Annotated in this window: 54 protein-coding genes and 1 pseudogene (2 of these 55 cut by a window edge); 47 read left to right on the forward strand and 8 right to left on the reverse strand. The window is 35.8% G+C overall.

The features are described from left to right. From ACECE_RS0200210 to ACECE_RS0200235, 6 genes are all read left to right on the forward strand, one after another. On the forward strand, positions 1-354 hold the 3' portion of the coding sequence (locus ACECE_RS0200210; protein WP_010243089.1) for a VOC family protein. It extends 27 nt beyond the left edge of the window; 354 of the gene's 381 nt are visible here — the last part of the coding sequence; the start codon falls outside the window, past its left edge; the stop codon is at positions 352-354. Between the two features lie 78 nt (positions 355-432). Beyond that, a complete protein-coding gene (locus ACECE_RS0200215) occupies positions 433-909 on the forward strand; it encodes a DUF6803 family protein (protein WP_010243090.1) in 477 nt (158 codons plus the stop codon). A gap of 213 nt (positions 910-1,122) precedes the next feature. Then, entirely contained in the window at positions 1,123-1,833 is a 711-nt protein-coding gene (locus ACECE_RS30815) for a metal-dependent transcriptional regulator (RefSeq protein WP_010243091.1), read from the forward strand. A gap of 76 nt (positions 1,834-1,909) precedes the next feature. After that, entirely contained in the window at positions 1,910-3,958 is a 2,049-nt protein-coding gene (gene feoB, locus ACECE_RS0200225) for a ferrous iron transport protein B (protein WP_010243092.1), read from the forward strand. Positions 3,959-4,311: 353 nt separating this feature from the next. After that, positions 4,312-5,229, forward strand: coding sequence for a homoserine O-acetyltransferase MetA (metA, locus tag ACECE_RS0200230; RefSeq protein WP_010243093.1), 918 nt, complete (start codon positions 4,312-4,314; stop codon positions 5,227-5,229). 141 nt (positions 5,230-5,370) lie between these two features. Continuing rightward, positions 5,371-5,823: an RrF2 family transcriptional regulator gene (locus tag ACECE_RS0200235; RefSeq protein ID WP_010243094.1), complete on the forward strand. Its 453-nt coding sequence runs from the start codon at positions 5,371-5,373 to the stop codon at positions 5,821-5,823. 21 nt (positions 5,824-5,844) lie between these two features. Here the strand turns inward: ACECE_RS0200235 and pdxR are convergent, their stop codons facing one another. Continuing rightward, positions 5,845-7,242 (reverse strand): MocR-like pyridoxine biosynthesis transcription factor PdxR, encoded by a 1,398-nt coding sequence (gene pdxR, locus ACECE_RS0200240; protein ID WP_010243095.1) that lies wholly within the window; start codon positions 7,240-7,242, stop codon positions 5,845-5,847. Between the two features lie 114 nt (positions 7,243-7,356). On the opposite strand from pdxR, the gene pdxS reads away from it, so the two are divergent. From pdxS to cysK, 4 genes are all read left to right on the forward strand, one after another. Beyond that, a complete protein-coding gene (gene pdxS / locus ACECE_RS0200245) occupies positions 7,357-8,232 on the forward strand; it encodes a pyridoxal 5'-phosphate synthase lyase subunit PdxS (protein WP_010243096.1) in 876 nt (291 codons plus the stop codon). Positions 8,233-8,234: 2 nt separating this feature from the next. Continuing rightward, positions 8,235-8,795, forward strand: coding sequence for a pyridoxal 5'-phosphate synthase glutaminase subunit PdxT (gene pdxT / locus ACECE_RS0200250; protein ID WP_010243097.1), 561 nt, complete (start codon positions 8,235-8,237; stop codon positions 8,793-8,795). 320 nt (positions 8,796-9,115) lie between these two features. Continuing rightward, positions 9,116-9,565 carry an RrF2 family transcriptional regulator gene (locus tag ACECE_RS0200255; RefSeq protein WP_010243099.1) on the forward strand — a complete coding sequence of 150 codons (450 nt, stop codon included), beginning with the start codon at positions 9,116-9,118 and terminating at the stop codon, positions 9,563-9,565. 187 nt (positions 9,566-9,752) lie between these two features. Next, positions 9,753-10,685: a cysteine synthase A gene (gene cysK, locus ACECE_RS0200260; RefSeq protein WP_010243100.1), complete on the forward strand. Its 933-nt coding sequence runs from the start codon at positions 9,753-9,755 to the stop codon at positions 10,683-10,685. Positions 10,686-10,832: 147 nt separating this feature from the next. Here the strand turns inward: cysK and larE are convergent, their stop codons facing one another. The 3 genes from larE to ACECE_RS32480 all read right to left on the reverse strand — a co-directional run bounded on the left by larE (position 10,833) and on the right by ACECE_RS32480 (position 13,219). Beyond that, positions 10,833-11,636, reverse strand: a complete 804-nt coding sequence (gene larE, locus ACECE_RS0200265) for an ATP-dependent sacrificial sulfur transferase LarE (RefSeq protein ID WP_010243101.1) — start codon at positions 11,634-11,636, stop codon at positions 10,833-10,835. Positions 11,637-11,642: 6 nt separating this feature from the next. Next, on the reverse strand, positions 11,643-12,935 hold the full coding sequence (locus ACECE_RS0200270; protein ID WP_010243102.1) for a homocysteine synthase: 1,293 nt from the start codon (positions 12,933-12,935) through the stop codon (positions 11,643-11,645). Positions 12,936-13,072: 137 nt separating this feature from the next. After that, positions 13,073-13,219 (reverse strand): hypothetical protein, encoded by a 147-nt coding sequence (locus tag ACECE_RS32480; RefSeq protein ID WP_162862440.1) that lies wholly within the window; start codon positions 13,217-13,219, stop codon positions 13,073-13,075. A gap of 445 nt (positions 13,220-13,664) precedes the next feature. On the opposite strand from ACECE_RS32480, the gene ACECE_RS0200280 reads away from it, so the two are divergent. Continuing rightward, positions 13,665-14,063 carry a pyridoxamine 5'-phosphate oxidase family protein gene (locus tag ACECE_RS0200280; RefSeq protein ID WP_010243104.1) on the forward strand — a complete coding sequence of 133 codons (399 nt, stop codon included), beginning with the start codon at positions 13,665-13,667 and terminating at the stop codon, positions 14,061-14,063. Positions 14,064-14,118: 55 nt separating this feature from the next. Here the strand turns inward: ACECE_RS0200280 and ACECE_RS0200285 are convergent, their stop codons facing one another. Then, positions 14,119-14,889, reverse strand: coding sequence for a tRNA threonylcarbamoyladenosine dehydratase (locus ACECE_RS0200285; protein WP_010243105.1), 771 nt, complete (start codon positions 14,887-14,889; stop codon positions 14,119-14,121). 295 nt (positions 14,890-15,184) lie between these two features. Here ACECE_RS0200285 and ACECE_RS0200290 point away from each other — a divergent pair, with 295 nt between their 5' ends. The 12 genes from ACECE_RS0200290 to ACECE_RS0200345 all read left to right on the forward strand — a co-directional run bounded on the left by ACECE_RS0200290 (position 15,185) and on the right by ACECE_RS0200345 (position 26,334). Next, entirely contained in the window at positions 15,185-15,706 is a 522-nt protein-coding gene (locus ACECE_RS0200290) for a nitroreductase family protein (protein WP_010243107.1), read from the forward strand. A 252-nt stretch (positions 15,707-15,958) separates the two neighbouring features. Then, entirely contained in the window at positions 15,959-16,342 is a 384-nt protein-coding gene (locus tag ACECE_RS0200295; RefSeq protein WP_010243109.1) for an ArsR/SmtB family transcription factor, read from the forward strand. Then, positions 16,332-17,537, forward strand: coding sequence for a mercury methylation corrinoid protein HgcA (gene hgcA / locus ACECE_RS0200300; RefSeq protein ID WP_010243111.1), 1,206 nt, complete (start codon positions 16,332-16,334; stop codon positions 17,535-17,537). Before ACECE_RS0200295 ends, hgcA begins: the two co-directional genes overlap by 11 nt. An 11-nt stretch (positions 17,538-17,548) precedes the next feature. Beyond that, complete coding sequence (gene hgcB / locus ACECE_RS0200305; protein WP_010243113.1) at positions 17,549-17,851, forward strand: mercury methylation ferredoxin HgcB; 303 nt, start codon at positions 17,549-17,551, stop codon at positions 17,849-17,851. A 78-nt stretch (positions 17,852-17,929) separates the two neighbouring features. Beyond that, positions 17,930-18,706, forward strand: coding sequence for an ATPase (locus ACECE_RS26150; protein ID WP_456048985.1), 777 nt, complete (start codon positions 17,930-17,932; stop codon positions 18,704-18,706). 353 nt (positions 18,707-19,059) lie between these two features. Continuing rightward, on the forward strand, positions 19,060-23,178 hold the full coding sequence (locus tag ACECE_RS0200315; RefSeq protein ID WP_010243117.1) for an endo-1,4-beta-xylanase: 4,119 nt from the start codon (positions 19,060-19,062) through the stop codon (positions 23,176-23,178). A gap of 199 nt (positions 23,179-23,377) precedes the next feature. Then, a complete protein-coding gene (gene sigY / locus ACECE_RS0200320) occupies positions 23,378-23,911 on the forward strand; it encodes an RNA polymerase sigma factor SigY (RefSeq protein ID WP_010243119.1) in 534 nt (177 codons plus the stop codon). Then, positions 23,898-24,218 carry a DUF5345 family protein gene (locus ACECE_RS0200325; protein ID WP_040427859.1) on the forward strand — a complete coding sequence of 107 codons (321 nt, stop codon included), beginning with the start codon at positions 23,898-23,900 and terminating at the stop codon, positions 24,216-24,218. Before sigY ends, ACECE_RS0200325 begins: the two co-directional genes overlap by 14 nt. After that, positions 24,218-24,448 (forward strand): hypothetical protein, encoded by a 231-nt coding sequence (locus tag ACECE_RS0200330; protein ID WP_010243123.1) that lies wholly within the window; start codon positions 24,218-24,220, stop codon positions 24,446-24,448. The genes ACECE_RS0200325 and ACECE_RS0200330 overlap by 1 nt, the downstream gene beginning before the upstream one ends. Positions 24,449-24,452: 4 nt before the next feature. After that, the gene (locus ACECE_RS0200335; protein WP_010243125.1) at positions 24,453-24,653 is read left to right on the forward strand and encodes a PLDc N-terminal domain-containing protein; all 201 of its coding nucleotides are present in this window, start codon (positions 24,453-24,455) and stop codon (positions 24,651-24,653) included. After that, the gene (locus ACECE_RS0200340; protein WP_010243127.1) at positions 24,653-25,579 is read left to right on the forward strand and encodes an ABC transporter ATP-binding protein; all 927 of its coding nucleotides are present in this window, start codon (positions 24,653-24,655) and stop codon (positions 25,577-25,579) included. The genes ACECE_RS0200335 and ACECE_RS0200340 overlap by 1 nt, the downstream gene beginning before the upstream one ends. Then, complete coding sequence (locus ACECE_RS0200345; protein ID WP_010243129.1) at positions 25,576-26,334, forward strand: ABC transporter permease; 759 nt, start codon at positions 25,576-25,578, stop codon at positions 26,332-26,334. Before ACECE_RS0200340 ends, ACECE_RS0200345 begins: the two co-directional genes overlap by 4 nt. Before the next feature lie 86 nt (positions 26,335-26,420). Here ACECE_RS0200345 and ACECE_RS0200350 read toward each other — a convergent pair whose 3' ends face one another. After that, positions 26,421-27,167 (reverse strand): type 1 glutamine amidotransferase, encoded by a 747-nt coding sequence (locus ACECE_RS0200350; protein ID WP_026073633.1) that lies wholly within the window; start codon positions 27,165-27,167, stop codon positions 26,421-26,423. Positions 27,168-27,169: 2 nt separating this feature from the next. Continuing rightward, entirely contained in the window at positions 27,170-28,573 is a 1,404-nt protein-coding gene (locus ACECE_RS0200355; protein ID WP_010243131.1) for a MurT ligase domain-containing protein, read from the reverse strand. Between the two features lie 211 nt (positions 28,574-28,784). On the opposite strand from ACECE_RS0200355, the pseudogene murA reads away from it, so the two are divergent. The 22 genes and pseudogenes from murA to ACECE_RS0200465 form a co-directional block, all read left to right on the forward strand. Continuing rightward, positions 28,785-29,711 (forward strand): annotated as a pseudogene (gene murA, locus ACECE_RS26155) (UDP-N-acetylglucosamine 1-carboxyvinyltransferase); the annotation flags it as partial. 13 nt (positions 29,712-29,724) lie between these two features. Further along, the gene (locus ACECE_RS0200365; RefSeq protein WP_010243133.1) at positions 29,725-30,600 is read left to right on the forward strand and encodes a cell division protein FtsQ/DivIB; all 876 of its coding nucleotides are present in this window, start codon (positions 29,725-29,727) and stop codon (positions 30,598-30,600) included. An 11-nt stretch (positions 30,601-30,611) separates the two neighbouring features. Further along, entirely contained in the window at positions 30,612-30,977 is a 366-nt protein-coding gene (locus ACECE_RS0200370; protein WP_010243134.1) for a small basic family protein, read from the forward strand. Positions 30,978-31,082: 105 nt separating this feature from the next. Continuing rightward, positions 31,083-32,318 carry a cell division protein FtsA gene (gene ftsA, locus ACECE_RS0200375; RefSeq protein ID WP_010243135.1) on the forward strand — a complete coding sequence of 412 codons (1,236 nt, stop codon included), beginning with the start codon at positions 31,083-31,085 and terminating at the stop codon, positions 32,316-32,318. Positions 32,319-32,602: 284 nt separating this feature from the next. Continuing rightward, the gene (gene ftsZ / locus ACECE_RS0200380; protein WP_010243136.1) at positions 32,603-33,697 is read left to right on the forward strand and encodes a cell division protein FtsZ; all 1,095 of its coding nucleotides are present in this window, start codon (positions 32,603-32,605) and stop codon (positions 33,695-33,697) included. 357 nt (positions 33,698-34,054) lie between these two features. Next, positions 34,055-34,951: a sigma-E processing peptidase SpoIIGA gene (gene spoIIGA, locus ACECE_RS0200385; protein WP_010243137.1), complete on the forward strand. Its 897-nt coding sequence runs from the start codon at positions 34,055-34,057 to the stop codon at positions 34,949-34,951. 38 nt (positions 34,952-34,989) lie between these two features. Next, the gene (sigE, locus tag ACECE_RS0200390) at positions 34,990-35,724 is read left to right on the forward strand and encodes an RNA polymerase sporulation sigma factor SigE (RefSeq protein WP_010243139.1); all 735 of its coding nucleotides are present in this window, start codon (positions 34,990-34,992) and stop codon (positions 35,722-35,724) included. A gap of 216 nt (positions 35,725-35,940) precedes the next feature. Beyond that, entirely contained in the window at positions 35,941-36,714 is a 774-nt protein-coding gene (gene sigG / locus ACECE_RS0200395) for an RNA polymerase sporulation sigma factor SigG (RefSeq protein ID WP_010243141.1), read from the forward strand. A gap of 161 nt (positions 36,715-36,875) precedes the next feature. Further along, complete coding sequence (locus ACECE_RS0200400) at positions 36,876-37,136, forward strand: YlmC/YmxH family sporulation protein (RefSeq protein WP_010243143.1); 261 nt, start codon at positions 36,876-36,878, stop codon at positions 37,134-37,136. A gap of 242 nt (positions 37,137-37,378) precedes the next feature. Continuing rightward, positions 37,379-37,834 carry a transcriptional regulator NrdR gene (gene nrdR / locus ACECE_RS0200405; protein WP_010243145.1) on the forward strand — a complete coding sequence of 152 codons (456 nt, stop codon included), beginning with the start codon at positions 37,379-37,381 and terminating at the stop codon, positions 37,832-37,834. Between the two features lie 127 nt (positions 37,835-37,961). Further along, entirely contained in the window at positions 37,962-39,830 is a 1,869-nt protein-coding gene (locus ACECE_RS0200410) for a motility associated factor glycosyltransferase family protein (protein WP_010243147.1), read from the forward strand. A 191-nt stretch (positions 39,831-40,021) separates the two neighbouring features. Beyond that, positions 40,022-41,605 (forward strand): glycosyltransferase family 39 protein, encoded by a 1,584-nt coding sequence (locus ACECE_RS0200415; RefSeq protein WP_010243149.1) that lies wholly within the window; start codon positions 40,022-40,024, stop codon positions 41,603-41,605. A gap of 147 nt (positions 41,606-41,752) precedes the next feature. Beyond that, complete coding sequence (locus tag ACECE_RS0200420; protein ID WP_010243152.1) at positions 41,753-42,172, forward strand: hypothetical protein; 420 nt, start codon at positions 41,753-41,755, stop codon at positions 42,170-42,172. Positions 42,173-42,462: 290 nt separating this feature from the next. Next, positions 42,463-43,071: a cyclodeaminase/cyclohydrolase family protein gene (locus tag ACECE_RS0200425; protein ID WP_010243154.1), complete on the forward strand. Its 609-nt coding sequence runs from the start codon at positions 42,463-42,465 to the stop codon at positions 43,069-43,071. Positions 43,072-43,075: 4 nt separating this feature from the next. Beyond that, positions 43,076-43,930 (forward strand): bifunctional 5,10-methylenetetrahydrofolate dehydrogenase/5,10-methenyltetrahydrofolate cyclohydrolase, encoded by an 855-nt coding sequence (locus ACECE_RS0200430; protein ID WP_010243156.1) that lies wholly within the window; start codon positions 43,076-43,078, stop codon positions 43,928-43,930. Between the two features lie 56 nt (positions 43,931-43,986). Further along, entirely contained in the window at positions 43,987-44,538 is a 552-nt protein-coding gene (locus ACECE_RS0200435) for a hypothetical protein (RefSeq protein ID WP_010243158.1), read from the forward strand. Between the two features lie 236 nt (positions 44,539-44,774). Next, positions 44,775-49,325: a S8 family serine peptidase gene (locus ACECE_RS28890; RefSeq protein ID WP_010243160.1), complete on the forward strand. Its 4,551-nt coding sequence runs from the start codon at positions 44,775-44,777 to the stop codon at positions 49,323-49,325. Between the two features lie 279 nt (positions 49,326-49,604). Continuing rightward, positions 49,605-50,213, forward strand: a complete 609-nt coding sequence (locus tag ACECE_RS0200445) for an HAD family hydrolase (RefSeq protein WP_010243162.1) — start codon at positions 49,605-49,607, stop codon at positions 50,211-50,213. A 165-nt stretch (positions 50,214-50,378) separates the two neighbouring features. Continuing rightward, a complete protein-coding gene (locus ACECE_RS0200450) occupies positions 50,379-51,131 on the forward strand; it encodes a (S)-benzoin forming benzil reductase (RefSeq protein WP_010243164.1) in 753 nt (250 codons plus the stop codon). A 99-nt stretch (positions 51,132-51,230) separates the two neighbouring features. After that, a complete protein-coding gene (locus tag ACECE_RS0200455) occupies positions 51,231-52,724 on the forward strand; it encodes an IMP dehydrogenase (protein WP_010243166.1) in 1,494 nt (497 codons plus the stop codon). 24 nt (positions 52,725-52,748) lie between these two features. Next, complete coding sequence (locus ACECE_RS0200460) at positions 52,749-53,174, forward strand: GtrA family protein (protein WP_010243168.1); 426 nt, start codon at positions 52,749-52,751, stop codon at positions 53,172-53,174. Between the two features lie 247 nt (positions 53,175-53,421). After that, the gene (locus tag ACECE_RS0200465; RefSeq protein WP_010243170.1) at positions 53,422-55,149 is read left to right on the forward strand and encodes a glutamine--tRNA ligase/YqeY domain fusion protein; all 1,728 of its coding nucleotides are present in this window, start codon (positions 53,422-53,424) and stop codon (positions 55,147-55,149) included. Between the two features lie 104 nt (positions 55,150-55,253). Here ACECE_RS0200465 and ACECE_RS0200470 read toward each other — a convergent pair whose 3' ends face one another. Continuing rightward, positions 55,254-56,135, reverse strand: a complete 882-nt coding sequence (locus tag ACECE_RS0200470; protein ID WP_010243172.1) for a hypothetical protein — start codon at positions 56,133-56,135, stop codon at positions 55,254-55,256. Positions 56,136-56,377: 242 nt separating this feature from the next. Between ACECE_RS0200470 and ACECE_RS0200475 the strand changes: the two genes are divergently transcribed. Then, on the forward strand, positions 56,378-57,505 hold the full coding sequence (locus tag ACECE_RS0200475) for an aldo/keto reductase (protein WP_010243174.1): 1,128 nt from the start codon (positions 56,378-56,380) through the stop codon (positions 57,503-57,505). 69 nt (positions 57,506-57,574) lie between these two features. Beyond that, positions 57,575-57,671: the 5' end (the start) of a PilZ domain-containing protein gene (locus ACECE_RS0200480; RefSeq protein WP_010243176.1), read on the forward strand. It continues 539 nt past the right edge of the window; 97 of the gene's 636 nt are visible here — the first part of the coding sequence; the start codon lies at positions 57,575-57,577; the stop codon falls past the right edge of the window.

The following is a 57,671-nucleotide window of genomic DNA, read 5'->3' on the forward strand; positions in this document are numbered from 1 at the left end:
ATTTATGTAAATAATCAGGAAGAGGCAAAAAAGTTTTGGCTTGAAAAATTAGATTTTGTTGTAAAATTTGAACAAGCAATGGGGCCGTCTATGAAGTGGTTGGAAGTTGCTCCAAATAGCGATGAATTAACTACATTTATTTTATATGATAAAAATTTAATGATTAAACAAAATCCAAAGACTAATGTTGCACATCCCTCAATTATATTAACTACAAAAGATATTGAAAATGCTTATAAAAAAATGAAGGATAATGCAGTAGAAGTCGGGGAACTTCAAGTAATGCCTTATGGAAAGATGTTTTCCTTTAAAGATCAGGATGGAAATGAATACTTGTTGAGAGAAGATAAATAATTAGCTTGATCTTCATAAAATCTTCATATTATTTGGCTATCCTAATTATTGTACAAATAATTAGGAGGTCGAAATAATATGGATGCTATGACTCATTATATGGAATTGCTTGCAACAAACCAACCGTGGAATCTAATAATTTTTATGGCAATTCCGGTTATTCTTGCAGAAACAATTGCGGTTTCTGAATTGGCAATACTTTTCAGTAGAAATTTGAATAGTGGATTAAGAAAACTGAATAAAGTTGCAGGAATTACAGTAGGTATTTATTTTACAGGTATTTTTCTTTATCTCTTATTCAATGCAGTAATTCCACTGACTTCTTCAGGAGGCTGGCGCGGACCTGCAGATGTAATAGCAGTTGGATTCTATCTTTTAGGTATAATACCTCTCCTTGGTATAACTCTTCTTGAATTAGGTTTTATAGCTAAAAAACGTGATGAGGTTGAAAAGCTTAAGCTCCACGCAACTTTCGTAGGAATTTTCCTGGTAGTTTCTCATATTGCAATGATTTTTGGAATGTTAAATCCAAGCTTGATGGAAATGAAGATGTAAATTTGATTAATTATTATTAAGACTCAAAGATTGGAGGATGTTTCGAACTTTTATTCAGACATCCTCCCTCTATATATCTGATCTTACATCGTTGTAATTGATAAATCCATTGACAAAATATTAAAACAGGACTAAAATGTTAGGTGAGACTAACTAATACTGATAATGATTTGCGATACTGGTATTAAGCTTGTTGATAAGGGAGGTTTAGTAATGTCTGAAAAAATATTATCTTCATCGATGCAGGATTATCTGGAAGCTATACTTGAACTATCAGAAGAAGAAGCCGCTGTCAGGATAACTGATATTGCAAGCAAGCTTAACATAGCCAAATCAAGTGTAAATCAGACAATAAGTAAACTTAAGGATATGGGGCTTGTAAGTCAGCAGGTGTATGGACCTGTAGAGCTGACTGAGAGTGGAAGGGAATATGCTAAAAAGGTAAAGCAGCGTCACATAAGGTTAAAAAAATTCCTTGTAAAAACGCTAGGAGTCGACCCGGAGATTGCAGAGAAAGATGCGTGCCAAATGGAGCATGCTGTTAGCTCTCAAACAATGGATCGTTTGACTGAGTTTTTATGTAGGAATGGTTATATGGCAGAAGAGTGCAATATCAATGATAGACATTGCTCTGTATGCTCAAAACTTGAAGTTGCTGATGAAAAAAAATCAGGAAGTATGAATGTGGAAGCTGGTACCAAAAAACTAAGCGAATTAAAGATAGGACAAAGGTGTAAAGTAGTAAAAGTTTCATCCAAAGGTGCAGTACGAAGACGTATTATGGAGATGGGAATAACTCCGGGGGCAGAAATGTTGGTAAAAGGATTTGCACCGTTAGGAGATCCTATGGAATTTGGAATAAAGGGATATAGCTTGAGTTTGCGTAAATCTGAGGCAGCGGATATAATTGTCGAAATAACTTAGGGAATAGCTGAAGCATTACTACGTTTTTTTTTACGAGAAAAGTTAGGTGAAACTAACAATTGAGGAGTGAATCAAAATGGTAAAAACAAATTTAATAGATAAAGAAATAGTACTAGCTATTGCCGGAAATCCCAATTGTGGCAAAACAGTGCTCTTTAATGCTCTTACAGGGGCAAGGCAGCATGTTGGAAATTGGCCGGGAGTGACGGTGGAGAAAAAGGAAGGCAGCTTCAATTTTAAGAATAGATCCATTACTGTGGTTGATCTTCCGGGAACATATAGCCTTGGAGCGTATTCAGAGGATGAAGCTGTTGCCAGAGATTATATACTTTTTGAGAGGCCTGATGTAGTTCTTAATGTAATTGACTCAACAAACATTGAGAGAAATCTGTATCTCACATGCCAACTGTTGGAGATGGATGCCAATGTAGTACTGGCATTGAATATGTATGATGAGGCTTTATCAAAAAAAATTCACATAGACATAAAGCACATTTCATCCATCCTTGGAGTTCCAATAGTTACTACAGTTGCAACAAAGGGGGAAGGAATTGATGAAATGTTAAGTCAGGTACTGAAATCTTCCCATGAGAATTCGTACAAACCAATTTGTATTAATTACGGAAAAGATATTGAAGAGGCTATAAACTTGTTACAGGTTGAAATAGAGAAGGAATCAGAGTTTGCAGGAATAAATAACCCAAGGTGGATGGCAATAAAATTTCTTGAAGGTGATGAAACTGTAAAAAAAATTATTGAGAAAAGCAAAGTTTACGAAAATTTGAGCAAGCATCGAAATGATTTGGTTAAAAAAATTGAAGCAATCTGGGGAGATGATATCGAATCGATTTTTGCCGAAAAGAGGTATGGTTACATTAACGGAGTGATTAAGGAATCGGTGAAGAGGCATATGTCTTTTGAGGAAAGACAGTCAATAACGGACAGAATAGATATGATAGTAACAAATCGTTATCTCGCAATACCTATTTTCCTTATTGTAATGTGGGCAATTTTTCAGTTTACATTTACCCTTGGGAATCCTATTGCAGATGGTATAGAGACTATATTTAGCTGGTTGGGCAGTGCTGTGAAGCTTTTGCTGGATAATTCGGGTGCACCGCAATTATTGAATTCTCTTGTTGTAGACGGCATAATTAGTGGAGTCGGCTCTGTCATTATGTTCATGCCGAATATTTTACTGCTTTTCTTTGCTATATCCATACTTGAAGATAGCGGATATATGGCAAGGGCGGCTTATATAACAGACCGCTTCATGCATACACTTGGACTTCACGGAAAATCCTTTATACCTATGATTGTAGGTTTCGGATGTAATGTTCCGGGAATTCTTGCAACCAGAACTCTTGAGAATAAAAGGGACCGTCTTGTTACAATACTTATAAATCCGTTGATGTCATGCTCTGCCAGGCTTCCGGTATATATAATGTTTACAGGAGCGTTTTTCACTGCAAATCAAGGATTAATTATTTTCGCACTATATCTTTTGGGAATTGTGCTTGCGATAGCAATGGGAGTTCTTTTTAAGAAGTTGGTATTTAAAGGCGAAACCTCTCATTTTATCATGGAATTGCCACCATACAGGATGCCTACCCTTAAGAGTACATTTATTCATATGTGGGATAGGGGAAGTTCGTTTATCAAAAAAGCAGGAACACTTATTGTTGCGGTTGTTGTACTTGTATGGGTGCTTTCAAGTTTACCGGCAGGTGTAGAATATGCAAGCCGTGATAGTTTACTCGGACATTTAGGGTCTTTCATTGCACCAATTTTAAAACCTGCAGGTTTTGGAACTTGGGAAGCTTCTGTTGCATTGTTATTTGGGGTAGTTGCAAAAGAGGTTGTAGTTGGTACTTTGGGAGTTGTTTATGGTGTTAATGACGAAGGACTCACATCGGCAATTGCAAAAGCATGGACTCCGCTTTCAGCTCTATCGTTCATGGTTATGACGCTGATATATATCCCATGTGTTGCGACAATAGGAGCTATAAAACGTGAAACTAATTCGTGGGGATGGACTGCTTTCGCAATAGGCTATAGCCTTGTTCTTGGATGGGTGATGGCAGTAATTGTTTTTCAGGTAGGAAGACTATTGGGATATTCTTAGAAATTATGAAAATAAAGAAGGATGGTGTTAGTTTATGTATACTACGGCAATAATATTAGTTTTAATAGGTTTGTCAGTTTCAGCTTTTATAGTTCATAAGCTTCGAAGGGCCTTTGAAAAATCCGATTGTGGGTCTTGTTGCAGTTCATGCTCCAGGACTTGTAGTTCAAATGTAAAAAGATCAGATAAAGATAATGGAGAGGTCTAGAAAATTTAAGATACTTTTAGTGTCTCAGAAGTAGTTTTATACAATTTACTTTTGCTTACCTTATATGCTATAATAGCAAAAAGTAATATAAGTAAAACTATTGGAAAACAAATGTATAAGAAGTCTTGTATGGGAGGTTTTAAACATGCCAATAAAAATACCATATAGTTTACCAGCAAAAGAAACGTTGACAAACGAGAATATATTTGTAATGGATGAACATAGAGCAGCACATCAGGATGTGAGGCCGTTAAAAATTGCCATACTGAATTTAATGCCAACAAAAATCACTACAGAAACACAGATTCTGCGTTTGATTGGAAATACACCAATTCAGGTAGAAATTGAGCTTTTACACCCAAAAACCCATATATCAAAGAATACTTCAGGGGAGCACCTGACAAAGTTCTATAAGACCTTTGATGAAGTAAAACATGAGAAATTTGACGGACTTATTATAACTGGCGCACCTGTAGAACATATGGAATTTGAAGAAGTGAATTACTGGCAAGAGCTTAAAAAAATAATGGAGTGGAGTGTTAGCAATGTGTATTCTACCTTCCATATTTGCTGGGGAGCTCAGGCAGGGTTGTACTACCATTATGGCATTAAAAAATATCCTCTTAGGGAAAAAATGTTTGGTGTTTTTGAACATCGGGTTTGTAAGCCTAACACGATGCTGTTAAGAGGGTTTGACGATTTTTTCTTAGCTCCGCATTCAAGAAACACAGAAATAAGGACAGAAGATGTTTTAAAGGTCAGTGAGCTTGATATCCTTTCAGATTCACAAGATGCGGGCATATATGTTATTAAGACGGATGGGGGCAGACAGATTTTTGTGACCGGTCATTCCGAATACGATCCATGCACATTGAAATCAGAGTATGACAGAGATATTTCGAGGGGTCTTGAAATCAAGGTTCCAAAGAATTATTTCCCAGATGACGATCCGAACAAGCCTCCGATAGTAAAATGGAGAGGTCATGCCAATTTGCTTTTTTCGAATTGGCTGAACTATTATGTATATCAGGAAACACCATTTGATTTAGACCAGATAAAATAAGAAAAGTGAGTTGTAGGCCGGGAATTTCATGATTTGAATCCTGGTCTTTTTACGGTATGCTTACTTGTAAAATGCGTGCGTTAATATGATATAATAAATTCTAAGTAAGACAATGGATATTAGATTATTGGAGTGATTAATTTGAAAATTTCTACAAAAGGCAGATACGGATTGGAAGCAATAGTTGACCTTGCAATCCATTCAGCTGAAGGACATGTGAATTTAAAAAGCATATCCGAAAGGTGCGGAATGTCAGAAGCATATATATTACAGATTTTTTTAATACTGAGACGTGCGGGGATTGTTGACAGTATAAGGGGAGCTCAGGGGGGATATGTTCTTGCCAAAGAACCCTCGGAAATAACTGTAGGTGATGTTTTGACAGCGCTTGAAGGCCCTTTGGCGCCAGTGGCTTGTGTTGTTACGGAAGCAGAGCACACTTGTGAAAGATACGGAAGTTGTGCAACGCGAGGTTTTTGGGAAAGCATTATGAGTGCTTTGAATGATGTTGCAAACTCCATTACAATTGCAGACTTGGTAGAGTGTTATAATGAGAGTGCTTTTCAAAGCAACGAAATAGAGTATTATATTTAGGTGTGACTAAAATATGTAAAATCACCTAATGCATTTGCTTAAACGATCTATTGCTTCTTGTATCTTATTTGGCTCTATTCCAGAGTAATTTATTATCAGCGTATGCTCAGCGCCTGGGATATCTTTGTGATAGTATTGCGACAAACAAGAAATACGCAGGCCTTCTTGTTCCGCTCTGTGGATTATGGTCTCGTCGGATAGGGATGTGTTTATATGCATAAGAAAGTGCAGTCCAGAATCTTCTTCTTTAATTTTAACAGAAGAAGACAGAGGGCTATTTTTTATGCATTGCAAAATAGCATCTCGCTGATTACGATAAAAGTTTCTCATGCGGTTTATGTGCTTTTCAAAATAGCCATTCTTAATAAATTTTGCAAGGGTATATTGTTCGAAATTTGATACAGTACATGAGTAAAAACCGAGTTTTGAATAAAATCTATCCAATAAATGTTCAGGTAATATCATATAGCTTATTCGTATGGTTGATGCAAGGCTTTTGGTAAATGTATTCATGTATATTACCTTTTCCATAACATCTATACTTTGAAGCGCAGGAATCGGTTTGCCAAGAAGGCGAAATTCACAATCATAATCATCCTCAATAATATAACGGGATTCTGACTTTGAAGCCCAGCCCAATAATTCATACCGCCTGCTGATTGGCGTTATAATACCTGTTGGATAATGGTGTGATGGTGATATATGTACAATATCTGCCAGACTTTCTTCAAGAGCAGGAATACTTATGCCGTTTTCATCAAGAGGTATAAAATGGCATTTAACAGAATTGCTGCTATAAATCTGGGCAATTTTTTTGTATCCGGGGTCTTCAACACCAAACTTTTTATCATGTCCTAATAATTGTATCAACAGTCCGTATAAGTATTCTGTTCCGGCACCGATTATTATTTGGTTGGGAGAAACATTCATTCCACGAAACTCATGCAAATAATCTGAAATTGCCTGTCTTAATTCTATTATGCCCCCACATGGCGGATTTGTCATGAGAGCTTCACTTTCTTCGGAAATTATTTCTCGCATTATTTTAGCCCAGATCGAAAAGGGGAAATTGGCATGATTTGTTCTATTGCTCAAAAAATCTGCGAAATACTCGGATTGATTTGCAGCAGCGATAATGTTTTCCGAATTTAATTCTGCTTTTGGCGAAATTGAGTTTGTAATATCAGATACAAAGTATCCTTTCTTTGGAATGGAATAGATATATCCCTCAGCCATTAGCTGAGCATATGCATTCTCGATTGTAATAGTGCTTATGTTCAGATTCTTTGCAAAACTGCGCTTAGACGGTATTTTGCCTCCCGGAGCTAAAACACCCTGCAATATATCGTTCTTTATGCATTTGTATAAATGTTGATAAAGACTATCTGACCCTAAAGATGCGAAAGAATACGTTAACATTTTAATAAATCCCGCCAATCTGACCATTCTGATTATATTTGAAATGGATATTTTAATATGGTCACATTAAATTATAATAGTATTACTGAATTTTGTAAAGGAAGGAAGATTGAAATGGAAAAAAGACGTTATGAGTTAAATAAAGAACTGGCACAGATGCTAAAAGGTGGAGTGATCATGGATGTCACTACTCCGGAGCAGGCTGTAATTGCAGAAAAAGCGGGCGCTTGTGCTGTAATGGCATTGGAAAGAATTCCGGCAGATATCAGAGCAGCCGGTGGGGTGTCAAGAATGAGTGATCCAAAGATGATTAAAGGAATTCAGCAGGCTGTATCAATTCCGGTTATGGCAAAATGTCGTATTGGTCATTTTGCGGAGGCTCAAATTCTTGAAGCAATAGAAATCGACTATATTGATGAAAGTGAAGTTTTATCACCTGCGGATGATGTGTATCATATAGATAAAACGAAGTTTAAAGTGCCTTTTGTATGTGGTGCGAAAGATTTGGGAGAAGCATTAAGACGTATTAATGAAGGGGCTTCCATGATTAGAACAAAAGGAGAACCTGGAACAGGAGATATAGTTCAGGCGGTGCGTCATATGAGAATGATGAATCGTCAGATTGCTAAAATTGTCTCAATGAGAGAAGACGAGCTCTTTAATGAAGCAAAAGAATTGCAAGTGCCATATGAATTAGTTTTGTATGTTCATGAAAATGGAAGACTTCCGGTTGTAAATTTTGCAGCAGGAGGAGTTGCAACGCCGGCAGATGCAGCACTAATGATGCAGTTGGGTGCAGAAGGAGTTTTTGTAGGGTCTGGCATTTTTAAATCTGGTGATCCTGCAAAAAGAGCTAATGCCATTGTGAAAGCGGTAACTAATTATAATGATTACAAAATGCTGGCAGAACTTTCAGAGGACTTAGGCGAAGCTATGGTAGGGATCAATGAACAGGAGATTGAGCTTCTTATGGCTGAAAGGGGCAAATAGGAATGAAAATAGCAGTATTGGCAGTTCAGGGAGCGTTCATTGAGCATATAAATATGTTGAATAATATGGGAATAGAATGTATTGAACTTCGCAAAAAGTCAGATTTAGGAGCTAGCTTTGATGGATTAATTCTTCCTGGCGGGGAAAGTACGGTACAGGGCAAGCTATTAAGAGAATTGGATATGTTTAATGGCATTAAGGAACGAATAAAAAACGGAATGTCTGTATTAGGAACATGTGCAGGTCTGATTCTTTTAGCGGAAAAGCTAAGTAACGATGAACAAACCCATTTTCAGACTTTACCGGTAAGTGTAAAGAGGAATGCATATGGAAGGCAATTAGGGAGCTTTTACACTGAAGAAGAGGTTAAAGGAGTGGGGAAGGTTCCTATGAAATTTATCAGGGCTCCATATGTTGAAGCTGTATCTGCTGAAGTTGAAATATTGTCAAAGGTGAAAGAAAACATTGTAGCCGTAAAATATAAGAATCAGATAGGTTTGGCATTTCATCCTGAATTGTGTGACGATAAAAGGATACATAAATTATTTGCTGATATGGTTTAAATGTGCATGTATCTCTAGAAAAGTGGCTGTAAGATACCAAAATGCGATAGTAAGAATTTGGACATTGATGTACCTGATTCTTATTATCGCATTTTTTCTGGAATCTAAAAATAACTTTTTTGACAGCATAGATTATTTATGTGTAAAATGATAGAAGTACCAAAAGGTAAAAAATACGAAGTAATATTTGGGCTATTCCTAAATGTGTATTTAAAAATAAAAAATCTGGAATATTATATCTAAGAATTTATTGACAAGACTATTTTGAAATATTATAATATAAAACATATAGGATTAGTTGGGAAAGCGAGGTGGATAAAATGAAATTCTCGACTAAGGGAAGATATGGACTCAGAGCAATGGTTGACCTTGCAGTGCATGCAAAAGGAGAGCACGTTGCACTATGCAGTATTGCAGAAAGGCAAGGGATTTCAATGAATTATCTGGAACAGGTCTTTTCTGTATTGAGAAAATCAGGGCTGGTTAAAAGTGTTAAGGGTGCGCAGGGAGGATATATATTGTCGGAGTCTCCGGCAGATATAAAGGTTGGACGGATTTTAAGAGTTCTCGAAGGTCCCCTTTCTGTTATTGATGAGGATGCAGAAAATTCCACGGAAAATGAATCGAGAATACAGAGTTGTATTAGGATGTGTGTATGGGATAAGATGAATGAATCTTTGAACGATTTGGCGGATTCTCTCACATTGGAGGATCTTGTAGATAACTACTGGAAAATGAATGGAATTGAAGATACAATGTATTACATTTAATTTTTTTGCACTAAATATGATAAAACAAATAGGAAAAGTCTTTTAAAGATGGGTGTTGCCAGCTAACTAATTGAAATAGCTAGAAAACATCAGTGTTTATGAATGTATTGACATATTTTTATGGCAGGATTAAAATAATATAAAACATATAAGAAAACTAGGAATAATTTATGATGGAGGCGATGAAATGTCCAAAATTGCAAAAAATCTCATTGAACTTATTGGTAATACGCCATTATTGGAATTAAATAATTATAACAAGGAAAATAGTCTTGAAGCAAAGGTAATAGCAAAGCTTGAATACTTTAATCCAGCATCGAGTGTTAAAGATAGAATTGGTTATGCAATGATAAAAGACGCTGAAGATAAGGGCTTAATCAACAAAGATACGGTTATAATTGAGCCTACTAGTGGAAACACAGGAATTGCACTTGCATTTGTTGCGGCTGCAAGAGGCTACAAACTTATTATTACTCTTCCTGATACTTTTAGTGTTGAAAGAAGAAATCTGCTAAAGGCATTGGGTGCAGAACTGGTACTTACCCCGGGTGCTGAAGGCATGGCAGGGGCAATCAAAAAGGCTGAAGAATTAGCCTCACAGACTCCAAATTCTTATATACCTCAACAGTTTAAAAATCCTGCAAACCCTGAAATTCACAGAAGGACAACAGCTGAAGAGATATGGAGAGATACCGATGGAACTGTGGATATTTTCGTAGCAGGTGTTGGAACAGGTGGTACGATAACAGGTGTAGGAGAAGTTATAAAACAGAGAAAGCCTGAATTAAAAGTGGTTGCAGTAGAGCCTTTTGATTCTCCGGTTTTGTCAGGCGGGAAAAAGGGTTCTCATAAGCTACAGGGCTTAGGGGCAGGGTTTGTACCGGATGTTCTAAATTTAAAGATTGTAGATGAAATACTTAAAGTAAAAAATGAAGATGCTTTTGAAACAGCAAGAAAGCTAGCCAGCACAGAAGGACTTCTGGTTGGAATATCATCTGGAGCTGCGGTGTTTGCAGCTACACAAATTGCACAGAGGCCAGAAAACAAAGGTAAAAACATAGTTGTTATACTTCCTGATACTGGAGAAAGGTATCTTTCGACACAGCTTTTTCTGGATTGACAAGATAAGTACAATAAAAGAAGTGGCAATTCAATTTACCACTTATGTTTTATATTTGATTTTCAGCTTTTTAATAGATACTTGACTAAGATTATAGGAAAACCCATGAACCATATCTGACGAAGCGGTTCATGGGTTCTTAGTGTTCTAAAGAGTTTCATTCATACTTCCGGTTCTATAACCCTTCAAATCCAAAGAAGTGTAGGTAAATCCAAGTTCTTTGAAATAAGCATAGATATTATTAGCTAAATTCTTCCGAAATACTTGCTCAATTTCGTTGGGAGACAACTCAATTCTAGCCAGTTCTCCATGATGTCTTACCCGAACCTGTCTAAATCCTAAATCAATTAGGAACTGTTCAGCTTTGTCAACCATTTGAAGCTTTTCTCTTGTTATAGTCTGTCCATATGGAAATCTTGAAGAAAGACATGCAAAGGATGGTTTGTCCCAAGTGCTAAGACCCATTTCCTTGGATAAGAATCTTATATCATCCTTTGTAAGCTCTGCTTCCCTTAAAGGGCTTACTACCAAAAGCTCTTCAACCGCCTTCAATCCTGGTCTGAAATCACTTAAATCATCATGATTTGAACCTTCGAATACATATTTTAAATTTTCCTTTTTGGCAATGTCATTTATCTTGCTGAAAAGTTCATGCTTGCATATATAACATCTGTTTGTAGAGTTTTGTGCAAAGCCTTCTAATTCAAGCTCTTCTGAAGCAATTGTCAAATGCCTTATACCGTATTTATTGATGAATTCAACTGCTTCATTGTATTCTCTTTCTGGGAAAGTTGCTGATTTTGCAGTTACAGCAAGGACATTATTTCCTAAAACATCAAAAGCTACTTTTAAAAGGAAGGATGAATCTACTCCTCCTGAAAATGCAACAACAGCACTTCCTAATGATTCTATATGTTTTTTTAGCTTTTCAAGCTTGGCAGATGCATCCATAGACAATTAACCCCCTATTGATTTCTTCAATGCCTGGTCTAAATCATATATCAAATCATCTACATCTTCTATTCCGATTGAAAGTCTAATCATATCAGGAGTCACACCAGCAGCCTTTTGATCGCTTTCTGAAAGTTGTGCATGAGTTGTGCTGGCAGGATGAATTACAAGGGATTTTGCGTCTGCAACATTAGCCAGGAGAGAGAATATCTCAAGATTTTCAATGAATTTCTTTCCTGCTTCAACTCCGCCTTTTATACCAAAGGTAAATATGGAACCTGTACCTTTAGGGAAGTATTTTTGTGCAAGGTCATAGTATTTGTTTCCTTTTAAGCTGGGGTAATTCACCCAGGATACAAGAGGATGATTTGCCAGGAAATCTGCAATTTTCTTTGCATTGTATACATGCCTTTCAACCCTTAGGGACAGTGTTTCAAGACCTTGTATCAATAAAAATGAGTTAAATGGGCTAATGGAAGCTCCAGTATCTCTTAAAAGCTGTACCCTGGCTTTTGTAACAAAGGCAACAGCACCTGCAGCTTCAACATATTTTACACCGTGGTAGCTTGGATCAGGCTCTGTAAGTCCCGGGAATTTTCCGCTTCCAGCCCAATCAAAGTTACCGGAATCAATAATTACTCCGCCTATTGATGTTCCGTGTCCTCCGATAAACTTTGTAGCTGAATGAACAACTATATCAGCTCCGAATTCAATAGGTTTTATCAAATAAGGAGTTCCAAAAGTATTATCAACTATAAGAGGTATACCATTGGCATGAGCAATTTTTGCTACAGCTTCAATATCCACTAGATTTATTCCAGGGTTTCCGATGGTTTCGATGTATAAAGCTTTTGTTTTCTCGTTAATTGCTTTTCTAAAGTTTTCAGGATCATCAGGATTTACAAACGTAGTTTTAATGCCCAACTTTGGCAATGTAATTGCAAATAGATTGTATGTACCGCCATATAGGGTGCTTGCAGAGACTATTTCGTCACCTGTGCCGGCAATGTTCAGAATTGAATAGGTTATGGCAGCAGATCCTGAAGCGACTGCCAAAGCAGCTTTTCCGCCTTCTAATGCAGCTATGCGTTGTTCAAATACATCATTTGTAGGGTTCATCATTCTTGTATAAATGTTTCCAGATTCCTTTAATGCGAATAAATTTGCTGCATGTTCTGTATTGTCAAAAACATAAGAAGTAGTCTGGTAAATTGGAACAGCTCTCGAATTTGTTGCAGGATCTGGTTTTTGTCCAGCATGTACCTGAAGTGTATCAAATTTAAACTCTCTTTTACTCATTTAATTTCTCTCCTTTATTCATGATTTTTCCTATATAATTGGTCGGATTTGCGATAAAAATAAAACATAAGATCAATAGCACGTTTCAATGCCGAGTTGTCCTATTCGTTTTATAATACTATAAGTCCAAAGCTTTGTCAAATTCCTCTTTTTCTTATTTTATTCATTACAACTAAGTACAATGCTAATATAACGACTGCTACAACAATTAATACAACTCCTCTGATTATTCCACAGTACATATTTCCTGAAACAAATATTGTTGTAGGCCCATCAGCTTCCATTATGTTTATACTTTGAAATTGATTACCCTTACAAAAAAATAATGCAGTAAAGAAAAAAATTGCAAAACTGAAAATTAAAATAAAATACTTCCAAAAAGCCCACCTACAAAAGAATTTCTTCATATAACACCTTCCGTTACCCTATAAAATTCCAAATCCAAATATTGATAATTATATATTATATACTTTATATACTCAATAACTCAAACATAAATTGCAAAAATATATCAGATAATACTGACAAATAGTGAAGGCATGACTAAGCTCCTATGTAAGGTGATGCTTCAAAGTATAATTCCTCAAATACCTTGTTCCAAAAAGGAGCTCAAGTCAAATGGCTCCTTGGCATTCATTAACGAGAGTATTAGTAAAAAAACTATTGGAAAGTTAGTAAATGGGTATATAATTACAAATATAACAAAATTATCAGGGAGGTAAGAAGCTTATGAGTGAGGTAGTTAAATTTCTTTCAGATGCAGGGACATTTTATGTTGCAACGGTTGACGGCGATAAGCCAAAGGTTAGGCCATTCGGGATAGCGATTGAACATGAAAGCAAAATTTATTTTGTAACAGGCAATCAAAAGGAGGTTTACAAGCAGCTTCAGATAAATCCAAACTTCGAAGTTAGTGCAACATCGAAAGACGGAAGATGGATAAGACTTAAAGGCAAAGCCGTATTTGAAAATAATATTGAAGTTAAGAAAAAAGCTTTTGAAATTTTACCGGTGCTTGCAAGTTTGTACAATACACCAGAAAATCCGATATTTGAGGTGTTCTACATATCAAAAGGGGAAGCTTCAATATACTCATTCACTGACGCACCAAAAACATTAGAGGTATAAATATGTGAGTGCCCTTATTAAAGTTCTTTAACCAGGGCACTCAATTTTGAAAAAATTATAAAGATTGATTTTTTACTCCAGTTAAATCCTTTATTACCTCACCTGCTATAATAAGTCCCACAACTGAAGGGACAAAGGCGTTGCTGCCTGGTACCTGTCTCCTTTGAGTAGATTTACGGTCTGTTCCTGGTGGGCAGATGCATTCGCTGCGGCAGATTGTAGAAATATCTTCTATAGGAGTCATTGCAGGCTCTTTTGAGTAGACAACTTTGAGGCTTTTTATATTGCGGTTGCGGAGTTCTTTTCTCATTGCCTTTGCAAGGGGACAAATAGAAGTTTCATATATATCTGCCACTTCAAATGCAGTCGGATCAAGTTTGTTTCCTGCACCCATTGAGCTTATAATTGGAACATCAAGCTCTTTTGCCTTCATAATCATCTCGATTTTGCCAGTGACTGTATCAATTGCATCAACGACATAATCATACTGAGCAAAGTCAAACTGCCCGGATGTATCCGGCATACAAAATGTTTTATAAGTACTGACTTTTATATCAGGATTGATTTCCTCAACTCGTTCCTTTGCAACATCGACTTTGTATTTGCCTATAGTTTTTCTGGTAGCAATAATTTGACGGTTTATGTTGGTCAGACAGACTTTATCGTCATCAATCAAGTCGAGTGCTCCAATACCACTTCGTGCAAGCGCTTCAACTGTATACCCACCTACTCCGCCAATTCCAAAAACCGCTATACGTGAATTCGCAAGCTTTTCCATAGCTTCCTTGCCAAATAATAATTCTGTTCTTGAAAACTGATTTAACATAAAAGACATCCTTTAAATTTGTGATTTTGACACTATTAAATATATAAAAATACTATTGACTAGTCAACGGGGGTATTATAATTATTTCATTACACGATGTGCAATACATAATCTATCAACCATATGATATTCATCCTTTTTCACAGTATTTCTCTAATTTTAAGGCACAAAAATGTACGTACTTGTAATTTTATTTCCAGGAACATATAATAACAATAAGTTATGATATGCTTGTAAAGAATGGCAATGGTTGCTATTTATCATGAGTAGAATTTATTTAGAGAGAGGGATCAACATGAGTTTTATTAATCTGGCTGAAGAAAGGTATTCTTTACGATCATTTAGCAGCAAACCTGTTGAAAAAGAAAAGCTTGACCTGGTACTAAAAGCAGGGCAGCTTTCTCCAACGGCTTGCAATAACCAACCACAGCGAATTCTGGTTATTGAAAATGATGAGGCACTTGAAAAATTGAAAAAGTGCACACAGTACCATTTTAACGCTCCAATTGCTTTGCTTGTCTGCTATGATAAAAATGCCAGTTGGAAACGTAGGTTTGACGGGGATGATAGCGGAGTTGTGGATGCAAGTATAGTTACTACACATATGATGTTTCAAGCTGCTGAGCTTGGGCTTGGTACTACATGGGTAGGATATTTTGATCCGGCATTGATTATAAAAGAGTTTGGTTTGACTGGGAATATTGTACCGGTTGCGTTGCTTCCAATGGGATATCCGGCAGAAGATGCAAAACCAAATCCTGGACACTACCAAAGAAAATCTATTGATGAAAATGTGTTCTACAACAAGTTTTCATAGCATATAGATAATATATTATGAAAATTCCTAAGTGTTACTTAATCTAAGCTAAATGAAAAGTCCAATTAAGCAGAGCAAATTGATGCTCTGCTTAAAAATATAAATTATATGAAAAACATCCTTTAAATTTAGGTTTAGAGTTTTTATCTATAGCATCCGCAACATTTTTTAACTTTAAGTATTTACATACATAACGTATAATCATCTTAATTATATTAAGATATAATTATATGATTATATGGAGGAATGTAAATGGACAATTTGATAAACTTATTCAGTATTCTTTCAGATAAAACAAGACTACGCATTTTATTGTTATTGCAAAGCAAAGAGCTTTGTGTATGTGAAATTTTTGCTGCTCTTAATATGTCGCAACCAAGAGTGTCCAGACAGTTGGCGATTCTTAAGCAGTCAAAAATAATAAAGGATAGAAGAGAGGGAAAATGGGCTTACTACAGGATTGACGAAAATGACTATTCCAGATACTTGATAAGCATCATTTCAATGATACCGGATTACTTAAAAGATGATCCGGAATTCAATAATGACCTAGCATTGCTTCAGAAGATATCAGACAATAAAAATAAAACTGTAAGTTGTAAATGTTTATCTGGAGGTGAAGAGCATGGAAGATAAGAGGTGTTGTAATTCTAATAAAATAAATTCCAAAAATAAGGTTGCAGGGAATAAGCCCAAAATTAGGGTGTCATCCCAGTCAAGTTCTTTACCTTATACTGCTGAAAAAGGATCCTGTTGTTGTGGTGGCAGCGATCAGGCTGAGGCAGAGCCAATTACACAATATGATAAAAAAGATAACTGGATAACAGGAGAAATAAAAACTCCCAGGGGTAAAGTACCAATAGTTTCGACACAATTGGCATTTAGCGATAGGTTGGGTGGATGGAAAGCCCGTTGGGGAATCAACAGGATGAATTACAAAATAAATCCCGGACTTTATGCTGTCGGAATTCCGGATAATACTTCTCCTGTACTGGTAACTGCCAACTACAAATTGACTTTTGATGCCTTGAGAAAGGAACTGGCAGACATTAATGCATGGATTTTGGTGCTTGATACAAGGGGAATTAATGTATGGTGTGCTGCAGGAAAAGGTACATTTGGTACGAGAGAAATTGTAACACGTATAAATAAGACAAGGCTCCATGAGATTGTATCGCACAGAACGTTGATATTGCCTCAATTAGGAGCACCAGGGGTAAGTGCTCATGAGGTTTCAACCAAAATCGGTTTTAAAGTGGTTTATGGACCTGTAAGAGCGAGTGATATTAAAGAGTTTATTACCTTGGGAATGAAAGCTACGCCTGAAATGCGTACGGTTAAATTTAACACTTATGACCGATTGGTATTGACACCAATGGAACTGGTCAACACTTTTAAGATATGCCTAATGGTTTTAGGCCTGCTGTTTATTCTAAATCTTATTGCTGTTAGATCTTTTGGAGTAATTGACTTATATGCATACATGGGTGCTATATTAGCAGGAACTGTTCTGACTCCGGTACTGCTCCCATGGATTCCAGGCAGGGCCTTTGCGTGGAAGGGATGGTTTTTGGGATTTATATGGGCTATTACTGTGAATATATTGAATGGTTGGCCGTTTTCACCTTCGTATAGCCTTATAAGGTTGTTGGGGTATTTATTGATTTTGCCGTCAATATCTTCCTTTTATGCAATGAATTTTACAGGCTCATCGACATATACTTCGTTATCAGGAGTTTTGAAGGAAATGAAAATAGCTATACCTATAATTATAATAACAATAAGTTCAGGGGTGTTGCTTATTTTGATTGACAGTTTTATAAAGCTTTAAGGAGGGGTATTATGAAGCATCGGTATTTAAAAAATGTTGTATCTTTAAAACTCAATACAGACAAATGCAAAGGATGCGGCAGATGTGCAGAGGTTTGTCCGCATAGGGTGTTTGATTTAAAAAACAGTAAAGCTGTAATAATGGATAAGGATAGCTGTATGGAATGCAGTGCATGTGCAAGGAATTGTCCGTTTGGAGCAATAGAAGTAAAAACTGGTGTAGGTTGTGCGGCTGCGGTTATTACGGGATGGCTGACTGGAACCGAACCAAGCTGTGGTTGCGCAGATGACAATAACAGCGGAGGATGTTGTTAGGAATGGTCATCTCTTTGTGCAGAAGAAACCCTGCCACATGTAGTCGACCCTAAAAATCCTGGTGCCGTAGATGAAATTGTGCACCTTGGTGACTTCTGGAATGAAGAGGGAATGCGCAAAAACCGTGCTGGAATAATTAGGGACAATAATGAAGTGGGAAGGACTTTCAGAAGAGCATACAAGTATATAAAGGGTGCATATCCATTTTATGAGGATAGTGCTGAAATAATAAGCTGGGGTATAGATAATGCAAAGGTTAATGCAGTTACCGAAGAACTTATAGGGAGTTTATTTGGAGATAGGGACGTTGCTTCAAAGGAAGGCAAGGTAAGACGTCTTTTTGCAAGTGCAATAACTCCAAAAGGGTATGAAAACTATCTTTCTACTGTATTAAATACCAACAAGGTTTATGTTGTGAAAGGAAAGGCTGGAACCGGTACGGAGAAAGTTCTTTCAAAGATTATGGATACAGCAGTTGCAAAAGGATATGATGTTGAAGCTTATTATTGTGCATTAAACCCTCAAAAGCTTGAGCATTTGGTAATACCTGAACCGGGAATTTCATTAACTACATCAAATGAGTATCATAATAATGATGTTAAAGCAGTTGAAGAAATCAATCTTGATAACTACATCGATCAGGACTTACTAGATAAATATAAGAATGAATTAGAATTTAACAATAAAGAATTTGACTCAATTATGGATACTGCAATACTTACTATTGCAAAGGCTAAGGCAATTCATGATGATATGGAAGCTTACTATATACCTAATATGGATTTTGAGGCAATTCAAAGATGTTTCGAATCAACACTGGCAAGAATTCTTGAGTATGCAGAGGAGTTTGAATAATATTGTATTTCTAGAAAAAGAAAAAAATCTGCAATAGATAAGGAGTAGCCGAAGTTATATTGTCAGCATTCCCAAAAAACAGAAACAATTGTAATATGATTGTTTCTGTTTTTTTATTTAAATACTTGCGAAAATGTAGATTTAGATATAAAATTTTATTAGCTCGCTTTATTAATAAATACCAATCCTATCTATGAAGTTATTCTATCTAGCTATGCATTGTCTAAACGATTCTAGTGTATTTATATTTTATGATGAGTAAACAGAGACGCTAAATATTCTATTAAAGTTGCTTTTAACGAACTTACTAGAATATTAGAAAATAAATAAATGAAAATTAAGGGGGTAGTTTAATGAAAACTAGGGGTTTTATATCACTAGTGACGGTGTTGGCGTTTTTGACCTCAGCACTGCTATTTGGCAACGTTTCAGCTTTTACAACTGAGGAGGAGGCAAGTATTTTTCCGTTTGCTAAAGGATTTGAAGATGGGTCACTATCAGGAATTAGGATAAAGAATTCAGAAACTAATTCAATAGACACAAGTGTTGCACATGACGGGACAAAGAGCCTAAAAGTTGCAAACAGAAATTTTTACTGGGAAGGTCCCCAAATTAATCTTATGGGGAAGCTGAAAAAAGGCGAGACTTATAACTGTTCAACATGGGTATATCAGGAAAGTGGAGAAACTCAAACTTTCAGGTTAACAGCATACAGTTGTGATGATACAAGTGATAATCTTTATGAGGGCAGGTTTTATACAACTATTGATGAAAACTTGGCAGTTCCGAGTGGAGTATGGACAAGACTTGAAGGGTTATATACATACAATTATGAGGGAACAGCCGTAGATTCAGTAATATATATCGAAGCAACTAATATAGATTTTGACTTTAATGTTGATGATATAGTTATTGCAGGTCCTTCTGTTGTTAACAGCGGGTTTGAAGATGGAAAAACTGAAGGTTGGGCATCAAATGGAGCAGCAACACTCTCTGCAAGCACTGATGTTGCTAAAAGCGGTGACTACAGCATGAAAGTTGCAGGAAGAAATAATGTATGGGAAGGTCCGGTAGCGGACTTGACAGACACGCTGATAAAAGATCAGACTTACACTGTTTCAGCATGGGTATATCAGGATAGCGGAGAAGCCCAGACTTTTAGACTTACTTCTTATAGCAGGGATGACTCAAGCGATAACGCTTATGATGGAAAATTCTATAAGACAGTAGCAGAAAATCTTAGTGTCCCAAGCGGGGAATGGACAAGATTAGAAGGGTTTTATACCTACACATATACAGGTACACCTATGGCGCTGACTTTCTATGTGGAATCGCCTAAACTTGGTTTTGATTTTTATGTAGATGATGTCGTTATAGCAGGAAAAGTAAAGTCAAATGATGCTTCTCCAATAATATGTGATGCAGGATTTGAAGGAACCTTTGACGGATGGGCTGCTCAGGGTACAGGTAAAGATGCAACTCTTTCGATTAATGAATCTACAGCACATGACGGTATTAATAGTCTTCTGGTTACTGGAAGGGCAGATACATGGCAGGGAGCAAGATTTGATCTGAAGGGTAAAGTTACAAAAGGTCAGGTAATTGATATGTCCATGTGGGTTTACCAGACAACAAAAGAAACACAGCAAATTAGGGTGTCAGTTTGCTCTGATTCAGATGGAGATCCTGTTTATACCACATTAGCTGTGGATAATGCTGTACCTGTTGGTACATGGGTAGAGCTTAAAGGAACGTATACTGTAAATTATACAGGAGATGTTGAGCAGCTATTCATCTATGTTGAGTCAGGTAATGCAACAATGGATATCGGCATTGATGATGTACTGATAACTGGTTCGCCTGTTGATGATAAAGGTATTGAAACAGATATTCCTTCATTGAAGGATGTTTTTGCAGATTATTTCCCAATTGGGGTTGCTGTACCATCTTCAGCATTTGATAATAAACTCCAGTCAGATCTTATTAAAAAGCATTTTAACAGTATTACAGCAGAAAATGATATGAAACCTGTTTCAATGCAGCCAATAGAAGGTAGCTTTAGCCTTGATAAAGGAGATCGATTTGTTGAGTTTACACAGGAAAACGGGATGCGCCTGAGAGGCCATACTTTGTGCTGGCATCAGGCAGTGCCAAATTGGATATTTGTTGATGACAAAGGTGAAACTGTAACAAGAGATGTTCTTTTGGAGAGATTGAAGACACATATTGAAACATTAATTAAGCATTATGGTGATAAGGTTGAAGTTTGGGATGTTGTAAATGAAGCTATCGGAGATAGTCAGCCCTATGGACTTAGAGACTCAAAATGGAGACAGATTATAGGTGATGATTATTTAGAAAAGGCGTTTGAATATGCGTATGGAGCGCTTGTTGATGCTGGGCTTGAAGGTAAAGTAAAGCTTTACTACAATGATTACAACAATGAAGAGAATCCTCTTAAGAGGGAAGCAATTCTTGAACTTGTGAAAGAATTAAAGGAAAAAACTAAGATAGATGGAGTAGGCTACCAATGTCATATTGGTATAGATTTTGGTTCTGTTGAAGGTATAAGGGAAACACTTAAAGGTTACCTTGATTTAGGACTTGAAGTTGAAATTACAGAATTGGATATGACAGTATATAAGAGCTTTACTGAGGCTGATGCACCTATAACTGAAGAGCAGTTAATCAGACAGGCGTACAAATTTAAAGATCTTGCAGAAATGTTAAAAGAACTTGATTCACAGTACCCTGATAAAATCAAAGGTGTGACTTTCTGGGGTTTAAAAGATGATATGACATGGCTGAACTATTTTGTAGATGGCGGAAGAATAGATGCACCGTTACTTTTTAACAAGGAAGGTAAAGCTAAATATGCATACTGGGGATTTGTAGATGCTAGCAAACTTCCTGTATTTGTAAATCATGCTATGACGTTTAAAGGAACTCCTTCTGTTGACGGAGTGGAAGAGAATGTATGGAATATAGCAAAGGGTATTGATATTAAGGACTTAAACGGACAGGTAAGAGGAAACTGTAAAACTCTCTGGGATGATAAGGGGTTATATGCTTATTTAAAGGTGAAAGGTACTCCTTCAAAAGCTGAGTTCTTTGTTGATGAAGACAATAGTAAGGATGAAAGAAATGAAGCAGAAGATAAATCCTTCAGTATTACAAGTTCTGGTGAAATTACAGGCACAACTAATGCGGTTGTGAAGCAGGAAGACGGATATTATATGTTCGAAATTTACATGCCTTTCACAAATGCTCCATCAGATAAAGTTGGCTTTGATGTAAGGTTAAACTTTGGTGAGGGCGAAAAAGTTGAGCTTGTGAGCTGGAACGATATAAAGAATACTCAGGACAGTGATACTTCTGGTTATGGAGTATTAAGCATGGTGAATCCGGAATATACTGAAGCTATTAAAGGAACACCAGCAGTTGACGGTGAAATTGACAGTGCCTGGGCTAGTGCAAATAAGATTTCTACAGATATTGTTACACAGGGAACAGCACCTGCCAAAGCTAGTGTCAAGACTATGTGGGACGAAAATTATCTGTATGTTTTGGCAGAAGTAGCAGATACATCATTAAGCGATGTAAGCGAGAACCCATGGGAACAGGATTCAATTGAGTTCTTCGTTGATGAAAACAATGGCAGGACTTCAGAATACGAATCCGATGATGCTCAATACAGGGTTAACTTCAACAACAAACAATCCTTTGGAGGCAATTGTGTTCAAGATGACTTTATTACAGTGACAAAGGCTGTTTATGATGGAGATGCTGTAAGTGGATATCTTGTAGAAGCTGCAATTCCATTTAACACAATTAGCGGAAATTCCGGATATATTATGGGGTTTGATCTGCAGGTAAATGACGATTCAAATGCTGATGGAATAAGAGAGGGAATGTCAAACTGGAGTGATGCAACAGGAGTTGGCTATAAGAATACTGAAGCATTTGGTCTCTTGAAGCTTGTTGATAGCAGTAATACAAATACTGTATCAGGATATATCAAGTCCGACTTTATTTATCAGCAAGAAAAGGCTGGAGAGATAGAGTCTGGTTTTGTAGTTGAAATAGTTGGAACAGGTTTGAAAGCTGAATCAGTTAATGGATATTTTGAAATATCGGGTGTGCCTGAAAATGCAGAAGGATATACGTTGAAGATTACAAAGCAAAACTATTTGGCAAGAGAAATTAAAGGTGTTGTTGTTACAGGCAATACTAGTATTTCAACTCAAAGTTCACCAGTTATGATGTGGGTTGGAGATGTTGAAATTAATGGAGTTCAAGATAATTCTATAAATATGGCTGACATAATGTTTGTTTGCAAATCATACAATACAGTAAAAGGTAGCGATAAATATAGAGCTGGTAGCGATTTAAACAAAGATGGTGCTGTCAATATGGAAGATATAGTTATCGTAGGAAAACACTTTAATAAAACTTCTGCAAGTTACAAATAATATGCAGATAAACAGCTAATTATATTTTCAGCATTTTAAGCTTAAAGAAAGGGTACCCTGGATTTTAACACAGGGTACTCTTTTTTAGTTTGGTAAGAAAGTTAGTTTTTTATAGTGAACTTTTTGCCGATATAAAACGTATTATCAATATAAAATAAATAAAGATTGTTTTATAAAACAGAATAATGAGGTAGGGCAAATGGACGAACAACTTTTAAAAAAGGTACGAAAAGGAGACCAGAATGCTTTAGCTGAGTTGTTATATGACAACTACGAAATTGTGTATAAGTACCTGTATAAGTTTACATTTGACAAATCACTTTCTGAAGATCTGGTTCAGGAAACGATGGTTAGGGCTATTGTAAAGATAGAATTTTATGATGAAAAGAAGTCAAAGTTTTCCACGTGGCTTATAACTATTGCACAGAATATATATGTTGACTATCTAAGGAAGAAAAAAGTTGAGAACAGGTACATGGACCAAAGTGAAAAGGTACTGGAGGAAAAAATCGAAATAGGCATTTATAGTGATGATGATTCCATAAACCGTATTCTGGACGCTTTGGCAAGGCTGGATGATATTACACGGCTGCCACTATTGCTAAAGCACTACTATGGATTTTCCTATGAGGAAATTGCAAATAAAATGTCTATACCTCTAGGAACTGTGAAATCAAGAATTCACAATGGGTTAAAAGTTCTGAGAAAGGAGTTGGGATATGATGGGGAATGAGGATGAAAAAATCATTCAGGAAATGAAAGACACATTGAATTATGTAGATGACAATCTACCTGTAAACAAGCCTGGAATAGGGAATTTTAAATTATTGGTTTCGCAGGTTGAAGAAAAGAAAAGGTATTGGAAGAATATTGAGCTATTAGTGTTTTTGATTGTTGCTGTTACTGTATTGAGCGTTTCATCAGGCATATTATTTTTAAATATCACGTTATTTATGTCTTTACAGGCAGCAGCATTTGTAACTATTCCAATAAGCGTTTTAGTATGGTTTAAACACCATTTTGGAAGGGTGAATAATTAATGGAAATTTTAAATGCTTTAAATACGAAAATATATGGAATGCCGGTGTATTCTTATATTTTGGTGGCAGCAATACTACTGACGCAGGCAACATGGCTTTTTATTGATGCCAGAAAGAGAAATGCGAAGCATTGGTTCTGGGGAATTATTGGTCTTATACGTTTTCCTGAGCCCTTAATATTCTATTTGTTTTTTGTAAGAAAAATTCATAAAAGAACGAAAGGAGAATAGTTTTATGACTGAATTTAAAGAAGCGCTACCATTTATTATTCCGTTTTTGCTAATAAACTGGACACTTATAATTGTAGCAATGGTAGATCTGGTGAAGAGAAAAAAGGTGAGGTTTGGTAACAAATGGATATGGGGAGCAATCATACTTTTTATCAATATGCTTGGGCCGATAATTTACCTTTTGGCCAGAGGAGATGATGAATAATGCTTGCAGTTGAGACCAATAAACTTACTAAAAGATTCAATAGCTTTAGTGCAGTTGACGGGCTTGACCTAAGAGTGCCGGAAGGATCGATATATGGTTTCTTAGGTCCTAACGGAGCAGGAAAGACGACAACTATAAAAATGCTGCTTGGTCTATCAAAGCCAACATCCGGTGATATAAAGCTCTATGGTAGGGATGTTACCTTCGGAAGTCTTAAAAACCGTATGGATATTGGCTTCCTTCCAGATGTACCTTCGTTTTATGATTGGATGAAGCCGAAAGAATTTTTGTATTTTTGCGGAAATCTTTTCTCTATCGATAAAAAAGTGTTGAATGATAGGGTTGATAATTTAATTGAACTGGTTGGGCTTGAAGAAGTGAATAAAAAGATAAAGGGTTTTTCAAGAGGTATGAAGCAAAGGTTAGGAATTGCCCAGGCGCTTATAAATGATCCAAAGGTAATATTCCTTGATGAGCCCACGTCTGCTTTAGATCCTATAGGCAGAAAGGATGTAATGGACATAATTGGAAAATTGGCAGGAAGGGTTACGGTCTTTTTTTCCACGCATATCCTCTCTGACGTTGAGAGGATATGTGATAGGGTTGTAATACTGGACAAAGGAAAAATGCTTATTGAAGACACTATACCAAACTTACGGCAAAAATATTCGAGGCAGGGAATTGAGATTGAAGCAGATGAGTCGGAGAACTTTAACGAATTTTTATCTTTGCTTTCAAAGCAAAAATGGGTAGATAGTACGGAAATACCTGAAAGAGGAAAAGTTAAAGTTTTGGTAAATAACCTTAGCGATGCGCAAATAAATATGACTGCATTATTGACAGAGAAAAAGGTTAGGCTAAAGAAATTTATGATCCTCGAGCCTTCACTTGAGGATATATTCTTAAAGGTGGTGAGCAAATCGTGACAGGTTTTACGTTCTTTATAAAAGAATTAAAGGAAATAATTAAAACACAGAAGATATTTATAATTCCTTCAATTTTTTTGTTAGTTGCTTTTTCAAGTCCCTTAAGTGCAAAATATATTAACGAGATACTTAAGATGGCGGGAGGTAATATTAATATAGTGCTTCCTGAACCCAAATTTACAGATTCATATGCCCAGTTTTTCAAAAATTTTAATTCTATGTGTCTTTTTGTTATGGTACTATCCTTTATGGGCGTGATTGTTGATGAAAGAGTTAGAGGATCTATGATCCTTGTGCTTACAAAACGGGTATCGAGAACTCAGTTTATTGTCAGCAAGTTTACTGCAGCTGTAACTTTTTATACTTTATCGTTTATAGTATCTGTAGGAGCTTGCGTATATTACACATACCTGCTTTTTCCGACTTTTTATCACGAAAATTTATGGGTTAGCTTTCTAATATTTTGGCTTTACGGTGTATTTATTATATCAATTACTGTTTTTGCAAGCACTATAACCAAAACACATATGATGGCTGGAGTAATAGGTATTATAGGTCTATTAGCTATCCCACTGATTGCATTTATTCCAAAGATAGGAAAGTATACGCCCGGAAAACTAAGCGAACTTAGTACAAATATCCTGTTAGGAGTAAATCAGGCAAGTGAGGCATTGATACCTTTTATCGTAACAGCAGCTTTGGTTATTGTGCTTATAATTCTAAGTGTCGTAACTTTTAAAAGGCAGGAAATATAAATACTTATATCCATAACATGATTTTGCCCAGGGTTTGCCGCACTAATTGCTCATGCAACCTGGGCCTTTTTGGGTAAAATAAGGCACTATCCTACTATTCTTTGAATCATGGTGTTGTGAGCAAGTTCCTCAAATTCATCATTTAGCTTCTGTAGAGATACAAAATCCTTGTATTTTTGTTTCAAAGCAAGTGAAATCAGGTGATCTGTAAATATCGGATTTTTAGGGAGCAAGCTTCCGTGTGAATATGAGCAAAACACATTTTTATAGGTTGCTCCTTCAAAACCGTCCTCACCATTATTTCCATTACCTTTTACAATTCTCCCGAGGGGTTTGACATCTGGACCGAGATAAGTTCTTCCTGAATGGTTTTCAAACCCTACAATTTTGCCATCGTAGTTCTCTGACTTAAGAAATTCGCACTCAAAGCAAAAGTTACCTATCATTCTTTCTTTACCGCCAATAGTCCACAGGTCAAGTGCTTTTAAGAACTCAATTTCTTTTCCGTCCCAGGTTTTGTAGTAGTTGCCAAGTAATTGATACCCTCCGCAAATAGCAAGGAATATCTTGTTATTTTGTATGGCGTTTTTAATTTCATTTCCCTTTTGATTTAGCACATCATCCTGGATTATTTCCTGTTCATAGTCCTGACCGCCGCCAAGAAATACAATATCAAAGTTTTCGGCATTAAACTCGTCACCCATACTGATATCAGATATAGTAACGTTAATTCCTCTCCATTGTGCGCGTCTCTTTAAGGCGATGATATTTCCCCTGTCTCCGTAGAGATTTAATAAATCAGGGTATAGGTGACATATATTTAGCTCATACATAACTATTTCCAAAACTCCTTTAATCCATATTTTTTCTTGAGAAGTTTTCTCATATCAAGCATGGCTGTATAAGTTGGGAGAATATAAAAGCTATGCCCGTTTTTAGTATTCGAAAGTCCTTTTTCAAGGAGCTCTTCATAGTCTTTTACTATTTGAATTTTGTTGCTGTAAATACCGGCATATTTGAGCCTGACAGCCATATCTTCGGCTCTTATTCCGGATACATAAAAGTTGTCAATTATCTTTTGAGCCTCTTCAAGCTTTTCAAAATCAACGTCCCACAGCCAGGAAATATCTGTTCCGTCTGCAAGTTTATCATTTATAAGAAACGCAATCTGCATATTTTTCTCTTCGGTTAAAAGAAAACTCAAAACCTGATTAAATCCTGTCGGGTTTTTAACCAATATAATCTTTATGGTTTTACCGTTAGTTGTAATAGTCTCCATTCTGCCAAAGCCGCATTCAAAGTTTTCCAGAGCTTCGACGAGGTTACCGGCAGGTAAACCCAATACAGTTCCGCAGGCGGCAGCTGCCAGTGCATTATATATGTTATAAAGTCCAGGAAGGTTGATTTTAGCCTGCAAAATTTCGTTCTTATCCGTACTTTTGTCAGAGACTACTGAGAATAATACATTTGAATAGGAACTGTTGAGTTCATCAACTTTAACACAGGTTATCTGGGTATCAGGATGGCGGTAACCGCACGAACTGCACGCAAAGCTGCCAAGGTGCCCGTATACATGACTTTCATAGTCATATCTGGTCTTGCAGTAAATGCAGAACATAGCATCAGAGTTAACCAGTTTTTCTTTAGCCTCATACGCTTCGCTTGCGAACCCGTAATAAGTTACTTCCTTATCAGTATCCTTTCCTAAAGAAGCACATAAAGAATCATCTGCATTTAAAATAAGCTTTGTCTTACTTGACTTTTGAATTCCCGATCTTACATTATTTAATGTAGAATATAATTCACCATATCGGTCCAACTGGTCTCTAAAAAAGTTTGTAACCACAAGAACGTCAGGATCTACATAGTTGGCAACGACATTGAAAGCTGCTTCATCGACTTCTATAAGGGCTATAGGTGCCTTTCCCCTGCCTTTGAGATTAACGGAGTCAATAAAAGTGGTAACAATTCCACCAAAGAGATTCGCTCCTGACTTGTTTGTAATATAATCCTTGCCATTTACTTTAAGAATTTCACCGATTATCCTGGTAGTTGTTGTCTTACCATTTGTTCCTGTGACCATTATAATTTTAAAATCTTTAGAAATAACCTTAATTACATCTGGATAGAGCTTTCTGGCGATTTTACCTGGAAGCGTTGTACCTCCGCTTTTAAATATTCTAAGGATAAAAATCAGTATTTTTGTTATTAGTATTGTAAAAGTAAGTCTTAGATTCATGACAGCCCCTGATTCTAAGGAATAGCTGAAAACAAAGCTAAAGTTATAACTTCAGTATTCCTGTGATTTAATATTTTTACATTATAACATAAAGGGTTATATTATGTACAAATATTTTATAGGAAAGTATTTCCTAAAAAAAATAATTGATACGTTATTTTTTAAGTGATAGAATGTTGTAGATAAAACACAATGTGCCAATAAGTTTTCACACTCAGGTGGGTGTGAAATAGGACCAAGACCCATAGACTTGCATTTGAAGGCAATAAGGAAGATGGGAGTCAAGGTGCACGACGCTCTTCATGGTTTTATATACTGTGAGGCGGAAAAACTTAAAGGTGCAGATATACAGCTTGATTTTCCAAGTGTAGGGGCTACTGAGAATATAATGTTAGCTGCTGTGTTTGCTGAAGGAGATACAATTATTCGGCATGCAGCGAGGGAGCCGGAGATTGTAGATCTCCAAAAGTTTCTTAACAGTATGGGCGTTGATGTGACAGGTGCAGGTACTAGCATTATCAGGATAAGAGGAAGCAGCAAAAGGTTAAACAACGTTGAGCATAATGTAATTGCTGACAGAATAGTTGCTGGTACATATTTAGTCGCCGCTGGGATTACCGGTGGAGATATTACTCTTAAGAATGTTTCGGCAGAACATATAATACCTGTTATTAGTTACTTAAGAGAATGTGGCTGCCGAATTAACACAAAAAAAACTACAATGCATATTTCGGGTCCAACAAGACCCAGGTCAATTGATATAATAAGAACTTTGCCTTATCCGGGATTTCCAACGGATATGCAATCACAGTTCATTTCATTGCTTTCTATAGCACGTGGAACAAGTATTTTTGTTGAGACGATTTTTGAAAACAGATATAAGCATGTTGAAGAACTTATGAGAATGGGAGCGAATATAAAACTTGAAGGACGTCTTGCGGTGATAAAAGGTGTAAAGGAACTTACAGGAGCAACAGTAACTGCAAGAGACTTAAGAGGAGGAGCTGCTCTGGTATTGGCCGGCCTTGTAGCTGAAGGCACGACAGTTATCAGTGGCATCAAGCATATTGACAGAGGATATGAGAATATTGAAGATAAACTGTCCAAAGTCGGAGCCTTAATTTTGAGAGAAGAATAAAGGGGTTAGTGCTTTGAAAGAAAAATATATTGATGGTGAGAGCGGTTCACAAAAGGAAATAAGAGGGAAGTACAAAAGAAAAACTAAAAAAAAGCGAAAAAGAGCATTAAAGTTCGTAAGATTTCTTCTGCTAACTGTTTTAAGTGCTGCAACTTTAGTGCTCCTTGCGCTGTCTCCTTTATTTAATATTAAATGGATTGAAGTTTCTGGCAATAATCATTATAATGATAATGAAATAACTGAAGTATCCAATTTAATAATGGGAAATAACTGGTTTAGGACAAATGGGCTTGATTTTAAAAGTATAGTACTGTTTAGGTCAATCCAATCGGAGAAAAGTATAGAGCAAAATCGTCCTTATATAAAGAAGGTTTTTGTTAAATTGGGTTTTCCTAATGGAGTTAATATAAATGTTACAGAGAGAGAGCCTATTGCTATTATCCCATATTCGGATTCAAACTTGCTTATCGATGCAGAAGGGTATATACTGGACTCGAAAAAAGATGTTTCGAAGTACAGATTACTCCGTATACAGGGGTTAGACCTTGATAATTGTGAATTGGGACAAGCTGTAAATGCGGAAGATAAAAAGAAATTCAACAAATTCAAGATGGTTATTGAAGAGATTAAAAAGGTTGACAATGACAAAGTATATGATAGCAGCAAAGCAATTTTGAAACATGTGAATTATATTGATGTTTCCGATTTGGACAACATATGTATTTCACTGGACTCAAGGGTTAAGGTCAACCTTGGGAATTATAAAGAGGTTGGAAGCTACAGGTTGAGTTTTCTAAGAGAAGTTTTCTTCAATAAACTTCAAGAAACGGATAAAGGGTATCTGGATTTTACAACAGGCAATAGACCTAATTTTATTCCAGATAAATAGGAGGACATATTATGTTACCTTTGCTTGGTTTGATTATTGGTATAGTTTTAGGGATTTTTATCCCATATGACATCCCCGCAGCATATTCGAATTATGTAGCTATTGCAATACTGGCAGCGTTGGATTCAGTATTTGGAGGCGTATTAGCAACACTTCAAAAAAAGTTCAATTTGAGTGTATTTCTTACCGGCTTTTTCGGAAATGCTATATTAGCTGCGATATTGGCTTACATAGGTGATAAACTTGGAATACAGTTATATCTTGCTGCGGTATTTGCTTTTGGAAATAGATTATTCTTGAATTTTGCAATTATTCGTAGAATACTATTGAATAAACTTTCAAAAAAAGATAATATAATAAATAATACTGAAAGTTAAGTAAAAAATTATCTTTATTGTGAGTTAATTTAAATGAAAATTTTACTGGTGATATAAAGCTGTACCCTGCGGGTTCATGTTTTTAATTACGGGAGGTTCACATAAGTGGGAAATATAATTGGTTGCGTCGATATAGGATCTTCAAAAATATGCACATTGATTGCCAGAGCCAGCAAAACTGGTGAGATGGAAGTTTTGGGAAAGGCTATGGAGCCATGTAATGGCGTAAAGAAAGGTATAATTGTTGATATAGAAAGTACAGCAGTTTCGATTAGGAATTGTATTGAAAGAGCTCAGGCACTTGCAAATATGGAAATCGATTCTGCATATGTGAATATAATGGGAATGCACGCCAGTATCATACATAATAGGAGCAGCGTGAATATTTCCAGTGAAGACAAGGAAATTTCCTTAGATGACGTTGAGAACGTTTTACAAAGTGCGGAGAAGGTAAAGTTGCCTGAAGACCGTCAGGTTATAGATGTTATACCGATACAGTATATCGTAGACGGTTATGATGAAATAGTCGACCCTGTAGGCATGTCAGGTGTTAAGCTGGAAGTCGAGGCAGATGTAATTGCAGGAAAGATTACTTTTGTTCAGAATATATTAAAGAGTATGGAAAAGGCTGGCTTAAGAGTAAACGGTTTTGTTGTGGAAGCTTTGGCTTCTGCAGAAATTGTGCTTACTCCGGAAGAAAAAGAGATGGGAGTTATACTTATTGACATTGGCGGCAGTATTACCAATGTATCTGTTATCAAGAATAAGCGTTTGGTCTTTTATGATGCAATTCCTGTCGGTGGAGACCATATTTCCAATGATATTTCCATAGGGCTGAGAATTCCTCATCAGGAGGCGGAAAAGCTTAAGCGGGAATATGAGCTTGCTCTTACATCTTTGATTAAGAATGACCATGAGATTACTGTAAATGAGATAAATGAGAATAGAAAGATAAACATAAAGGTTTCAGAAGTAATTGAAATAATCGAAGCAAGAGTGCATGAGATTTTTTCAATTTGCAGGGAACAACTTAAAGAGGCTAATGTTTTGGAAGGCTTTGGCAAGGGCATTGTCTTGTCGGGCGGAGGTATTTCCTATATTGATGGAAATATGCAGCTTGCGTATGAAGTGTTTGATTTGCCTGTTAGAGTGGCATCATATAATGTTTCAAATGTAACAAAGCCTGAATTTTTAATATCGGTTGGGACTGCAAAATATATTGTAAATAGGTTTGGTGCAAGCAATACAGGTTGTGAAGTCAAAAAGCAAAAAAAGAATAAGGGAAAAAATACTGGTGGATTCTTTAGAAAATTAGCAAATCTTTTTAATGGTTTGTTTTAACATTTTAGTTCTTTTTTTCGTTGTACAATGGTATGGACTTAGTTTATAATTGACGTATAAATCTTTAGCCTGCAAGTTTTGCTAAAGGTTTTAAACTTATTAAAAACATCCTTGCACAAATCCAAATATTAATATATTATTAAATATTGAGAGAATAGGATTGACAAATGTAAATATAACTGTAACTGATGAAAATTACTATAAATGTTATACAGGATATTTCGGGAACAGATTTTGTCTATTAGTGTTGTGTTATTACAAAAGAATAAGGAGGGGGACTTACATTGTTGGAATTTGATATTGATCTTGAACAATTTGCCCAGATAAGGGTTATAGGTGTTGGCGGTGGCGGTAACAATGCTGTAAATAGAATGATAACTGCAGGACTTCGTGGGGTTGAATTTGTAGCTGTAAATACTGATAAACAGGCTTTATTTTTGTCAAAGGCAAATACTAAAATCCAGATAGGGGACAAGCTTACAAAAGGTCTTGGAGCAGGTGCAAACCCTGAAATTGGAGAAAAAGCTGCAAATGAAAGCAAGGATGAAATAGCACAGTCTATAAAGGGTGCTGATATGGTTTTCGTTACTGCCGGTATGGGTGGCGGAACAGGAACAGGAGCAGCTCCTGTAGTTGCTTCGGTAGCAAAGGAAATGGGAATACTTACAGTTGGCGTTGTAACTAAGCCGTTTATGTTTGAAGGAAGAAAAAGAATGCAGCATGCGGAGAGAGGCGTTGAGACTCTCAAAGGAGTAGTTGATACATTAGTTACAATACCAAACGACAGGCTACTTCAGGTTGCAGAAAAGAAGACTTCTATAGTGGATGCCTTCAGAATTGCAGATGACATATTAAGACAGGGTGTACAGGGTATATCCGACCTGATTGCAGTACCAGGACTTGTAAATCTTGACTTTGCAGATGTTAAGACTATTATGCTGGATACTGGTTTGGCACATATGGGTATTGGAAGAGCATCAGGGGAAAATAGAGCGGAAGAGGCTGCAAAACAGGCTATCCTAAGTCCTTTGCTTGAAACTTCAATTGAAGGTGCTCGCGGGGTTCTTTTAAATATTACTGGTGGACCTGACCTTGGACTTTTTGAAGTTAATACTGCTGCAGAACTTGTGCAAAAATCAGCAGATCCTGATGCAAATATTATCTTTGGTGCGGTTATTGACGAGAATTTGAAGGATGAACTTTTAATTACCGTTATAGCGACCGGATTTGACAAGGTTCCGGTTTTAAGAAAAACTGAAAAAGTTGTTGAGAAAGTTGCTGTGACAAGTACTAGAACTACAGAGAAAATTCCAGAGCCTCAGCCTGTTTCAGATGAACTGGAAATTCCAACTTTCCTTAGAAGGAATAGATTTAAATAAGTGTTGTGTATAATACCTAAATAGGTTTTATTACAAAGGCCCTAGAGCATATTTGATATGCTTTAGGGCTTTTTCCATTTAGCCTCTTTAAGTGAAATGAAAGAGTGAAAAACTGAGGGACTCGCTGCCCCGAGGTTTTTATTTTTTAACGTTAAAAAGCACTAGATTTTTGTCATACGAAAAATTTTTCTGCAGTGAGGTTTTGACAAATTATATGTTAATTAATTTGTATAATTAATAATAAAAATACATGCTTATGCATATAAGTTAATAAGGTATGCAATTAGTTGAGGTTTTATGTTACTTGAAGCAGGTTAACAAAGGGTAAGCCATTTCTTACTTACAGGGGGGAAAAGAGTGGAGATATTTCTTGATGTACTTTTACTTGAAAACATAGTAATGAACTATTTGATTCTTCTAATGACTGCTAAATTTTCTAAAAATAAAATATCCCATTTGAGGCTATTTCTAGGTGCCACAGTTGGAGCTCTTTATGTTGCAATCCTGGTTGTTTTTCCAAGCTTGAAGGGGTATTATACTACAATTGCTAAAATTGCTCTATCATTTGCAATTGTTGCAATTGCCTTTTCATTCGAACGGTTTGGTGCATTTTTCAAGACGCTGGCGATTTTTTATATATCTACATTCATTTTTGCAGGAGCAGGTTTTGCCTTCCTCTATTTTAACCAGAGCGGAGGTTTTGTGAGAAATGGGTTTTTCTATGTTTACTGGAATTCGAAGTGGACTGTGATGCTTTTAGGAATTGCTACAGCGGGAATCATAGTTAAAATATTCTGGGATATCATACAGGGCAGATTGGTGAGGGATAGGCTGCTTATACCTCTAAAAGTTGCATTTGAGAATGGAGCAATAGACCTGTCTGCATTAGTGGATACCGGTAATGCTTTGTATGATCCGCTGACGCATGTGCCTGTAGTTGTAGTTGAATTTAATGCAATAAAAAGTATTTTGCCTCAAGAGATACAGAATATCTTTGAAGAGTCAAAAGAGAATGACCTGGTATGTGTAACTAGGATTGTCTCGGATTCCAGCTGGTTTTCAAGGTTCAGGCTTATTCCATTTACATCACTTGGAAAAGATAACGGTATGTTGATAGGCTTTAAACCAGATTATATAGAGGTTGGAGAAAATACTGAAAAGAAGGGGGTAACTGACGTGATTATCGGCATCTATAATAGGGCTCTTTCTAAAAGTGAGAACTATAATGCACTTCTAGGTCCAGAATTGGTGTAAAAAATGTACCCAAAAATGTATTGAAAGGAGAAAGTATAATGTTTCTTTTTAAGAAGGTAAGACTTTTTTTCTGGATCAAGTATATTAATCTTTTGGAGAAGTTCAAGATTCATAAAAATTTCCCAGTATATTATATTGGCGGAAGTGAAGCATTACCCCCCCCGCTAAGCAATGATGAGGAAAGCTATTTGCTAAACAAGCTCGAAAAGAATGATTATGGGGTTAAAACAATTTTGATTGAAAGAAACTTAAGATTGGTAGTGTATATAGCCCGCAAGTTTGAAAATACGGGTGTAGGAGTTGAGGATCTGATTTCAATAGGGACAATTGGGTTAATTAAGGCTATAAATACCTTTAATCCTAGCAAGAATATTAAGCTTGCAACATATGCCTCACGATGTATAGAAAATGAAATACTTATGTATCTTAGAAGAAATAATAGGATGAAGACAGAAATATCTATTGATGAGCCGCTAAATATCGATTGGGATGGAAATGAATTGCTTCTTTCAGATATTTTAGGTACAGAAAATGATTTGATTCATAGAAGTATCGAAGATGAGGTAGATAAGGAACTGCTTAATACTGCAATGAAGAAACTATCTATGAGAGAAAAAAAGATTATGGAATTGAGGTTTGGGCTTTCTAACGGGGGAATGGAGAAAACACAGAAAGAAGTAGCTGATATGCTTGGGATTTCCCAGTCATATATATCCAGACTAGAGAAAAAAATTATATGCAGGCTTAAAAAAGAAATCAGCAGAATGATATAAAGGTATTCATATGTAAGAAGTGAACTATTGTTTGTATAAACTGTTAGTTATATGGTGATGTAATAAATTAACAATAAAAAATGAGGCTAGTTTTCCCAATAATTAAGAATCTTGTCAAGGTATTTTGTGAAAATTTTGTGAGCTTTTTAGCAGTATAAAAATAACCTCCATGGCAATAATGATACTGACTTCAATTTACTGCCGGGAGGTTTTTCTATGCTAATCAATAAAGTTGAAATATGCGGTGTGAACACATCAAAGTTACCAGTACTAACCAATGACCAAAAGAAAGTACTCTTTGAGCGGATGCATAAAGGTGATACTTCGGCAAGAGAAGAATTTATAAAAGGTAATTTAAGACTTGTACTTAGTGTTATTCAAAGATTTAACAATAGAGGTGAATATGTTGATGACCTTTTTCAGGTTGGATGCATAGGACTTATCAAAGCAATAGACAATTTTGATGTGTCACAGAATGTAAAGTTTTCTACTTATGCAGTTCCGATGATAATTGGTGAGATACGGAGATATTTGCGTGACAATAACTCAATCCGTGTAAGCCGTTCATTGAGAGATATTGCATATAAGGCTCTCCAGGCAAAAGAAAGGTTGACCAACAAGAACTCCAAGGAACCTACAGTTGATGATATATCCAAGGAGTTAGGGATACCTAAGGAGGATATTGTATTTGCCCTAGATGCAATACAGGATCCTATATCGCTGTTCGAATCGGTTTATCATGATGGCGGCGATGCAATATACGTTATGGACCAGGTAAAAGATGAGAAAAATCATGATGAGAACTGGCTTGAGGGTATTGCATTAAATGAAGCCATGAGAAAGCTGAATGACAGAGAAAAACTGATACTCAACTTAAGGTTTTTCGATGGAAGGACACAGATGGAGGTAGCTGAGGAAATCGGAATTTCACAGGCACAGGTTTCAAGACTTGAAAAGACAGCACTTATGCATATGCGGAAGTATATATAGTGTTTGGTGCCTCCCGTAAAATCATTTTTAAACTTACGAAATGCCAGGTATTCAACTAAAGCAAAGGGCAGACCTAAATAGTTGATACCTGGTTTTTTCATATGGTTTGCACACAATTCATATATTATAGTATTGAAGAAATGGCTACGGGGTGCTATGTTATGAATAGGTCATCGGATTTCAGACAGAAGGAAGTTATAAATATTTCTGATGGGAAAAGACTTGGATTTGTATGTGATGTTGAGATTAATCTTGAAAGCGGAAGGCTGGATGCAATTGTTATTCCTGGAGAGGGAAGATTTTTTGGACTATTTGGAAAAGCTGACGAGTATGTAATACCATGGAGCAAAATAAAGAAGATAGGTGAAGATATCATATTGGTAGAGTTTGACGAACGAAATGTAAGAAGACATTTTGAATAAGTGGTTAGCTGGAATTTCTCTAGCGTGCAAGGCACAATTTTAAGGAAGTGCTTTTTAATATCATGAAAAGTTAGAGATTGGAAATATTAAAAAGCACTAGCATAACTAAATGCTCTGAGATTTTTGTTTAATATTTAAAAAAATTATATTATAATATAAAACGAAATCAACTTATGGTGGTTGACTTTATTAAAAGTGCAAAAGAGAATCCCGCTAAAATTAAAGGGAACTGGAGGTACTATATGAAATGTCCGTATTGTGGCTTTGTTGAGGACAAGGTTATCGATTCCAGACCAACTGATGAGGCATCTGCTATTAGAAGAAGGAGAGAATGCTCCAAATGCCTTAGAAGGTTTACAACTTATGAGAAGGTAGAGAGCTTGCCGTTAATGGTTGTAAAAAAGGATAAAACGAGAGAAACTTTTGACAGGGATAAATTATTAAATGGTCTTCTTAGAGCTTGTGAGAAAAGACCAGTATCAATTAACGATTTGGAATACCTTGTAGAAAGTGTTGAATCCCAACTGCATAACTCACTTCAAAGGGAGGTCACATCCCAGGCTATAGGTGAAATGGTTATGGAAAGGCTAAAGGGTATGGATGAGGTTTCATACGTGAGATTTGCATCTGTGTACAGGCAATTTAAAGACATAAATACCTTTATGGATGAGCTGCATAAATTGTTAAAAGATAAATAGTATAGTGAAAATTTTATCCTTTAGATTTTATTTAATGTTTTTCATGTATAGGAATATTTGCTCTGCCTAAATAGGTGGAGCCGTTAGGCTGAACAAAAATAACATCTGAAATGAGTGATATCATTAAATGAATGAAGTTTTTGAAAAGAATGTCCGACTTCTAGCAAAGTACCAGCCTCAACTCTATAAAAAATTGGATAGTTTCATAAAAGGCAATTATGCACCAAAGAATAAATCTGTGGAGCGAATACTTCTTGCAAATCAGGAAGATTTGATTATTAATATTTTGGTCAGGTCCGGGGGAAAGGATTATGTACTCTGCGACCATGAAGATCCTATAAGTGAGGCTTATGCCTGGATTGACAGGTATGTAGACCCGGCCAATAAGATTGATATTGTATTTGGCATAGGAATGGCATTTCATCTGGAAGTTCTGATTACCAGTTTTTGCAACAAGAGAATATTAATCATAGAACCCAATTTTGAATTGTTTTATCAGATACTTTGTGTAAGGAATCTTGATTTTTTAATTGAAAATACTGAGATTTTAGTTGATGAAGATTTCGATACAATTCTTAATAAGATCAGCACCTTTTTCTGGGATACAAGGGAAGGTGGCATTCAACTACAGCCTTTTGAAGTATATGCTGAGTTGTTTCCCCAACTATGGGATGATTTAAAAAACAGGTTTATAAAGATGGCTCAAAGTTTTACAGTTGATATAGCAACTAAAAGGAAATTCGGTGAACTATGGGTTCATAACAACATAAAAAATCTTAATTCTATCAAAGAGGCTTCTAATGCGGATGAGCTCAGTGGAAAGTTTAAAGGGGTGCCTGGAATTCTTGTATCGGCAGGACCTTCACTGAAGAAAAATGCGCATCTTCTCAAAGAACTCGGGCAAAAGTGTGTAATTATGGCTGCCGGTACTGCTGTGACTATACTTCAGGATTTTGGGGTGACTCCCCATTTTATGATGGGTATAGATGCAGCCGAGGGTGAAGGAAAAATGCATGAAAAGGTTTTAAACAAGGATATTTATTTTCTATATTCAAACCAGGTTTCTACGTATTCAATAGAGAATTATGAAGGACCAAAGTTTCTTATGAATTATCCCATGGACTTATATACCTATGAATTTTTCAAATTTGCAAGGATAAAATCGGATTTCTTTTTTAGCGGTCCATCGGTTGCAAATACCTGTTTTGACATGCTTTATAAAATGGGCTGTAATCCAATAATACTTATTGGGCAGGATTTGGCATATACTGATGGAAGCAACTATGCAAATGAGGAGAATGGTACAGTTTCAAAGATGATAGATGAAAATAAAAGTGGATATGTCTTGCTAAAAGATATTTATGGTAAAGATGTATATACTATACCGACCTATCTGGCTATTAAAAACTGGTTTGAAGGATACTTTGAGAAGGTTTCGGACAAGGTAGAAATAATAAATGCAACAGAAGGCGGCCTTAATATAGAATTTGTGAGAAATGATACACTTAGTAATGTAATTGAGAAGAATGAATTTAAATCACGGGATATTGAAGGGTATATCAAACAAATATTTGAAAAAGGTAAATTCAATGACAAGGTCCATGAAAATGTTCAAGCTTATTTAAAATATGTTGAAGTAGAGATAGACAAGCTTGAAATGCTGTCGAAAGAACAGCTTGAACTTGTAAAACTAATTGAAAATGATATTTGTGATCCGAAAAAAAATAAACGGGAATATGAGAGAGTAGTTACATCAATAAATGAACTATCTAAGAAGGTTATTGATTCGCCTATTTATCCATCTCTTTTGAAAAACTTGATCGAAATTGAGTTCTTTTTGATAAAAGCTGAAGTAGATAGGGCAACAAGGGTGTTGGCAGAGTATAAAGATATTAAAGCTGTGTTTGTAAATGCAATTATTGAACAGAACAGGATACTTGATGAAAGCCTTACGAAAATTAAAGGTTTTATGAGTGGAACATTGGATGGAGAATAAGATTAAATAGTTCAAAACATTTGGGTGCACAATATTACGCTGAGATGAACAGGCTTTGACAGGTAGGGGCTGTTATGTTAGAATTTATGTGTAAATTCCATATGTAATTAAAACAGGAAATTTAAGTTTTTGAAGATATAGAAATTATATTTTCAAAATCTTTGCAATTTTATAGAGCCTGGGGGGTTATGATGATAAATAAAGTAAAAAATATTCTGGTTTACATGTTTTGTGCGTTCTTTGCAATTTGCTTTTCTTATCTTCTTGCAAATATTTTACTTAAAAATTCAGAGTATAACTACAAGAAGATGACCTTGACGGTTTTTATCGTGATTTCAGTTTCTTTGCTTGCATTTATCTATACACGACTGTCAAAGCACGAAGCTTTTTTTATTAAGCATTATAAGCCAATACTTGCAGCCTTTTTATCGATAATGCTTATACTTCAGATTTCTTTTGGATTGTTGCTTCGTTTTAAGCCTGATTTTGATATGGATTCAGTTTATCAAGGTGCTATTGATTGGGTTCAAACAGGATCCTTCACAAACTATTATAATTATTATTATTACTTTCCTAATAATCTTGGATCAATGGGCTTTTTGCATTTCTTTTTCAAAATTGCATCTTTTTTTGGGATAAAAGACTTTTTCCTTGTAGGGATGTTATTGAATTCATTGTTGTCAATTTCTATGATGTTTGTAGTATTTCAAATATGTAAACGCGTTTTAGGTGTTAAGCAGGCTGTTTTCTCATTATTGCTGTTTGCTGTCAGCTTGCCGTTTTATTTTATTGCACCGGTTTTTTATACTGATGCGCTGTCAATGTTTTTTCCAGTGTTGTTTTATTATCTGTATCTGATATGGAAGGATACTTCAGAGTTGAAGAGGCGGTGCTTACTTTGTTTTTGGATGGGTATAGCAGCTTCCATAGGAATGGAAATAAAATTTACAGTAGTTGTTATGGTGATTGCTGTCACAATTGATATGTTTTTCAATGTAAGCTGGAAGAAGTCTATTTTGACCAACGTAGGTATTTATGCTATTATCCTCGTATGTTTTGCGGGGTTCAATGGATATATATATACCTACCATTTAGATAAAGAACAGGCAAGACTGCAAAATGATCCTTACACTCATTGGGTAATGATGGGGCTAAAAGGTACGGGAGGTTATAATCCTGATGATTATAATTTTACAAGATCATTTAGTGACCCTGATGAGAGGAGAAAAGCTACTATTGAGGAAATTAAAAATCGCGTTAAAGACTATGGTGCGGATGGTATGTTTAAATTTTTAACTCAAAAAGGCGTAAAGTGTTTGGGTGACGGTACTCTCGGCTTTGATGATTTTTTGGCAGATCGTCCGGATAGAAACTTTCTACATAAATATATTCTTTCTGACGGGGAAAAGTATGATTTGTACAGGCACATTTGTGAGGCAGTTCTTTTTACAATTATGTTTTTTATGATCTTTCCTGCACTGCAATTTATCTTTGGTAAAGAAAAATATTCTGCAAACAAAAAAAGCTTAACTCCAAATAGTGGGAAAGGGGAAAATGATTATATAAATTTAGCTCCTATGTTAGCAGTTTTCGGCATACTTCTTTTCTTACTTGCGTGGGAAGCCAACAGACGCTATTTTTCGAATTTCATACCAGTATTTATTATTTGCGCCACTTTAGGAATTGATTACTTTTGCGTACTAATGAGTCAATTTGCAGAACTAATTAAATTTGGCATTAATAAAATCAGTAAAAATTCTTCTATAGCGAAATAAAGTGTTTAAAGAAACTATGGAATTTTGAAAACTAAATTTCTTGCAGCTGTTTTTTGTATATAAAATTACAGGAAAAAGACCTTGAGATGTATAAAGCAAAGGCTTTTACGGAAAAGATATTAAATAATACTCAAAAGGTGGGATAATATGAACTTGGCAAACTGTATAACAATAGCTAAAAACGATCTTTATAGTATTTTGGTGGATAAGACAAAAAACCGTGCATACTTGGTTTTAAAAGGTAAATGGGAAAAGAACTCGAGCTTGGAAAACTATCTTTCTGATATTAAGCTCGGTATAAGCAAGTTAAAGCCTGATTTTACCCTTTTAGTGGATCTTACGCAATATGGAGGAACGTCATCGGATTTGTATAGTATTCATATTGATTCCTTGAAGCTTGCAGTTAATTCAGGATTAAAAAGAGCTGCTGAAGTATTTAACAATAATCCCCTTTTAAAGTTACTTTTTGAGTGCTACGCTAAAGAATCGGGAGCAAACACAATGGAGTTTTTCGATATGATGCAAGCGGAAAACTGGCTCGATCTATATACTGCTAAGGATCAATAAGGAATAGCTGAATATTACTTCCGACTTTTTAACAAAATAACCACACAATAACACTGAATTCGTAAAATTCGTCTTCTATTATCAACGTAAGACCATTGCCCATCGCGAAGTTTCTATAATTTTAGTTATTTAATAGTAAATAAGGTTTAGTTTGATATTATATTTTCATGATTTGAGGAATTGGTAAGCAAATGTCCTTGATTCAGCTGGACTAAATGTCACTTATACTTTTATTACACAAAATAGAATGTTTGTAAGTTGTAATTATTATATAAGGTGGTGCTAATTATATGAATATGCAATTGGATGATTTTATTAAAACATTGTCATCAAGCTCTCCTGTGCCCGGGGGCGGTGGTGCAAGTGCCTTAATTGGTGCAATAGGTGTATCTCTTTGTTCAATGGTTGCCAATTTAACATCGGGCAAAAAGAAGTATGCCGAGTATCAGAGTGATATCGAACAAATAATTGTCAGAACTCAGGCATCAATCGACAAGTTGTTGGGACTAATTCAAAGAGATGCTGAAGTATTTGAGCCTCTCTCTAAGGCCTATGGAATTCCAAAAGAAGAGCCCAATAGAAATGAAATTTTAGAAAATGCTTTAGTTTTGGCTTGTTCTGTTCCATTGGAAATACTTAATGAAGTTGCAAATGTTTTAGATGTTGTCGAACAGCTTTTGGAAAAAGGCACAAAGCTTGCTGTTAGTGATGTCGGAGTTGCTGCTTCTGCATGTAAGTGTGCAATGGAAGGTGCTGTTATGAATGTGTATATAAACACTAAATTGATGAAAAACCGTGAATATGCTTTGAAAATTAACGCTGATGCTGAAAAAATTCTTGAAGATGGCATAGACAGATGCAGTAAAATATATAGGCAGATTACGGAAGAATTGAGGTGAAAATATGCTGGAATTGAGAGGATTACCAGTTGTAAATGAGTTAACCGAAAGATTTAGCAGTGTTATTCAACAATTAAAGCAAAAAGATATAGTACCTAAATTATCGATTGTTAGGATTGGTGAGAGGGAAGATGATTTGGCATATGAGAGGGGAATTATAAAAAGATTTTCTGCGGTTCAAGCAATTGCAGAGGTAATTGCGCTCCCGCTTGATTGTCCACAGGAGAAGCTTGAAGAAACAATAATTGCTTTAAACGAAGATAACAATGTACATGGAATTTTGCTGTTTAGACCATTACCGAAACACCTTTCCGAAGATAATATCAAGTCCATAATTAAAAAGGAAAAAGATGTAGACTGTATGGGTCTGAATAATATGGTGCAGGTTTTTTCAGGGGAAAAGAATTGTTATCCTCCTTGTACGCCGCAAGCTGTTATTGAGATTCTGGATTTTTACAAAATTGATGTTACCGGTAAAAGGGTTACAATTGTCGGTCGAAGTTTGGTTGTCGGCAAACCGCTTTCAATGCTCCTGCTTGGGAAAAATGCAACAGTGACAATCTGCCATACGAAAACAGAAAATCTAGCGGATGAATGCAAAAAAGCGGATATATTGATTGCTTGTGCAGGTGTTGCAAAAATGGTGAAAGAGAGTTTTGTAAATCAGGATCAAATTGTAATTGATGTTGGAATAAATGTTGATAACGGCAAGTTATGCGGAGATGTAGATTATGAACATGTTGCCAATTTGGTTAGTGCGATAACACCTGTGCCGGGCGGAGTTGGGACAGTTACGACGTCTGTACTCTTGAAGCATACTATTCAAAGTGCGGTTGATAAAGTAAAAGACCTTTTCTAAAAAGCATAGTGTGGGGCTAAAAATATAGAGAAAATATCTTAAGGGGATATAGAAGTATGAAAGAAGATTATGTAAAAAGATCTAAAGCAAGAGATGTGCTTTTGATGATTGCAGAAGGGATAGATCCGACTAGTGGTAAAAGTATTGAGTCGGCAGATTTTTTGCAAGATGGAAGAATTAAGCGGTGTTTTATTTATGTGGCTGAAATTTTGGAAGGTTCAAAAGAAGTAGGAAATGATAACATGAAATTTATAATAACAGATGATGAACTTGCCAAAATAGTTTTGCCAGATGGAAAGATTGGAGTTATGCAGTTTGTTAAGTGTGTTAATGAATGTATTGATTTAAAGAAGAGCAAAAAGCTCACTGCAGTCAGCTTGAATTCACAGTTAAAAAAACTTGGGATTTTAAGCGAAGAAACTACAGAAAAGGGTAATACCAGAACTGTTATAAATGAAAAGTCAGCGAATTTTGGAATTGAAACGGAAACCAGGGTATATAAAAACCGCTCTTATGAAATGATTTTATTTAATGATGACGGGAAAAAATATTTGCTTGATAACCTGCAAAGTATTATGGATAACGAAGATCAAGAAAAAAAGATTTGAAAAAGATTTGAAACAATTCTTCAAACAAAAGTATTACCAAAGTAATGTTTTGCCAAAAAATGTTATTACTTTGGTAATCTTTTTATTTACCTCTCTATAGTGTAAAATTTAATCGGAAACTTTGTAAATAAGTCGACATAAAGAAGCTTTCCGTTTTTATAGTTGTGCTATAAATGGCACAAGTGATTAAATCTATCGTTATTATTACACTAACCAAAATGAGGGGGAGTCAAGAAATGAAAAAAAACAAAAAGGTTATTACGCTATTGATGACAGGAATAATGCTTACCCAGATTTTTTTGAGCTCTGGTATGGCATTTAGTAGTTCTGAATCAACTAATAGCAGTACAACTTTAGGGGGTATTGGAAATAAAAAAAGCAATATCATAGTAAAATACAAGGATGTAAATAAAGCTAAAGACTCAAAGGATAGATTTATAGCTAAAAAAAAGAAATCAAAAGTAACTTCTAAAAAGTTAATAAATCGTTTTGAGATGGAAGCACTCCAAATTTCAAGCGACGAAGATGTAACTGACATAATAAATGAACTGCAAAATGATCCGAATGTTGAATACGCTCAACCAGACTATGTTCTTGATACATATTTAACCCCATCAGACGCTCGCTATTCAGAACAATGGGGGCTTTTGAACAATGGACAAGCAGTAAACGGCCAGAATGGCATATCTGGGGTAGATATAGCTGCAGCAAATGCATGGGATATAACAACCGGTACGAACAAAGTAGTGGTAGGAATAGTTGATTCGGGTGTAGATATTAGTCATCCCGATATTTCAGATAACATATATGTGAATAAGAAAGAGAAAATAGATGGAAAAGACAATGATGGAAATGGTTTTGTTGATGACGTAAATGGATTTGATTTTGCAAATAATGACAGTAGTGTCTTTGATTCTGCAAGCCAAGACAAACATGCTACGCATATCGCTGGAATAATAGCAGCTGGAATGAATAATGTCGGTATTACAGGGGTATCTCCCAATGTAAAGCTCTTACCTTTAAAATTTATTAGTGGCAATACTGGCTATACAAGTGATGCGATATCTGCAATTGAATACGGAATAAGCATGGGAGTAAGCGTTTTCAACTGTTCATGGGGCGGAAGTCAGCAAAATGAGGCCTTAAAGGATATAATTGCAAACAGCAATGCTCTTTTTATTTGTGCTGCTGGTAATCAAGGACAGAATGTAGACGTGAATCCAGTGTATCCTGCATGCTATGACCTTTCAAATGTTATTTCCGTAGGGGCTATAGACAACAAAGGTGAACTTGCGTCATTTTCAAACTTTGGTTCAAAAGTACAGATCGCTGCACCTGGAGTTGGAATACTCAGCACGCTTCCCGAAAGCAAATATGGATTAATGAGCGGTACCTCAATGGCCGCACCTTTTGTTGCAGGGGTTGCAGCACTTTTGAAAAGCAAATACCCGACTATGTCTGCTACCGATATAAAAACAAGAATATTGAATAATTCAACTAAAGGACAGGCCCTGAACGGTAAAGTGTCAACATCCGGAAGGCTTAATGCATTAGCTGCATTGTTAAATAATGCTCCTTCCATTCCGGTTCAACCAACAGCAGAGCCAATACCAACTGAAAGTCCAAAATCAAAGGAAGCAGGATCAGTTTATGACACTTCTGCAAGCGGCAATAACAAGGTTGTAAAGCCTATTATAGAAGACAGCAATCTTATAATAGATGAGGCAGCTAATAATGCTACCTATTCTGCTGACAGCTTTGAACCTAACAACAGTAGAAACGCTGCGACAGTGATAACAAACGATACTGCTATTTATCCTACTCTGGATACTAGTTCAGATGAAGACTGGTTTGTACTTAATACAACAAAGACAGGGAAGTTAAATGTCACTATGAAGAACTTGCCGTCTGGCTGCGACTATGAGATGGAAATCTATGACAGCACAGGCGCTTATGTAGGAGGCTCATACGCAAGTGGTGCTTTGGATGAAAAATATGTAGGATCTATTACTGCTATAGGTAATTACTATATAAGGATATATTCATATTCAGGATCAAATTCTAGTTATACCTACGAGCTAAAAGCCGGCGTATACACACCAGATAGTTATGAAGTTAATGATGATTTATATTCCATATTGAACAATCAACCATCAATAAGTATTGGTAATTGCTTCAGCGCAACTTTAGACAATTCTGACGATACTGACTGCTTCAAATTCAATATAGGCAACAGTACGAATGTTGGAGTAAGGGTTCAGAATATACCTTCCGGCTCGGATTATGATATGGTTGTTTATTCTTACAACTCGAGTAATGGTTTTGTTGAGGTAGGCTCTTCAAACTTAGGCGGTAATTCCGATGAAACATTAATAAGCCAGCTGGCAGCAGGATCTTATTACATAAAGATATATTCGTACTCAGGTAGTTCGGAAACCCAGAGTTACAAGCTAAGCGTTACTGATGAAAACGCAGGAATAGTCAAGATGGATTTTGATAAGACATATGCAGAAGTTGGAGATATAGTGACTGCTACTTTAAGAGTTAACCAAATTACCAATTTATCAGCTTATCAGGTAAATATAAAATATGACCCTCAAGTGATACAGCCAGTTGATGATGATCTTCAGCCTTATTGTGAGGATACTGTTCCTACAGGTGCAACTATACTAAATAATAGTAAGTATTCACCAATGTCGATTGCTTCAAATAATTTGTATAGTGGTATTTTGAATTTTGGTGCAGGTTACATGAATTTGTTATCTTATAAACAGAGTGGCATTGCCCAAACCAGTGGTATTTTGGCGGTAATTAAATTTAAGGTTATTAATAGCAAGCAGGTACAAATAAAATTCAGTGTTTCTGATGCAATACCTGAAAGTAATACAGGTGTTAACCTTATTGATTGGGATGGAAGTAAGATAATCGGAGGATTTACTGTACAGCAGCCACAGATTGTAAATAGCAGCTTACCAGCGAATTCACAAGCTGTTGGAAGCAGCTCAGTTGAAGAAATTTCATCTTTGTCAAGTGAATCCGTGATGACAACTTACTCTGAATCTACTTATAAAATTAGTGGATATATAAAAAAGGAAATTAAAGATAAATCCCAATTTAATATACAGTTCATTAATCCAACAACAAACGCATTAATTAAATCGGGAACAACTGATATAGACAGCGGGTACTTTGAAATTTCAGGTATTCCACCTGGAAATTATAACGTTAAAATAAGTAATGCGTATCATATTACTAGAATAATATATGACTTGGTTGTTGATCGAGATAATGTATTGGGAAGTAGACAATATCCATTAGGGTTGTTTATAGGAGATATAAATAATGACGCAGTTATAAACATGCAGGACGTTATTCAAATAGCAAAAGGATTTAATGCATCTATTGGTGATACTAGATATAGTTCGGTATGTGATTTGAATAAAGATGATGCCATTAATATGGCAGACGTAGTAATAATAGCTACCAATTTTATTAAATTTCCTGAGGATTATCCAACATATGCAAATCAAACGGCTGACGTGACATATGAAAATGATGGCGCAAATGGTGAATATATATATAGCAATAATCCTGAAAGAGTATCTGATCGTTTAGCTGATGAAGGAAAAGTCATTTACAAAACGCAAACACACGGTCAAAAATATGTTACAGTATTTATGCAACATCTGGCGAACGCTGGAACAGAAAAACTTAAGTTTGGTGTTCTACTGCATAACTCAAATCCTAATCCTGTATATATTAAAATATCAAATCATATGTTTGGCGGTATAAAAAATATAGATACCAATGAAGTAGATTTTTATAATAAAAAAAGAACAGAAGATTATAAGAAATATTTTGGGGGTACAATCAATAATCCAATTAATATATATAGTGGTAGTTACTCAGTCGCTTCAAATTATAACGGCACAACAAGTATAACAATACCAAGTGGTAAGAGTATCTGGTTAATGGGTGGACCATCAACAAGTGAAGTATTTTACAATGACGGTGGCTGGGAAAGGTCATTTGTAAATGGAATGGCAAAATTCGAAATTCTAAACGATTTGATATTAGACGTAAAAGTTGTTGCATATAAAGCCTCTAGTACAAATATGAGTACAATAATAGCTGCTAACACATATCCTGGATGGGATGGTGGATTAAGTTATTCAGGATACTATAGAGACTCATCCCCAGTAATTAAAGCAGATATTACAACTTACTTAGGTAACACAGATGTAGGTTCGTACATTAAGTTTAAGTATAAATGTAAACATGCTAAGGATTCAAATACTCCCGATCCAAAATCTAATAGCGGTAAAATATTTAATTGTTTAACAACAAACATACCACTTGCAAGTGAGGGATCAGCTTATGCTGATGATATGTTACATTTAACTAATGATACAATTAACTTAAAAGAACCATTAAGAAATCCAGTTGAAGGATATAATGAAAATTGGGCAAACTGGGGTGTTGTCTATAAAGACCATTTTACTTTTGTAAACAACAGTAGCAGTACATATAAAATTCAGGTTTATATGAAAGGAGTTGCTAATAATCCAGATATATACTACTCACATAATTTTGGTAATAAAAGTTTTGGAAACTATAAGGAATTAACTCCTAATCTTGATGCTCAGAGGTATCTATCATCAACCACTTTAGATGTAGGTACTGTTGAGGTGGGGCCGGGAAAAACTGAAAGAGAACTAAGATTTATATTACCTGCAAATTCAGGGGGTGGATATCAACTATATGCTAAGATTGTAAGTAAATATTAAAAAAATATGCCTCCTGTTATTTTATCGAACAGTTAAATAGCAGGAGGCATACTACAAATACGAGGAAGGGCCTGCGCCCTTCCTCGTATTTGTAATATGTCATGTTTTAATAGGATGAAGGTAATTTATTAGAGTTTTATATAGGCTAATAGAATTGAGTTGTATAATTGTTTTTATGATTGAGATGTGGCTATGGAAGTTATATAATGTATATAGTTGTAAAAAGGGGAATTTGCCAATAATGCTATCAATAAAGCTGGACAAGTATTGGAGGAAAGAATGGATAATAAGTTTGAGTACATACTTTTTGATTTGGGTGGAGTTCTGATTGAGCTTACCTTGCAGGATAAAATGTTAGATTGGATGGAACATAAAATCAGCCTTGACGAGTTTAATAAAATGTGGCTTTTGTCAAAATCGGTAAGGGCTTTTGAAAGTGGTTTAATCAATTCCTCAGAGTTTGCAAGGTCAATAATTGAGGAATTCAATTTACCTGTAGATGAGCAAGAATTTATAAGTGAGTTTGTAAATTTTACAAAGGGATTTTTTGATGGTATGGAGGATCTCCTGAAAAAATTATCGAAAGAATATACATTAGCCTGCCTGTCAAATACCAATGAACTGCATTGGGATAAACTATGCAAGCAGTATGATATGGACGGCTTGATTACACATAATTTCCTTTCATATAAAACTGGGATAAATAAGCCGGATAAAGAAGCCTTTCTAAATGTTGTCAAAGTGCTCGATACACAAGCAAGCAGAATACTTTTCTTTGATGATAACTCAATTAATGTAGAAGCTGCACAGAAGGTAGGAATGACAGCTTATAGGGTTTGCGGATACGAAGACATAATTAGTGTGCTTAAGGAATTAAATGTAATTTAAATTGTTGAGTTGAAATTTATGGTAATGCATTATGAATAATTTGCTTCTAAGGTAAAGTGTGGTACAATTGTTGCATGTAAATATAAAGAGAATATAGCCGAAGTTATATTTTTAAGTATTCCTAAGGCTATTAAGATTTAATTTTAATTGGGAGGAGTATTAGGTATGAATTATTACATAATAACCGGTGCTTCAAGGGGGTTAGGTGAAGCGATAGCAGAAAACTTGATATCAAAGGACAACCATTTGTTCTGTATATCAAGGAAAGGTAACGAAGATCTTGTTGTGAGGGCAGGACTTAAAGATTGCAGAATCGATTTCTTTGAATATGACTTCAATTTTCTGGAAGAGATTGATATGTTAGCTGAAACGATATTTGAAAGAATCAATTTTAAAAAGGCAGATTCCGTTTGTTTAATTAACAACGCAGGAGTAGCAAAACCGATAAAGCCGGTTGGAAACTTTCCAAGTTTTGAAATAATTAGCAATATGAATGTAAATTTAATTGCACCAATGATTTTGGTATCAGAATTTATAAAACGCACAGAAGAGGTCACTTGCGAGAGGAAAATTGTAAATATATCTTCAGGAGCGGGTAAAAAACCGTATTACGGATGGGGTTGCTACTGCAGCGCTAAAGCCGCAATGGATATGTTCACGGGCTGTGTTGGTGTAGAACAAAAGAATATTACTAATCCTGTTAAAATAATTTCTTTTGTACCGGGAATTATAGATACTGACATGCAAGCAGACATAAGGGAATGCAGCGAAGAAGATTTTGAACAGGTTGAAAGGTTTATCAAGTTTAAAGAAAATGGTAATTTAAAGTCCCCTGATTTTGTCGCAAAAAAACTTTTGGAACTTATACATAATAATGAGACAAAGACAGGAATGATATATGATATAAAAGAACTATAGTAAAAAACATAAAAAACTGTCAAAATGTTCTTTGACAAAGGGCGCAATATGATATAAAATAGTTAAAATTTAATAGTAAATCGATTTAGGAGGATAAAAATGGCATATATATATAATGATGTATCCAGAACATTTAGTGAATATCTTCTCATACCAAATTTGACAACAGAAAGATGTATACCTGATAAAGTTGATCTGAGTACTCCTGTTGTAAAATTCAAAAAAGGCGAGGAATGTGAGTTAAAGCTTAATGTTCCTATCGCATCGGCAATAATGCAATCAGTATCAAATGATACACTTGCCATTGCATTGGCAAGATCCGGAGGAATATCTTTCATATATGGTTCTCAATCTATTGAGAGTCAGGTTGAGATGGTGAAGAAAGTAAAGAAATATAAGTCAGGATTTGTAATTAGCGATTCCAACCTAAGGGTGGACAATTCATTAAAAGATGTGCTGGAATTAAAGAACAGAATGGGACATTCTACTGTTGCCGTAACTGAAGATGGCACTTCCACAGGAAAGCTTTTAGGTATTATAACAAGCAGAGACTACAGGGTTAGTCGTACTTCTTTGGAGAAAAAGGTTGGAGACTTTATGACTCCATTCTCAAAGCTTATTGTTGGAAACCTCGGAATATCTTTAAGCGAAGCTAATGATATTATATGGGAGAACAAGTTAAACTGTCTTCCTATAGTTGACAAAGATCAAAAACTTCATTATTTTGTATTTAGAAAAGACTATGATGAACATAAGCAAAATCCGTATGAGCTTTTGGATAAAAACAAAAGGCTTGTTATAGGAGCTGGTATAAATACACGAGACTATGCAGAAAGAGTTCCGGCGCTTGTAGAAGGCGGTGTTGACATTCTTTGTATAGATTCCTCCGATGGATTTTCTGTTTGGCAGAAGAATACCATTGAGTATGTAAAGAACAATTTTGAAGGTATGAAAATCGGTGGAGGAAATGTTGTAGACAAGGAAGGATTTTTGTACCTTGCAGAGGCAGGCGCTGATTTCGTAAAAGTCGGAATCGGTGGTGGTTCTATTTGTATAACCAGAGAGCAAAAAGGTATAGGAAGAGGACAGGCTACTGCTATCATTGAAGTGGCAAAAGCAAGAGACGAGTACTTTGAAAAGACAGGTATATATATACCTATTTGTTCGGATGGCGGAACAGTACACGATTACCATATTGTACTGGCTCTGGCGATGGGAGCTGACTTTGTAATGATGGGACGTTACTTCGCAAGGTTTGACGAGAGCCCTACAAAGAAAGTAAAACGTGGTAACAGCTATGTTAAAGAATACTGGGGTGAAGGTTCAAATAGAGCAAGAAACTGGCAGAGATACGACCTTGGAGAGAGCAACAGCCTTAAGTTTGAAGAGGGAGTAGACAGTTATGTTCCTTATGCGGGTAAACTGAAAGACAATCTTGATGTTACGCTTAGTAAGGTTAAGTCTACTATGTCAAGCTGCGGCTCCGCTTCAATTCCTGAACTACAAAAAACTGCCAGAATAACATTGGTATCTTCTGTAAGTATTATGGAAGGTGGAGCACACGACGTAATTTTAAAGGAGAATGACTACTAATATTAGTTGTTTGGGGGTCTTTTTGTGGGTAATGGTTTGATATCCAAGATTAAAGAGTTGCTAGTTAAATATAAGAGTTTTATCAGATTTGCTATTGTAGGTGTAATAAATACGTTAGTTACAATAATTGTAAATACTATTTGCAATAATGTATTTAATATTCACCATAATGTCAGTTGGGTTATTGCTTATGCAGCCGGTGTGACCAACAGTTACATTATGAATAAGTTGTGGACTTTTGAAAGTAAAGGTGGGAGCAAGGAGAAGGCGACGACGGAATTGCTGCAGTTTATTGTAGTAAACCTTGTATCACTTGCAGGAACAACCTTGGGATTGAATTATTTGATTGAAAACGTGGGAATGGATACGAACCTCGCACAATTTCCGACAATAGTAATATCTCAATTCATTAATTACTTTGGATATAAACTTTGGGTTTTTAAAAAATAAGGTACGCATAAGACGTGCCTTATCTTTCTTTGAGGAATTTAATGAGCAAATGCCCTAAAATCGGATTGGGCTTATTGGCTGTGTCTGATAGTTTGATTTCTCTGACCGTAAACTTAAGGAACTTTATGCGGAATTTTTATCGAATGTGTGTAGTTTGGGTATAATTCTTAATATATTGTAGAAACATGAGAATATTATTACATAATGTAAATATAATTTTACCTGATATTTACAAGGAGGATAGCACATGGAAGATCAGAATATAAATGAAATTGAAAAAAATGATGATGCAGAAAACGAAGTAATGTATTCCAATTTTATTCAGGATATCATTGATGATGACCTTAGAAGTGATAGATTTGGAAACAGGGTACATACAAGATTTCCACCTGAACCTAATGGTTACTTGCATATCGGTCATGCCAAGTCAATATGCTTGAATTTTGGAATTGCTGCTCAAAATAGAGGATTAACTAATTTAAGGTTTGATGATACTAATCCAAGCAAGGAAGAGGATGAGTATGTTGAGTCTATAAAGACGGATGTAAGATGGCTTGGCTTTGACTGGGAAGATAGATTATTCTATGCATCAGATTACTTTGAGGATCTTTATCAATATGCAGTTAAACTGATTGAAATAGGCAAAGCTTATGTTTGTGACCTTAGTGCCGATCAAATCCGTGAATATAGAGGTACACTTATACAACCGGGTAAGGAAAGTCCTTACAGGAGCAGATCAACTGAAGAAAATCTGGATTTGTTTAAAAGAATGAGGAACGGAGAATTTGAAGACGGTTCAAGGGTACTAAGAGCAAAAATTGATATGGCATCTCCAAACTTAAATATGCGTGATCCGGTAATTTATAGAATAATGAGAGCTACGCACCACAGGACTGGTGACAATTGGTGCATATATCCAATGTATGATTTTGCACATCCGCTGTCCGATTCGAAGGAGGAAATTACCCACTCAATTTGTACGCTCGAGTTTGAGGCTCATAGGCCTTTGTACAACTGGCTTCTGGAAACCCTTGACGTAGAGTGCAAATCAAGGCAGGTTGAGTTTGCACGTTTGAATTTGAGTTATACAGTTATGAGTAAGAGGAAGCTTTTACAACTTGTTAAAGAGGGGCATGTAAGGGGCTGGGATGACCCTAGAATGCCTACAATCTCAGGTCTTAGAAGACGTGGTTACACACCTGAATCCATAAGGGAATTCTGTTCACGTATAGGAGTTGCAAAGGGTAATAGTATCGTTGATCTTGCTTTACTTGAACACTGCATTAGAGAAGAACTAAATGCTAAAGCTACAAGGGTTATGGGGGTACTTCGTCCGTTAAAGGTAGTGATAGACAATTATGCTGAAGGGTTGGTAGAAGAATTCGAAGTGCCGAATAATCCGGAAGATCCTGATGCAGGTAACCGTAAAGTACCGTTTACCCGTACAATATATATTGACCAGGAAGATTTTTGTGAAAATCCTCCTAAGAAGTACTTCCGTTTGGCACCAGGCCAGGAAGTAAGGCTCAAGAGTGCATATATTATAAAATGCGAAAGCCTGATAAAAGATGAAAAGACAGGTGAAGTAATTGAAGTCCATTGTTCATACGATCCTGGCTCAAGAGGCGGAAATGCACCTGATGGAAGAAAAGTAAAAGGAACTATCCACTGGGTATCGGCAGAACATGCATTTGATGCTGAAGTTCGGTTATATGACAATCTATTTAATGATCCGAACCCTGGTGCTGATGAAAATATTAATTTTCTAGATCAGATTAACCCTGATTCACTGGAAGTGTTAACAAATTGCAAGATGGAGCCGGGGCTCAAAAATGCAAAGCCGGGGGATATGTTTCAGTTCCTAAGGCTTGGTTACTTCTGTGTTGACAGTGTAGACTCAAAGCCAGGGACACCTGTATTTAACAGGACTGTTTCACTGAAGGACAGCTGGGCGAAGATTTCCAATAAGGAATAAAACACAATTAAATAATAGACAGTTCCATATTTTTAGCTATAATAAAGCCTGTAGTGATTTAGAGTTTAATTTATCACTACAGGCTTTTTTAAATATCTATATCTTTATTTTGTAAAGAATTCATATACTCTTTCCCAGCTTTGGGTCTTACCTGGTTCGATATTAATGTTTATAAAAACTTCGGGGCTAATTACATGACCTTTTCCCCAAACAGCGACCTTTTGGATGGGGAAGGTACTGATTTCCCTTACTCCAACTCCTGATGGCTCATGAAGAAGTTCCCAGAAATGATTCTCAACAGGTTTTAAACCTCCAGGAACTATATAGAAATCATTATTTGGCTGTTTGTTCCACCTTATTTCATTGCCTGAGACATCAAGAACATCAGGTGTCTCTTCAGCTTCTGCAGAATAAGGAAACCTAAGTACATAGTCAGGACCGGTTGGATTGTTATCTATTGATATGAAATTATGGCAGTATTCCTCTGTTTGAATTGGCTTGGAACCAACATTTTTAAGGTTATATTTAATTATCATTTTGTTTTGATCCACACTGACTTCTTTAATCATGCGAACTGCGTAGCCTTTACATTCGAGCGACTCCAATTCAAAGATAACATGGTCTGAGGCAGATTCAATTGTTACCGGGAACGGAGCTACTTCATACTTGTCAAAAAAGAAGTAGTTTGACTCATCAGGGCGTGTCAGTAGGCCGGTACCTAATTTGTGGAACTTCTCGCCAGGTATTGCCTCATCATAACCAATAGGCGTATGAATTCCAAATTCGTTGCAAAAACCAAAGCCTCCAGAGCCCTCACCTGGGATTGGAGATTCAGGTGCACAAAATGAATGTTTTCCGTCTAGTGTTACTTTTGTTATAAAACCAGTCCAATCAAAACGTGAGCCACTATAAAAAGTGCCGGGGTAGGCAATTTCAACTTCGAGTCTTTTGCCTGTTATTTTTAAAGATTGCATATTATTAGACATAATTTATCTTCTCCCTTAGTTATACATAGCTCGTTAAATATTAACATACTAAATTTGAGGCTTTAAACCTCGGAAATAATACATATTAAAGCAATATGTAAATATTTATTGGAGCTATAGTAGAGTTTACCACAAAAATGAACTTATAGAAATAAAAAAGTCATAAAAAAATGGACGGGTGAGTTGCTAAGTGATAAAATAATGCTAGAAGAAGTATGATGCAAAAATAAGGGGGAAGCAGGATGAAGTACAGAAAGTTCGGTAATACGGGGATAGAAATATCACGTTTAGGTTTTGGCTGCATGAGACTTCCAACAATAAAGCTTAATGACGTTGAGGTAGTGGACGAAGATAAGACAATTAAGATGATCCATAGAGCTTATGAATTAGGTGTCAACTATTATGATACGGCATATTTCTATCATGATGGACAAAGTGAAATTGTCCTTGGTAAGGCTTTAAAAGGTATAAGAGATAAGGTGTACGTTTCTACTAAAAGTCCAGGACATCTTATCAAAAAGCACGGTGATTATAGAAAAATATTAGAAGAGCAGCTTAAAAAGCTTGATATTGATTATATTGATGTTTATCACTTTCATGGTATAGGATATGATGGTTTTCTCAGCATAAACGAAAAAACCAAATGGTTGGATGAGGCATATAAAGCAAAGGAAGAAGGATTAATAAAGCATATTAGTTTTTCATTCCATGATGCTCCGGAAAATCTCAAGAGGCTTGTTGATCTTGGGATATTCGAATCGGTTTTGTGCCAGTACAATGCCATAGATAGAAGTAATGAGGATGCTATAGCTTATGCAAAGTCAAAAGGGCTTGGAGTTGTCATAATGGGGCCTGTTGGAGGAGGTAGAGTTTCGGGACTTCCAAAAGAGGTTGCAGCCAAACTTGGAATTAATGTAAAAAGCAGTGCGGAAATGGCGTTAAGGTTCGTGTTTTCAAATCCTGATGTTGATTGTGCTCTTTCAGGTATGGGCAGCATGGAGATGGTAGAAGAAAACAGTGTGACCGCATCAAATATAGAGCCACTTTCGGAAAACGAAGTTATTGCGATAAATAAAATGATGGAAGAAAATAGAAAACTTGCTGACCTTTACTGTACAGGATGTTCATATTGTATGCCTTGTCCGGCTGGGGTTAATATCCCAAAAATATTCGAGATGATGAATTACCATAAGGTCTACGGGATAGATGAGTATTCAAAGAATGGATATGCTGAAATTGGGACAAATGAGTGGGTACCTGGAAAGAGAGCGGATGCCTGTGTAGAATGTGGTGTTTGTGAAACAAAGTGTCCTCAGAAGTTAAAGATAAGAGAACAGCTCAAGGAATGTCATAAAGTATTGGCAAGGTAGTGTTTTTTTAATTACAAACGTTTATATCGAAAATAAAAATAGAAAAATAAGATAAAGACAGGGATTTATATGAGTTTTAAAAAGGGAGATATTGTTACAGTATCAAATAAGCTTGAAGAATACGTAGGTACGGCTTTGATTCTTTATAGAGACGATGAAATGGTTG

Source organism: Acetivibrio cellulolyticus CD2, from assembly GCF_000179595.2.
GTDB lineage: Bacteria > Bacillota > Clostridia > Acetivibrionales > Acetivibrionaceae > Acetivibrio > Acetivibrio cellulolyticus.

Excerpts from the sequence above, each read along its gene's own strand:
- ACECE_RS0200415 (WP_010243149.1), top strand. The coding sequence starts at position 40,022 with ATGATAAATAAAGTAAAAAATATTCTGGTTTACATGTTTTGTGCGTTC.
- ACECE_RS0200450 (WP_010243164.1), top strand. The coding sequence starts at position 50,379 with ATGAATTATTACATAATAACCGGTGCTTCAAGGGGGTTAGGTGAAGCG.
- ACECE_RS0200285 (WP_010243105.1), bottom strand. The coding sequence starts at position 14,889 with ATGTTAAATCAGTTTTCAAGAACAGAATTATTATTTGGCAAGGAAGCT.
- ACECE_RS0200290 (WP_010243107.1), top strand. The coding sequence starts at position 15,185 with ATGAGTTTTATTAATCTGGCTGAAGAAAGGTATTCTTTACGATCATTT.
- hgcA (WP_010243111.1), top strand. The coding sequence starts at position 16,332 with ATGGAAGATAAGAGGTGTTGTAATTCTAATAAAATAAATTCCAAAAAT.
- sigY (WP_010243119.1), top strand. The coding sequence starts at position 23,378 with ATGGACGAACAACTTTTAAAAAAGGTACGAAAAGGAGACCAGAATGCT.
- pdxR (WP_010243095.1), bottom strand. The coding sequence starts at position 7,242 with ATGTTAACGTATTCTTTCGCATCTTTAGGGTCAGATAGTCTTTATCAA.
- ACECE_RS32480 (WP_162862440.1), bottom strand. The coding sequence starts at position 13,219 with ATGGAAGCTGATGGGCCTACAACAATATTTGTTTCAGGAAATATGTAC.
- ACECE_RS0200445 (WP_010243162.1), top strand. The coding sequence starts at position 49,605 with ATGGATAATAAGTTTGAGTACATACTTTTTGATTTGGGTGGAGTTCTG.
- ACECE_RS0200475 (WP_010243174.1), top strand. The coding sequence starts at position 56,378 with ATGAAGTACAGAAAGTTCGGTAATACGGGGATAGAAATATCACGTTTA.
- ACECE_RS0200315 (WP_010243117.1), top strand. The coding sequence starts at position 19,060 with ATGAAAACTAGGGGTTTTATATCACTAGTGACGGTGTTGGCGTTTTTG.
- ACECE_RS0200280 (WP_010243104.1), top strand. The coding sequence starts at position 13,665 with ATGAGTGAGGTAGTTAAATTTCTTTCAGATGCAGGGACATTTTATGTT.
- ACECE_RS0200465 (WP_010243170.1), top strand. The coding sequence starts at position 53,422 with ATGGAAGATCAGAATATAAATGAAATTGAAAAAAATGATGATGCAGAA.
- sigG (WP_010243141.1), top strand. The coding sequence starts at position 35,941 with ATGCTAATCAATAAAGTTGAAATATGCGGTGTGAACACATCAAAGTTA.
- ACECE_RS0200330 (WP_010243123.1), top strand. The coding sequence starts at position 24,218 with ATGGAAATTTTAAATGCTTTAAATACGAAAATATATGGAATGCCGGTG.
- hgcB (WP_010243113.1), top strand. The coding sequence starts at position 17,549 with ATGAAGCATCGGTATTTAAAAAATGTTGTATCTTTAAAACTCAATACA.
- ACECE_RS0200340 (WP_010243127.1), top strand. The coding sequence starts at position 24,653 with ATGCTTGCAGTTGAGACCAATAAACTTACTAAAAGATTCAATAGCTTT.
- ACECE_RS0200335 (WP_010243125.1), top strand. The coding sequence starts at position 24,453 with ATGACTGAATTTAAAGAAGCGCTACCATTTATTATTCCGTTTTTGCTA.
- ACECE_RS0200410 (WP_010243147.1), top strand. The coding sequence starts at position 37,962 with ATGAATGAAGTTTTTGAAAAGAATGTCCGACTTCTAGCAAAGTACCAG.
- ACECE_RS0200350 (WP_026073633.1), bottom strand. The coding sequence starts at position 27,167 with ATGTATGAGCTAAATATATGTCACCTATACCCTGATTTATTAAATCTC.
- ACECE_RS0200295 (WP_010243109.1), top strand. The coding sequence starts at position 15,959 with ATGGACAATTTGATAAACTTATTCAGTATTCTTTCAGATAAAACAAGA.
- pdxT (WP_010243097.1), top strand. The coding sequence starts at position 8,235 with ATGAAAATAGCAGTATTGGCAGTTCAGGGAGCGTTCATTGAGCATATA.
- ACECE_RS0200430 (WP_010243156.1), top strand. The coding sequence starts at position 43,076 with ATGCTGGAATTGAGAGGATTACCAGTTGTAAATGAGTTAACCGAAAGA.
- ACECE_RS0200370 (WP_010243134.1), top strand. The coding sequence starts at position 30,612 with ATGTTACCTTTGCTTGGTTTGATTATTGGTATAGTTTTAGGGATTTTT.
- ACECE_RS0200470 (WP_010243172.1), bottom strand. The coding sequence starts at position 56,135 with ATGTCTAATAATATGCAATCTTTAAAAATAACAGGCAAAAGACTCGAA.
- ACECE_RS0200400 (WP_010243143.1), top strand. The coding sequence starts at position 36,876 with ATGAATAGGTCATCGGATTTCAGACAGAAGGAAGTTATAAATATTTCT.
- ACECE_RS0200435 (WP_010243158.1), top strand. The coding sequence starts at position 43,987 with ATGAAAGAAGATTATGTAAAAAGATCTAAAGCAAGAGATGTGCTTTTG.
- ACECE_RS0200270 (WP_010243102.1), bottom strand. The coding sequence starts at position 12,935 with ATGAGTAAAAGAGAGTTTAAATTTGATACACTTCAGGTACATGCTGGA.
- ACECE_RS0200355 (WP_010243131.1), bottom strand. The coding sequence starts at position 28,573 with ATGAATCTAAGACTTACTTTTACAATACTAATAACAAAAATACTGATT.
- cysK (WP_010243100.1), top strand. The coding sequence starts at position 9,753 with ATGTCCAAAATTGCAAAAAATCTCATTGAACTTATTGGTAATACGCCA.
- ACECE_RS0200255 (WP_010243099.1), top strand. The coding sequence starts at position 9,116 with ATGAAATTCTCGACTAAGGGAAGATATGGACTCAGAGCAATGGTTGAC.
- pdxS (WP_010243096.1), top strand. The coding sequence starts at position 7,357 with ATGGAAAAAAGACGTTATGAGTTAAATAAAGAACTGGCACAGATGCTA.
- ACECE_RS0200215 (WP_010243090.1), top strand. The coding sequence starts at position 433 with ATGGATGCTATGACTCATTATATGGAATTGCTTGCAACAAACCAACCG.
- metA (WP_010243093.1), top strand. The coding sequence starts at position 4,312 with ATGCCAATAAAAATACCATATAGTTTACCAGCAAAAGAAACGTTGACA.
- ACECE_RS0200420 (WP_010243152.1), top strand. The coding sequence starts at position 41,753 with ATGAACTTGGCAAACTGTATAACAATAGCTAAAAACGATCTTTATAGT.
- feoB (WP_010243092.1), top strand. The coding sequence starts at position 1,910 with ATGGTAAAAACAAATTTAATAGATAAAGAAATAGTACTAGCTATTGCC.
- ACECE_RS28890 (WP_010243160.1), top strand. The coding sequence starts at position 44,775 with ATGAAAAAAAACAAAAAGGTTATTACGCTATTGATGACAGGAATAATG.
- nrdR (WP_010243145.1), top strand. The coding sequence starts at position 37,379 with ATGAAATGTCCGTATTGTGGCTTTGTTGAGGACAAGGTTATCGATTCC.
- ACECE_RS0200325 (WP_040427859.1), top strand. The coding sequence starts at position 23,898 with ATGATGGGGAATGAGGATGAAAAAATCATTCAGGAAATGAAAGACACA.
- ACECE_RS0200455 (WP_010243166.1), top strand. The coding sequence starts at position 51,231 with ATGGCATATATATATAATGATGTATCCAGAACATTTAGTGAATATCTT.
- sigE (WP_010243139.1), top strand. The coding sequence starts at position 34,990 with ATGTTTCTTTTTAAGAAGGTAAGACTTTTTTTCTGGATCAAGTATATT.
- larE (WP_010243101.1), bottom strand. The coding sequence starts at position 11,636 with ATGGATGCATCTGCCAAGCTTGAAAAGCTAAAAAAACATATAGAATCA.
- ACECE_RS30815 (WP_010243091.1), top strand. The coding sequence starts at position 1,123 with ATGTCTGAAAAAATATTATCTTCATCGATGCAGGATTATCTGGAAGCT.
- ACECE_RS0200425 (WP_010243154.1), top strand. The coding sequence starts at position 42,463 with ATGAATATGCAATTGGATGATTTTATTAAAACATTGTCATCAAGCTCT.